Source organism: Synechococcus sp. MU1643 (genome assembly GCF_020514095.1).
GTDB lineage: Bacteria > Cyanobacteriota > Cyanobacteriia > PCC-6307 > Cyanobiaceae > Parasynechococcus.
In genome coordinates, this window is sequence record NZ_VTKY01000003.1 from 53,636 (window position 1) to 107,143 (window position 53,508).

The 53,508-nt window shown below is 61.5% G+C and carries 63 protein-coding genes (2 of these 63 only partly in view); 24 read left to right on the forward strand and 39 right to left on the reverse strand.

Annotated features, from left to right (window positions below; genetic code table 11):
• Positions 1 to 151, forward strand: the final stretch of a protein-coding gene (locus tag FZX09_RS06385) for an aminotransferase class V-fold PLP-dependent enzyme (RefSeq protein WP_226401652.1). The gene continues 1,016 nt to the left of window position 1, outside the view; only the last 151 of its 1,167 coding nucleotides appear in the window; its start codon lies off the left edge, out of view; its stop codon occupies positions 149 to 151.
• 34 nt (positions 152 to 185) lie between these two features.
• Here the strand turns inward: FZX09_RS06385 and FZX09_RS06390 are convergent, their stop codons facing one another.
• Genes FZX09_RS06390 through yidD form a run of 3 tightly spaced genes read right to left on the reverse strand, consistent with a single transcriptional unit; the run spans position 186 to position 2,278 of the window.
• Complete coding sequence (locus FZX09_RS06390) at positions 186 to 1,691, reverse strand: UDP-N-acetylmuramoyl-L-alanyl-D-glutamate--2,6-diaminopimelate ligase (protein ID WP_226401270.1); 1,506 nt, start codon at positions 1,689 to 1,691, stop codon at positions 186 to 188.
• 36 nt (positions 1,692 to 1,727) lie between these two features.
• Positions 1,728 to 2,000: a glutaredoxin family protein gene (locus tag FZX09_RS06395; RefSeq protein WP_226401272.1), complete on the reverse strand. Its 273-nt coding sequence runs from the start codon at positions 1,998 to 2,000 to the stop codon at positions 1,728 to 1,730.
• Positions 2,000 to 2,278: a membrane protein insertion efficiency factor YidD gene (gene yidD, locus FZX09_RS06400; RefSeq protein ID WP_226401653.1), complete on the reverse strand. Its 279-nt coding sequence runs from the start codon at positions 2,276 to 2,278 to the stop codon at positions 2,000 to 2,002. Before yidD ends, FZX09_RS06395 begins: the two co-directional genes overlap by 1 nt.
• Positions 2,279 to 2,354: 76 nt before the next feature.
• Here yidD and rpsD point away from each other — a divergent pair, with 76 nt between their 5' ends.
• Both rpsD and FZX09_RS06410 read left to right on the forward strand, forming a co-directional pair.
• Complete coding sequence (rpsD, locus tag FZX09_RS06405; protein ID WP_226401654.1) at positions 2,355 to 2,963, forward strand: 30S ribosomal protein S4; 609 nt, start codon at positions 2,355 to 2,357, stop codon at positions 2,961 to 2,963.
• A gap of 48 nt (positions 2,964 to 3,011) precedes the next feature.
• The gene (locus FZX09_RS06410; protein WP_226401274.1) at positions 3,012 to 3,644 is read left to right on the forward strand and encodes a DUF4079 domain-containing protein; all 633 of its coding nucleotides are present in this window, start codon (positions 3,012 to 3,014) and stop codon (positions 3,642 to 3,644) included.
• Here FZX09_RS06410 and FZX09_RS06415 read toward each other — a convergent pair.
• Complete coding sequence (locus FZX09_RS06415) at positions 3,641 to 4,207, reverse strand: nucleoside triphosphate pyrophosphatase (protein ID WP_226401276.1); 567 nt, start codon at positions 4,205 to 4,207, stop codon at positions 3,641 to 3,643. The two genes, FZX09_RS06410 and FZX09_RS06415, sit on opposite strands and share 4 nt — an antisense overlap.
• Between FZX09_RS06415 and FZX09_RS06420 the strand changes: the two genes are divergently transcribed.
• Genes FZX09_RS06420 through FZX09_RS06435 form a run of 4 tightly spaced genes read left to right on the forward strand, consistent with a single transcriptional unit; the run spans position 4,206 to position 7,601 of the window.
• Positions 4,206 to 4,649, forward strand: coding sequence for an Npun_F0494 family protein (locus tag FZX09_RS06420; protein WP_226401278.1), 444 nt, complete (start codon positions 4,206 to 4,208; stop codon positions 4,647 to 4,649). The two genes, FZX09_RS06415 and FZX09_RS06420, sit on opposite strands and share 2 nt — an antisense overlap.
• A gap of 23 nt (positions 4,650 to 4,672) precedes the next feature.
• Entirely contained in the window at positions 4,673 to 6,142 is a 1,470-nt protein-coding gene (locus tag FZX09_RS06425) for a cobyric acid synthase (RefSeq protein ID WP_226401655.1), read from the forward strand.
• On the forward strand, positions 6,139 to 6,378 hold the full coding sequence (locus FZX09_RS06430) for a 2Fe-2S iron-sulfur cluster-binding protein (RefSeq protein ID WP_226401280.1): 240 nt from the start codon (positions 6,139 to 6,141) through the stop codon (positions 6,376 to 6,378). The genes FZX09_RS06425 and FZX09_RS06430 overlap by 4 nt, the downstream gene beginning before the upstream one ends.
• On the forward strand, positions 6,375 to 7,601 hold the full coding sequence (locus FZX09_RS06435) for a chloride channel protein (RefSeq protein ID WP_226401282.1): 1,227 nt from the start codon (positions 6,375 to 6,377) through the stop codon (positions 7,599 to 7,601). Before FZX09_RS06430 ends, FZX09_RS06435 begins: the two co-directional genes overlap by 4 nt.
• Here the strand turns inward: FZX09_RS06435 and cbbX are convergent.
• From cbbX to FZX09_RS06505, 13 genes are all read right to left on the reverse strand, one after another.
• A complete protein-coding gene (gene cbbX, locus FZX09_RS06440; RefSeq protein WP_226401284.1) occupies positions 7,555 to 8,460 on the reverse strand; it encodes a CbbX protein in 906 nt (301 codons plus the stop codon). The two genes, FZX09_RS06435 and cbbX, sit on opposite strands and share 47 nt — an antisense overlap.
• Positions 8,444 to 8,695: a 4a-hydroxytetrahydrobiopterin dehydratase gene (locus FZX09_RS06445; RefSeq protein WP_226401286.1), complete on the reverse strand. Its 252-nt coding sequence runs from the start codon at positions 8,693 to 8,695 to the stop codon at positions 8,444 to 8,446. Before FZX09_RS06445 ends, cbbX begins: the two co-directional genes overlap by 17 nt.
• 34 nt (positions 8,696 to 8,729) lie before the next feature.
• Positions 8,730 to 9,866 (reverse strand): CO2 hydration protein, encoded by a 1,137-nt coding sequence (locus tag FZX09_RS06450; RefSeq protein WP_226401288.1) that lies wholly within the window; start codon positions 9,864 to 9,866, stop codon positions 8,730 to 8,732.
• Positions 9,863 to 11,353, reverse strand: a complete 1,491-nt coding sequence (locus FZX09_RS06455; RefSeq protein WP_226401290.1) for an NADH-quinone oxidoreductase subunit M — start codon at positions 11,351 to 11,353, stop codon at positions 9,863 to 9,865. Before FZX09_RS06455 ends, FZX09_RS06450 begins: the two co-directional genes overlap by 4 nt.
• A gap of 10 nt (positions 11,354 to 11,363) precedes the next feature.
• Positions 11,364 to 13,208, reverse strand: a complete 1,845-nt coding sequence (locus FZX09_RS06460; protein ID WP_226401292.1) for an NAD(P)H-quinone oxidoreductase subunit F — start codon at positions 13,206 to 13,208, stop codon at positions 11,364 to 11,366.
• A gap of 110 nt (positions 13,209 to 13,318) precedes the next feature.
• Positions 13,319 to 13,855 carry a BMC domain-containing protein gene (locus tag FZX09_RS11950; protein WP_304623281.1) on the reverse strand — a complete coding sequence of 179 codons (537 nt, stop codon included), beginning with the start codon at positions 13,853 to 13,855 and terminating at the stop codon, positions 13,319 to 13,321.
• A gap of 53 nt (positions 13,856 to 13,908) precedes the next feature.
• Positions 13,909 to 14,160: a carboxysome peptide B gene (locus FZX09_RS06475; RefSeq protein WP_011363752.1), complete on the reverse strand. Its 252-nt coding sequence runs from the start codon at positions 14,158 to 14,160 to the stop codon at positions 13,909 to 13,911.
• Positions 14,160 to 14,471, reverse strand: coding sequence for a carboxysome peptide A (locus FZX09_RS06480; protein ID WP_226401304.1), 312 nt, complete (start codon positions 14,469 to 14,471; stop codon positions 14,160 to 14,162). The genes FZX09_RS06475 and FZX09_RS06480 overlap by 1 nt, the downstream gene beginning before the upstream one ends.
• Before the next feature lie 2 nt (positions 14,472 to 14,473).
• The gene (locus tag FZX09_RS06485; protein WP_226401306.1) at positions 14,474 to 16,219 is read right to left on the reverse strand and encodes a carboxysome shell carbonic anhydrase; all 1,746 of its coding nucleotides are present in this window, start codon (positions 16,217 to 16,219) and stop codon (positions 14,474 to 14,476) included.
• Between the two features lie 7 nt (positions 16,220 to 16,226).
• The gene (locus tag FZX09_RS06490) at positions 16,227 to 18,599 is read right to left on the reverse strand and encodes a CsoS2 family carboxysome shell protein (protein ID WP_226401308.1); all 2,373 of its coding nucleotides are present in this window, start codon (positions 18,597 to 18,599) and stop codon (positions 16,227 to 16,229) included.
• Positions 18,600 to 18,700: 101 nt separating this feature from the next.
• Entirely contained in the window at positions 18,701 to 19,042 is a 342-nt protein-coding gene (locus FZX09_RS06495) for a ribulose bisphosphate carboxylase small subunit (protein ID WP_006043651.1), read from the reverse strand.
• Positions 19,043 to 19,101: 59 nt separating this feature from the next.
• Positions 19,102 to 20,517: a form I ribulose bisphosphate carboxylase large subunit gene (locus FZX09_RS06500; RefSeq protein WP_006851798.1), complete on the reverse strand. Its 1,416-nt coding sequence runs from the start codon at positions 20,515 to 20,517 to the stop codon at positions 19,102 to 19,104.
• 71 nt (positions 20,518 to 20,588) lie between these two features.
• Entirely contained in the window at positions 20,589 to 20,900 is a 312-nt protein-coding gene (locus tag FZX09_RS06505; protein ID WP_006169870.1) for a BMC domain-containing protein, read from the reverse strand.
• A 330-nt stretch (positions 20,901 to 21,230) separates the two neighbouring features.
• On the opposite strand from FZX09_RS06505, the gene FZX09_RS06510 reads away from it, so the two are divergent.
• Entirely contained in the window at positions 21,231 to 21,839 is a 609-nt protein-coding gene (locus FZX09_RS06510) for a non-canonical purine NTP pyrophosphatase (protein ID WP_226401309.1), read from the forward strand.
• Between the two features lie 9 nt (positions 21,840 to 21,848).
• Here FZX09_RS06510 and FZX09_RS06515 read toward each other — a convergent pair whose 3' ends face one another.
• Positions 21,849 to 22,634 carry a BMC domain-containing protein gene (locus FZX09_RS06515; RefSeq protein WP_226401312.1) on the reverse strand — a complete coding sequence of 262 codons (786 nt, stop codon included), beginning with the start codon at positions 22,632 to 22,634 and terminating at the stop codon, positions 21,849 to 21,851.
• 118 nt (positions 22,635 to 22,752) lie between these two features.
• Between FZX09_RS06515 and FZX09_RS06520 the strand changes: the two genes are divergently transcribed.
• The 4 genes from FZX09_RS06520 to bchL all read left to right on the forward strand — a co-directional run bounded on the left by FZX09_RS06520 (position 22,753) and on the right by bchL (position 27,140).
• Entirely contained in the window at positions 22,753 to 23,130 is a 378-nt protein-coding gene (locus tag FZX09_RS06520) for a hypothetical protein (protein ID WP_045172777.1), read from the forward strand.
• 113 nt (positions 23,131 to 23,243) lie between these two features.
• Complete coding sequence (locus FZX09_RS06525) at positions 23,244 to 24,521, forward strand: ferredoxin:protochlorophyllide reductase (ATP-dependent) subunit N (RefSeq protein ID WP_226401314.1); 1,278 nt, start codon at positions 23,244 to 23,246, stop codon at positions 24,519 to 24,521.
• A 3-nt stretch (positions 24,522 to 24,524) separates the two neighbouring features.
• On the forward strand, positions 24,525 to 26,099 hold the full coding sequence (locus FZX09_RS06530) for a ferredoxin:protochlorophyllide reductase (ATP-dependent) subunit B (RefSeq protein WP_226401316.1): 1,575 nt from the start codon (positions 24,525 to 24,527) through the stop codon (positions 26,097 to 26,099).
• Between the two features lie 150 nt (positions 26,100 to 26,249).
• Positions 26,250 to 27,140 carry a ferredoxin:protochlorophyllide reductase (ATP-dependent) iron-sulfur ATP-binding protein gene (gene bchL / locus FZX09_RS06535; RefSeq protein ID WP_226401319.1) on the forward strand — a complete coding sequence of 297 codons (891 nt, stop codon included), beginning with the start codon at positions 26,250 to 26,252 and terminating at the stop codon, positions 27,138 to 27,140.
• A 19-nt stretch (positions 27,141 to 27,159) separates the two neighbouring features.
• Here bchL and FZX09_RS06540 read toward each other — a convergent pair whose 3' ends face one another.
• The 3 genes from FZX09_RS06540 to psaM all read right to left on the reverse strand — a co-directional run bounded on the left by FZX09_RS06540 (position 27,160) and on the right by psaM (position 28,729).
• Complete coding sequence (locus FZX09_RS06540) at positions 27,160 to 28,113, reverse strand: protochlorophyllide reductase (protein WP_226401321.1); 954 nt, start codon at positions 28,111 to 28,113, stop codon at positions 27,160 to 27,162.
• Between the two features lie 69 nt (positions 28,114 to 28,182).
• Positions 28,183 to 28,485 (reverse strand): hypothetical protein, encoded by a 303-nt coding sequence (locus tag FZX09_RS06545; protein ID WP_255599746.1) that lies wholly within the window; start codon positions 28,483 to 28,485, stop codon positions 28,183 to 28,185.
• Between the two features lie 139 nt (positions 28,486 to 28,624).
• On the reverse strand, positions 28,625 to 28,729 hold the full coding sequence (gene psaM, locus FZX09_RS06550; RefSeq protein ID WP_226401656.1) for a photosystem I reaction center subunit XII: 105 nt from the start codon (positions 28,727 to 28,729) through the stop codon (positions 28,625 to 28,627).
• A gap of 83 nt (positions 28,730 to 28,812) precedes the next feature.
• Here psaM and FZX09_RS06555 point away from each other — a divergent pair, with 83 nt between their 5' ends.
• Positions 28,813 to 29,283, forward strand: coding sequence for a CRR6 family NdhI maturation factor (locus FZX09_RS06555; RefSeq protein WP_226401325.1), 471 nt, complete (start codon positions 28,813 to 28,815; stop codon positions 29,281 to 29,283).
• A gap of 4 nt (positions 29,284 to 29,287) precedes the next feature.
• On the opposite strand, the gene FZX09_RS06560 is transcribed toward FZX09_RS06555, so the two are convergent.
• Positions 29,288 to 30,055, reverse strand: a complete 768-nt coding sequence (locus FZX09_RS06560; RefSeq protein WP_226401327.1) for a sulfite exporter TauE/SafE family protein — start codon at positions 30,053 to 30,055, stop codon at positions 29,288 to 29,290.
• Positions 30,056 to 30,082: 27 nt separating this feature from the next.
• On the opposite strand from FZX09_RS06560, the gene FZX09_RS06565 reads away from it, so the two are divergent.
• On the forward strand, positions 30,083 to 30,799 hold the full coding sequence (locus FZX09_RS06565; protein ID WP_226401329.1) for a lipoate--protein ligase family protein: 717 nt from the start codon (positions 30,083 to 30,085) through the stop codon (positions 30,797 to 30,799).
• On the opposite strand, the gene FZX09_RS06570 is transcribed toward FZX09_RS06565, so the two are convergent.
• Positions 30,757 to 32,007, reverse strand: a complete 1,251-nt coding sequence (locus FZX09_RS06570; RefSeq protein WP_226401657.1) for a site-2 protease family protein — start codon at positions 32,005 to 32,007, stop codon at positions 30,757 to 30,759. The genes FZX09_RS06565 and FZX09_RS06570 overlap by 43 nt on opposite strands.
• A 62-nt stretch (positions 32,008 to 32,069) precedes the next feature.
• On the opposite strand from FZX09_RS06570, the gene FZX09_RS06575 reads away from it, so the two are divergent.
• Entirely contained in the window at positions 32,070 to 32,741 is a 672-nt protein-coding gene (locus FZX09_RS06575) for a phosphoribosylanthranilate isomerase (protein WP_226401331.1), read from the forward strand.
• A gap of 11 nt (positions 32,742 to 32,752) precedes the next feature.
• Here FZX09_RS06575 and folE read toward each other — a convergent pair whose 3' ends face one another.
• The 6 genes from folE to FZX09_RS06605 form a co-directional block, all read right to left on the reverse strand.
• Positions 32,753 to 33,508, reverse strand: a complete 756-nt coding sequence (gene folE, locus FZX09_RS06580; RefSeq protein ID WP_226401333.1) for a GTP cyclohydrolase I — start codon at positions 33,506 to 33,508, stop codon at positions 32,753 to 32,755.
• A 9-nt stretch (positions 33,509 to 33,517) separates the two neighbouring features.
• Entirely contained in the window at positions 33,518 to 34,225 is a 708-nt protein-coding gene (locus tag FZX09_RS06585) for an SDR family oxidoreductase (protein WP_226401335.1), read from the reverse strand.
• Positions 34,226 to 34,249: 24 nt separating this feature from the next.
• Positions 34,250 to 35,239: an acetyl-CoA carboxylase carboxyltransferase subunit alpha gene (locus FZX09_RS06590; RefSeq protein WP_226401337.1), complete on the reverse strand. Its 990-nt coding sequence runs from the start codon at positions 35,237 to 35,239 to the stop codon at positions 34,250 to 34,252.
• A 19-nt stretch (positions 35,240 to 35,258) separates the two neighbouring features.
• Entirely contained in the window at positions 35,259 to 36,299 is a 1,041-nt protein-coding gene (locus FZX09_RS06595; RefSeq protein ID WP_226401339.1) for a long-chain acyl-[acyl-carrier-protein] reductase, read from the reverse strand.
• A gap of 113 nt (positions 36,300 to 36,412) precedes the next feature.
• Positions 36,413 to 37,132, reverse strand: a complete 720-nt coding sequence (locus FZX09_RS06600; RefSeq protein ID WP_226401340.1) for an aldehyde oxygenase (deformylating) — start codon at positions 37,130 to 37,132, stop codon at positions 36,413 to 36,415.
• A 76-nt stretch (positions 37,133 to 37,208) separates the two neighbouring features.
• On the reverse strand, positions 37,209 to 38,051 hold the full coding sequence (locus FZX09_RS06605) for a creatininase family protein (protein WP_226401341.1): 843 nt from the start codon (positions 38,049 to 38,051) through the stop codon (positions 37,209 to 37,211).
• A gap of 74 nt (positions 38,052 to 38,125) precedes the next feature.
• On the opposite strand from FZX09_RS06605, the gene FZX09_RS06610 reads away from it, so the two are divergent.
• The 3 genes from FZX09_RS06610 to pgeF are packed head-to-tail and all read left to right on the forward strand — an operon-like array spanning position 38,126 to position 41,059.
• Complete coding sequence (locus tag FZX09_RS06610; protein WP_226401658.1) at positions 38,126 to 39,373, forward strand: S1 RNA-binding domain-containing protein; 1,248 nt, start codon at positions 38,126 to 38,128, stop codon at positions 39,371 to 39,373.
• Entirely contained in the window at positions 39,370 to 40,254 is an 885-nt protein-coding gene (locus tag FZX09_RS06615; RefSeq protein WP_226401342.1) for a Tab2 family RNA-binding protein, read from the forward strand. The genes FZX09_RS06610 and FZX09_RS06615 overlap by 4 nt, the downstream gene beginning before the upstream one ends.
• 10 nt (positions 40,255 to 40,264) lie before the next feature.
• A complete protein-coding gene (gene pgeF / locus FZX09_RS06620; RefSeq protein WP_226401343.1) occupies positions 40,265 to 41,059 on the forward strand; it encodes a peptidoglycan editing factor PgeF in 795 nt (264 codons plus the stop codon).
• A gap of 3 nt (positions 41,060 to 41,062) precedes the next feature.
• Here pgeF and FZX09_RS06625 read toward each other — a convergent pair whose 3' ends face one another.
• Genes FZX09_RS06625 through hemH form a run of 8 tightly spaced genes read right to left on the reverse strand, consistent with a single transcriptional unit; the run spans position 41,063 to position 47,532 of the window.
• Positions 41,063 to 42,724 (reverse strand): NAD(P)/FAD-dependent oxidoreductase, encoded by a 1,662-nt coding sequence (locus FZX09_RS06625; protein ID WP_226401344.1) that lies wholly within the window; start codon positions 42,722 to 42,724, stop codon positions 41,063 to 41,065.
• Positions 42,725 to 42,746: 22 nt separating this feature from the next.
• A complete protein-coding gene (locus FZX09_RS06630; protein WP_226401345.1) occupies positions 42,747 to 42,887 on the reverse strand; it encodes a hypothetical protein in 141 nt (46 codons plus the stop codon).
• Positions 42,841 to 43,539, reverse strand: a complete 699-nt coding sequence (locus tag FZX09_RS06635) for a hypothetical protein (protein ID WP_226401351.1) — start codon at positions 43,537 to 43,539, stop codon at positions 42,841 to 42,843. Before FZX09_RS06635 ends, FZX09_RS06630 begins: the two co-directional genes overlap by 47 nt.
• The gene (locus FZX09_RS06640; protein WP_226401353.1) at positions 43,505 to 43,918 is read right to left on the reverse strand and encodes a hypothetical protein; all 414 of its coding nucleotides are present in this window, start codon (positions 43,916 to 43,918) and stop codon (positions 43,505 to 43,507) included. The genes FZX09_RS06635 and FZX09_RS06640 overlap by 35 nt, the downstream gene beginning before the upstream one ends.
• A gap of 33 nt (positions 43,919 to 43,951) precedes the next feature.
• The gene (locus FZX09_RS06645; RefSeq protein ID WP_226401355.1) at positions 43,952 to 44,176 is read right to left on the reverse strand and encodes a GIVxVP protein; all 225 of its coding nucleotides are present in this window, start codon (positions 44,174 to 44,176) and stop codon (positions 43,952 to 43,954) included.
• Positions 44,169 to 44,516, reverse strand: a complete 348-nt coding sequence (locus FZX09_RS06650) for a nuclease (RefSeq protein WP_226401357.1) — start codon at positions 44,514 to 44,516, stop codon at positions 44,169 to 44,171. Before FZX09_RS06650 ends, FZX09_RS06645 begins: the two co-directional genes overlap by 8 nt.
• Positions 44,513 to 46,300, reverse strand: a complete 1,788-nt coding sequence (gene ilvB, locus FZX09_RS06655) for a biosynthetic-type acetolactate synthase large subunit (RefSeq protein ID WP_226401359.1) — start codon at positions 46,298 to 46,300, stop codon at positions 44,513 to 44,515. The genes FZX09_RS06650 and ilvB overlap by 4 nt, the downstream gene beginning before the upstream one ends.
• A 56-nt stretch (positions 46,301 to 46,356) precedes the next feature.
• Positions 46,357 to 47,532, reverse strand: a complete 1,176-nt coding sequence (gene hemH / locus FZX09_RS06660) for a ferrochelatase (protein WP_226401659.1) — start codon at positions 47,530 to 47,532, stop codon at positions 46,357 to 46,359.
• Positions 47,533 to 47,604: 72 nt separating this feature from the next.
• Here hemH and FZX09_RS06665 point away from each other — a divergent pair, with 72 nt between their 5' ends.
• The 3 genes from FZX09_RS06665 to cobO are packed head-to-tail and all read left to right on the forward strand — an operon-like array spanning position 47,605 to position 50,112.
• Positions 47,605 to 48,759, forward strand: coding sequence for a site-specific integrase (locus FZX09_RS06665; protein WP_226401660.1), 1,155 nt, complete (start codon positions 47,605 to 47,607; stop codon positions 48,757 to 48,759).
• A 32-nt stretch (positions 48,760 to 48,791) separates the two neighbouring features.
• Positions 48,792 to 49,424 (forward strand): class I SAM-dependent methyltransferase, encoded by a 633-nt coding sequence (locus FZX09_RS06670; protein WP_226401361.1) that lies wholly within the window; start codon positions 48,792 to 48,794, stop codon positions 49,422 to 49,424.
• A 22-nt stretch (positions 49,425 to 49,446) separates the two neighbouring features.
• A complete protein-coding gene (cobO, locus tag FZX09_RS06675) occupies positions 49,447 to 50,112 on the forward strand; it encodes a cob(I)yrinic acid a,c-diamide adenosyltransferase (protein WP_226401363.1) in 666 nt (221 codons plus the stop codon).
• Between the two features lie 25 nt (positions 50,113 to 50,137).
• Here cobO and FZX09_RS06680 read toward each other — a convergent pair whose 3' ends face one another.
• Positions 50,138 to 50,332 (reverse strand): hypothetical protein, encoded by a 195-nt coding sequence (locus FZX09_RS06680; RefSeq protein WP_226401365.1) that lies wholly within the window; start codon positions 50,330 to 50,332, stop codon positions 50,138 to 50,140.
• Positions 50,333 to 50,415: 83 nt separating this feature from the next.
• Between FZX09_RS06680 and pyrH the strand changes: the two genes are divergently transcribed.
• From pyrH to FZX09_RS06695, 3 genes are read left to right on the forward strand one after another with little or no spacing between them, the layout of a single operon-like run.
• Entirely contained in the window at positions 50,416 to 51,129 is a 714-nt protein-coding gene (gene pyrH / locus FZX09_RS06685) for a UMP kinase (RefSeq protein WP_226401367.1), read from the forward strand.
• 40 nt (positions 51,130 to 51,169) lie between these two features.
• Complete coding sequence (gene frr, locus FZX09_RS06690) at positions 51,170 to 51,718, forward strand: ribosome recycling factor (RefSeq protein WP_226401369.1); 549 nt, start codon at positions 51,170 to 51,172, stop codon at positions 51,716 to 51,718.
• A complete protein-coding gene (locus FZX09_RS06695; RefSeq protein ID WP_226401371.1) occupies positions 51,715 to 52,860 on the forward strand; it encodes a geranylgeranyl reductase family protein in 1,146 nt (381 codons plus the stop codon). Before frr ends, FZX09_RS06695 begins: the two co-directional genes overlap by 4 nt.
• Here the strand turns inward: FZX09_RS06695 and FZX09_RS06700 are convergent.
• Positions 52,857 to 53,508 carry the final stretch of a deoxyribodipyrimidine photo-lyase gene (locus tag FZX09_RS06700; RefSeq protein ID WP_226401373.1) on the reverse strand. The gene runs 827 nt beyond the window's last position, so 652 of the gene's 1,479 nt are visible here — the last part of the coding sequence; the start codon falls outside the window, past its right edge — the gene reads right to left on this strand; the stop codon is at positions 52,857 to 52,859. The genes FZX09_RS06695 and FZX09_RS06700 overlap by 4 nt on opposite strands.

Sequence of the window (53,508 nt, forward strand, 5' to 3'; positions counted from 1 at the left end):
TGTGCCACCTGCTGAGCATGTGAAGCAGTTGGGCGCTCAAGGCCTGTGGATTCGCGATCTGGCGGACCCCAGTTGCTTGAGGGCCTGCACCCACATCAGCACCACAGACGACGACATCAACGCCCTGGTGGCAGCGATCAGCACCCTTTGATCGGTTCAGATCAACCGCGTCAAAGCAGCTTGCTTCAAAACAACCTCAAACGCAGGACGCGTTCCGCTTCCTCGCGATCGTCGAAGTGCACCTTTTCGGTGCCGAGAATCTGGTAGTCCTCGTGCCCTTTACCGGCCACCAGCACCAGATCATTCGGCTCAGCTTCGGCAATGGCTGAAGCAATCGCCTTGGCTCGGTCACCCTCCACCAGCAGATCGGTACCGGCAGGAATCCCGGCAACCACGTCATCGAGGATCTGCTGAGGGTCCTCGGTGCGAGGGTTGTCGGAGGTGACCACCACACGGTCAGCCAGACGTGCCGCAATCTCCGCCATCTGCGGACGCTTGCCCCGATCCCGATCACCACCACAACCGAACACACAGATCAGCCGCCCTGTGCAGAACGGACGCGCTGCTGAAAGAGCGTTCCTCAAGCCATCAGGCGTGTGGGCGTAATCCACCAGCACCGGAGGCAAATTCGCTGCATCCAAACCGTTCACAATCACCCGCTCCATCCGGCCCGGCACGCCACCGAAACGGCCGATGGCCTCCAGCAGTACTGGCAAGGGCAACTGCTGCTGAAGCAGCACCCCCACTGCCTGCAGCAGGTTCATCAAATTGAAGCGACCCAACAAGGGCGAACGAAAACGGCCCTCACCAACAGGGCTGATCAAGCGACCTTCCACCCCAGCGGCCGTCATCTGCAGGTCGCTCATTTGCAACTCCGCCGATGGATCCTCAAGGGAGCTGCGCCAACAGGCGGCGCCGAGCCGTTCGGCCAACCGCGCCCCCCAGGGGTCATCACTGTTGACCACCGATCGCGCATCACCTTCCAACAAAAGAGGATCCGCAAACAGCGACGCCTTGGCCTCGAAGTAGTCCTCCATTGAGACGTGGTAATCGAGGTGGTCCTGGGTGAGGTTGGTGAACACGGCTCCCGCGAAGCGACAGCCAGCCACGCGCTGCTGCGCCAGGGCGTGGGAACTCACTTCCATCGCGGCCAGGCCGCAGCCGGCGGAGGCCGCCTCGGCAAGTTGCCCCTGCAGGAGATCGGCAAAGGCCGTGGTGTGGGTGGCCGTGATGCTGTGGCCCGGCCAGCGGTTCACCAACGTGCCGAACAAGCCCACCGATTGATCTGCTGAAGCGGCCAGATGCTCGATCAAATGGGTGGTGGTGGTTTTGCCATTGGTGCCGGTCACACCAATCAGGGCCATGCGCCTGCAGGGATGGTCCCAGTACGCCGCTGCAATCTCACCGATCCGGCGCGCCACCGGATCTTGGATCACCACCACAGGGTCATCGGCACCTGGCGGTTGTGCAGCAGCAGCTTCAGCTCCAATTACTGCAGCGGCGGCACCGGCCTCAAGGGCTTGAGCCCAAAACGTGCCTCCATCCACCCGTTCGCCGGGAAGTCCGAGAAACAGGGTTCCAGGGCCGACTCGGCGGGAATCGGTGGTGATCGCCTCCAATCCAGGATTCACCAGCCCCGCCGGCACTGCGATGCCTGCATCACTCAACAGGGCATGCAACGCCTGCGTCATCCCGTCTCCCCTCTGCTTGGGGGAGTTTTACGCCGTTCAGAGCGGCGTGGACAGACAGCGTTGCAACCAATTCAACAGTCCCTCATCCGTCAGACGCGGGGAGACCCGGGGAAGCTCAGATCCATCGAGGGCGAGCACGGGGACCTCGAGGTCGTAGCGCGCCTTCAGCTCCTGGGGGGTGCCGGGCGCATCGACATCAATCACCGTCAGCTCGATAGACAGCCCCAAGAGATCGAGGGCACGAAGGCGGGATTCCAAGCCTTCACACAGGCAGCAACCGGCGCGGCTGTACAGGGTGAGCTGCTTCATCAATCGGGCACCGGGTCACAGCCACAGGGGGTGAAGGGATGGCAGCGAAGCAGCCGTTTCACGGTGAGCCAGCCCCCCTTCCAGGGGCCATGCTTCTGGATGGCCTCCAGGCCATAGGCGCTGCAGGTGGGCGTGAAGCGGCAGCGGGGCCCAATCATCGGGGAGATGAAGCGCCGATAAAAGCCAATGCCGGCCAGGAGAACAGCCGCTAGAGCCTGGTTCGATGCCTGTCGCAGCTGGTTCATCGGGCCGACAGATACAGTGGTCGATTCGTGCATCGCGGCAGATGCCTGGGGCTGTTTCGGTTCCAGCATGGCCAACAACCGCACGATCTCTAAACACACCTTCCCACTTATGTCTCGTTACCGCGGCCCTCGCCTGAGGATCACGCGGCGCTTGGGAGACCTCCCCGGTCTCACCCGGAAGGCCGCCAAACGGTCCTATCCCCCCGGTCAGCACGGCCAAGCCCGTCGCAAGCGCTCTGAATACGCGATCCGTCTCGAAGAGAAGCAGAAGCTTCGCTTCAATTACGGTGTCTCCGAGCGTCAGCTCGTGCGCTACGTGAAGAAAGCGCGCGCCCAGGAAGGTTCCACCGGAACCAACCTGCTCAAGCTGCTCGAGAATCGTCTCGACAATGTTTGTTTCCGCCTCGGCTTCGGTCCAACCGTGCCCGGCGCCCGTCAGCTGGTGAACCACGGTCACGTCACCGTGAACGGTCGTGTGACCGACATCGCCAGCTACCAGTGCAAGCCTGGCGATGTGATCGCCATCCGCGAGCGCAAGTGCAGCAAGAAGCTGGCTGAAGGCAACCTCGAGTTCCCTGGTCTGGCCAACGTGCCGAGCCACCTCGAGCTTGACAAGTCCAAGCTGAGCGCCAAGGTCACTGCCCGCTGCGAACGCGAATGGGTTGCCCTAGAAATCAACGAACTGCTGGTGGTGGAGTATTACTCCAGAAAGGTCTGATCCAGATCCGCAGTTCAAACCCCACGATGCGCAACCCTGGATTCAGGGTTGCGTTTTTTTTTGGTTGATCCCCAGGCACTGCAAGCGCTCACCAGCCACGACTGGCTTGGATTAATCCACCCCGTGCTGATGATCCTGTTCGTCTACCCGGTGGTGGGCGCCACGATCCGTCTTGGAATCCTGGCGCGGGAAAAACGATTGAAGATCAACCCGATCGCCGACACGGTGCCGTTGGAGCACGCGCAGCATGGGGCCTGGGTCACCGGCGGGGTGCTGATGGCGGTGCTGATCGGCCTCGGCCACAGCCTCTGGAGCAGCCATCCCCTGGGTCTGGTCGTCACCGGCAGCGCTGTGATGTTCAGCTTCGGACGCCTGCTGGCGAACCGGATGGCCTGGCAGCGCTATCTATGGGCTATCGCCGCTGCGGTCGGCCTGCTTTTGCTGGGGCTGCAACCCTCCGTAGAGCGGTTCAGCGATGTTCCCTGGAGCCCCCTGTTCTGGCAGTCCCATTTCTGGATGGGGATGTTGCTCACCACCCTGTTGCTGAGCTCAACAGCGCTGCAGCCCTTGATTGGTCATTCCGTGAGGGCCAGGCGCATTCACATCAGCAGCAACCTGCTGGTGGCTTTGCTACTGGCCATGCAAGCGATCTCGGGGACGAGAAATCTGCTGCTGCACTAAGAGAAAGCGGAAAGCTGCTGACGCAACCAGGGAAGGCTGAGGCCGATCACGTTGGAGTAACAGCCATCCAAGCCATCGATGCAGAGGCCGCCGCGGCCCTCCAGTGCAAAACCACCGGCACATTGCAGCGGCTCACCACTGGCCACATAGGCCTCGATCTCAGCCTGGCTGAGCGGTGCAAAGCGCACCACCGTCACCACACTCGCCAACACCTCAGGTTGTCCGTGTCGGATCAGGCAATGGCCCGTCAGCAGTGATCCGCATCCGCCAGCCATGCGCTGCCAGCGCTCCATCGCTTCGGCTGGCCCCGAGGGCTTGCCGAACACCTGCCCTGCAAAACTGAGCACGGAATCACAGCCCAGCACGGCCGTGATCTCAGCATCGCCTACAGGATCAAGCGTCTGGGCAACAGCCGTGGCCTTGGCCTGAGCCAGCAATTTCACCAGCTCTGCTGGATCTGCATGCTGAATCTGGTCCTCATCCACACCGCTGACGCGCACCTGATGCTGAACTCCCGCTTGCTCCAGCAAGCGACGACGCGCCGGCGAGGCGGAAGCAAGCATGAGCACGGGAACACACCGCAGAACAACGCTCCGTAGGCTGCCAGGGACGGGAGGCTTCGCCATCGCTCACCCCACCAACTTGCTGGATCGACGCAGCCGTGACCGGGCTTGCCGGGCCATGGGATGCCTGCCCTTCTCTGAAGCCCTTTACCGGGATCTTCAGCAGCAAGGCCTGGATGCGGGAGACCTCTGGAGCGAACCCGGCCGCTACGGCCGCAAGACACGCTGGTTCCGCAACAGCGAAGCCCTCGAGGACGACCTGCGTTGGCTGATCAGCGTGGGCGTGCTGCGCCGCGAAGTGGATGGTCAGGGGCTGACCAGCCGCTTCAGGCTCACCCCCCTGGGTCGCCAACTCCTCGATGCCGACCCAGCACTCCTGCAGCGTTCGATTCCGGTGCTGGATCGGCTGCGCCACAGCCTGCGTCGGCACTGGCCGCTGTGACCGGCAACACGCCGCGCCCCCTGATGGTGCTGGGCACCTCGAGCGGTGCCGGCAAATCACTAATGACGGCGGCATTGTGCCGGGTGCTCCAACGCCGGGGAGAACAGGCGCTGCCCTTTAAGGGCCAGAACATGAGCAACAACGCCTGGGTTGATGTTGACGGCGGCGAGATGGCCTACTCCCAGGCCATGCAGGCGTGGGCGGCGGGTCTTGAACCCTGCTGCGCCATGAATCCCGTGCTGCTGAAGCCCCGGGGAGACAGCACCAGCGAGGTGATCCATGGGGGCCAAAGCGTGGGAATCGCCCGCGCCGAGCACTACTACCGCGACTGGTTCCGCCCGGGTTGGCAGGCGATCCGCACTGGGCTTATGCAGCTCCAGCAGCAATGGCCCCAAGGCCGGCTCGTGCTGGAGGGGGCGGGAAGCCCTGTGGAAGTGAACCTGCAACGCCGCGACCTCACCAACCTGCGCCTGGCCCAGTACCTGCGGGCCAACTGCCTGTTGGTGGCCGACATTGAGCGCGGCGGCGTCTTTGCCCAGATCGTTGGGACGCTCGCTTTGCTGCGCCCGGTGGAACGCCCGCTGATCAAAGGCATCCTGATCAACCGCTTCCGCGGCCGGCGGGAACTGTTTGACGAGGGTCGCCGCTGGCTGGAAGCCAACACCGGTGTCCCGGTGTTGGGAGTGATGCCCTGGTTGAACGAGCTGTTTCCACCAGAAGATTCCCTCGATCTGCTGGAACGCAAACCCACCCGGGGAGCCACCGATCTGGAGATCGCAGTGCTGCGGTTGCCCTCCTTGAGCAACTTTTCCGATCTCGATCCGCTCGAAGCCGAAGCCAGCCTTAGGCTGCGCTGGATTCAACCCGGAGAACCCCTGGGCGAGCCGGATGCCGTGATTCTTCCGGGAAGCAAACAGACGCTGCGAGATCTGGAGGCATTGAACAGCTGTGGACTGGCCGATCAACTCCGGACCTACGCCCGCGCTGGGGGATCCGTCCTGGGCATCTGCGGCGGAATGCAGATGCTCGGCAGAAGCTTGAGCGATCCGGAGGAACTGGAGGGCACGGATCAGAGGGGGGCCCAGAACGGCTTGGGACTCCTGCCCCTGGAGACCACCTTCAGCGGCACAAAACGGTTGAGCCAGCGCAGCGTCGATGGCCTCTGGCCGATGGAGACGCCGCTGAGCGGATTTGAACTTCACTTCGGAACAACCACCCCGGATCCCGGTCTTCAGCCCCTAAGCAGCGACCCTGGTTTGGGTTGGTGGGCTCCCGGCCCTAAGGGGTCGAGCGTGGTGGGCACTTACCTGCACGGCTTGCTGGACAACGGCCCATGGCGACGGGCCTGGCTCAACAGGCTTCGCGATCAACGGGGGCTGCAACCGTTAGCCAACGATCCCAAGAACCACAGCGCCCACCGTGATCTATTGCTCGATCGCCTGGCAGATGCCTTCGAGCAACATGTGAACCTCGCTCCGTTGCTCCAGCCATGACTTCGATTCCTGTGCGCTGGCCCGATGGGAGCACAACCCACGAAACCATTGGCCAGGACTGGTTGGTGGCCGCCAGTGGAGCGGGCATCAGCATTTCCACCGGTTGCCTTGGGGGCAGCTGCGGGGCCTGCGAGATCGACGTGAACGGCAAAACGGTGCGTGCCTGCATCAGCACCATTCCGGCGTCGAAATCAGCGAAACTCACCGTTGAAATCGCAACCGACCCGCACTGGTGACTCCCCTTCGCCTCAGCCTGATAGCCCTGCTCACCGGCGCCTTGAGCGGCGCCGGCGTGGCTGTTGTGATGGGTTCGATCGGCGGCTTGATCCAGCTGCTCTGGGGAGACCCAGTGCTCGAGGGCTTGGATCGCGGCCTTCCCCTGGGCTGGTCGCTGCTGATCTGCGGCGGCAGCGGTTTGATCCTTTCGCTGCTGCATCGCCCCTGCCCCACCACATTGCTGCCTGAGCTCCGGGAGACCCTGAACGATCTGAATCATCCGGATCAGGCTCCGAAGCGCGATGAAGGCCGTGGTCTTCTTGGAGCGACCTTGGCCCAGATCGGTGGAGGTGCCGTCGGACCGGAAGCCCTAATGAGCCGCATGGCCGCACTGATCAGCCAAAGGATTTGGCGTGGTCGTGACCAAAAGCTTCAGCAGGCAACAGTGGCAGGGAGCCTCGCCTTTTTCGGAGCTCCTTTACTGGGGGGGGCTGTGGTTAGCGGGGGCTCTCACCCAAACAGCGGCAGGCAGACATTCCTCGACCGCTGGTTGCCTGGCAGCCTCGGCGGTGTTGCCGGGTTTGCCGCCTTCAATGGCTTGGGAACCGCCAGCGGTGGATCGCTGCAACGGCTCCAATACACCTGGCCCAACAGCCTGGGGGAAGATCTCGGCACCCTCAGCGCAGGCCTGTTGGGGGGAGTGATTGGTTGCGGCTTGGGCTGGCTGTTGCTGCAGTGGCGAGGCTGGCTAGAGCAGCGCCAACTCCTGGCCCGATGGCCCTGGTGGCCGCTGCTGACCGGTCTGCTGTTGGGCGCCTGTATGCACTGGTTACCGTTGGTTCCCTTTGCAGGGGAAGACCAGCTGCGGCCCCTGCTGGAGGGCCAGAACTCAAGTGAGGCCTGGGTCCTACTCCTCTCCGCGATCGTAAAACTGCTGATGCTGGGCCTTTGCCTGGAAACCGGCTGGCGCGGAGGGGTGTTCTTTCCCTTGTTCCTGGTCGCCTGCGCACTTGGGATGGGACTCCACCTGCTGCTGCCGGAGCTGGGCAGCCTTGGCAGCTGGTGCGGCTCCCTCACAGGTGCGTTGTACCGCTGCGTGCTTCCTGCACCCTTGGCAGTTCTTGTTCTCGGGGTTGCCCTCCTGAAGGGCCACGGCACAGCCGGCCTGCTGATGGGCCTCGGCATGGCGCACCTGATCAGGTGCCGTTCTGAGCTGGATGGTGGCCCTCCACTTCGCCCTTGAACACACGGCTGGCCCGGATATCTCCCTCCTCAAGGGTGGTGAGGTCCTGCTTGGTGAGGGCTTCCCCCATGCGCGAAAACAACCGGTTGGCCTGGCGCAGACGGGCCCGGTCCAAGGCATTGCGAACCGAGCGCGCATTCGCGAAGAAAGGCAGCTGACGCCGGCGCGAGACGTACTCAAAAAAAGCTGTCTCGGCCTTGGCACTGAACTGGTAGTGCTGTGCCTCCAGGAGCAGGCCTGCGATCGCCATCAACTCGTCGTTGCTGTAGTCGGGGAAATCGAGATGGTGAGCCACCCTTGAGGACAGGCCTGGATTGGAGCTGTAGAAGGTCTCCATCCGATCCCTATAGCCCGCGAAGATCACCACCACGTCGCTGCGCCGGCTCTCCATCTCTTGCAGGAGAATCTCAATGGCTTCGGCGCCGTAATCGCGTTCGTTGTCTGGTTTGTAGAGGTAGTAGGCCTCATCGATGAACAGCACACCCCCCTGGGCGCGCTTGAGCATCTCCTTGGTTTTTGGGGCGGTGTGCCCCACGTACTGACCTACGAGATCGTCGCGGGTGGCCGTCACCACATGGCCTTTGCGCAGGTAGCCCAGGCGATGCAGGATTTGCGACATCCGCTGCGCCACGGTGGTCTTACCGGTACCGGGATGGCCGGTGAACGACATATGCAAACTGGGCGCGGTGCTGGGCAACTCCAGCTGCTGCCGTGCCTGATCCACCAGCAGCAGGGCAGCGATCTCACGAATCCGCGTCTTCACCGGCGCCAAGCCGATCAGTTCACGGTCCAGTTGGTCCAACACCTCAGCCAAACCGGAATCGGCGTAGGCAGAAGCCAGATCAACCGAGGAGGGCATCGATCTCTGCTGTGAAGGCGCGATCGGCTTCGCTCAGCTGGGCCTCCGGGCCGTCATCCTCCGGGCGGATCGTGATGTTCACGTAGGTGCGCCCGAAGCTGATGTCAGGAAAGCGCTGGGTCGCCTCGCTGTGCTCGCCAAGCTTGTCGAGAAAATCGCGGGTGGCGTCGTAGCTGTCGAACTCGAAACGACACTCGAGGCATACGGGTCGTTTCCGCTCCTGCCACTGATTCATCAGAGCCCCCGTTCAGCCTGAACCTGCTGAAAACTTAGAGGAGCGCCACCCGCTGACAGCCCATCAGGCGCCCAGACCAAGCCTCAGCGTAGGCCCGATTGGCGGCCTGCTGCTCAGGATCATCGGAATCCAGCGGATGAGGCATCGTGCCGGCGATGGCGGCATTGGTGACGCAGAACATCGACTTCTGGAAGCTGACGCAGATCTGAACGTGCACATCGGTCTGTCCACGGCCATTGTTTTCGTACCAAAGGCTTAGTTCTTCGGGTAGGTGGCGGTACATGTCCTGCATGCAGAGGCTGGGGGGAATCCCCGCACCCATGCTGGGAATCGGATCGGCGTAAAGGGCGCCGTACTTGAAATCACTAATGTCCGGTGAGATCTGCCGGGCTTGGGCGTTGTACGACACCGTTCCCAGGAAAGGCATGCCGCGGAAAAAGACAGCCTCCACGTAGGGCACCGCCACATCCACAAGGAAGGTGAGACCCGCCTCGGGGGGGAGGACCCAGATCTCTTCACCACCGATAGACACCTTGTATTCAATCGGGCTTCCCGCCGCCGCTACCAAGCCATCACGGATGTGATGCACCACATCGTTCACGCAGGTGACTTCTTTGATCGCGTAACGACGGGCTAGGTCGACAAAGATGTCACTCATGACCCGCCAGAACAGACCGAGGCAATAAATGGTGGTGAGTGAACGGATGGCCTCGGGGGCGAAGTCGGGATAGAGGCGGTTGTTCAGGGCCAGCAGAGGGTCGCGCGCCGACTTGCACTTGATGATCCGCTGGCAGGCCTCTGCAAATTCAGGAGTATCGAGATAAGCATCGAGCCCGCCGGTGCCATGCCAGAACATCGCCTTCTGGCAGTACTCGGCGTACTCGAAGTTGATCCGATCCCCCATGAGGTGGGTCCAGAAGCGCTTGAGGCTGAACCCCTCATGGAAAAAGCGGAACACCGGGAAGGGATTGAGCATCTGCTGCTCGCCCTGATCCACAAGGTTCTTGCTGTATGCATCCAGAACCAGGCCATAGCTCTCGAGCACATTCACCACCTGCAACAGATGGTCGGGGGTGTCCTTGAGCAGCGGAGTATCGCTGAGCAGACGACGGATCAGCTCCTCCTGATTCGGCAGAACCGGGGGGTGCACGGGGGTCGCGGTCGGGGTCATGACATATCTCCGGTGATCAGGCTGAGGCCCGTGGTGGCTGCCTCACTGAGGTTCGAGAGCAGCTCCGGAGCGAGGCCAAGCACCAGCACACCGAGGCTGAGGGCGATGGCCGGAGCCTGCTCCCGCAGCTCCACGCGATCGAGGATACGGGGATTCACCACCTCGCCAGGGGCGATCGCCAGGCGACCAAAGAAGGCGCGGTTGACCAACAGCAGGAAATACACCGCCGTCAGGCCCGATCCCACCATCGAAAGCAGCGTGGCCAGGGGAAAGGGCTGGAGGCTGCCGCGGAAAATCAGGAATTCGGAAATGAAGCCGGCCATGCCAGGAATTCCGGCACTGGCCATCACGCCGATGATCATCAAAGATCCAGTCAGCGGCAGGCCGCGCTGGGGATTGAGCAGGCCACGCAACACGTTGAGGTCGCGGGTGCCGGTCTGGGCGTAAACGACACCCACCACCAGGAAGAGCACTCCGGAGATCAGGCCATGGCTAACCATCTGGAAGAGGGCTCCCATCAACCCAAGGGGCGTGGCGGCGGCGGCGGCCAGCAGCACATAGCCCATGTGTCCTACAGAGCTGTAGGCCACCATGCGCTTCATGTCGCTCTGGGCAATCGCCGCCAGGGATCCGTAGAGCACCGAGATCGCTGCCCAGCCGGCCAACCAGGGAGCAGCCACCTGCCAGGCATCGGGAAACAAGCCAAGGCAGAAGCGAAGCAGGCCATAGGTGCCCAGCTTGAGCAACACGCCGGCCAAAAGAACCGACACTGGTGTGGAAGCCTCGGTGTGGGCATCCGGCAGCCAGGTGTGGAAAGGGAAGAGGGGAATCTTGATGCCGAAGCCGATCAGCAGAGCGCCCATAAGCACCAGCTGGGTGGTCATCCCCAATTCACCAGCCAGGATCGGCCGCAGGCTGAAGTCCATGGTTCCAGTGACAAAAGCAATGCCGAGGAACGCGCCGAGAATCAGAACGCCTGAAACGGCCGTCACGATGAGGAACTTGGTGGCGGCGTAAGCACGGTTGGCACCGCCCCAAACGGCGATCAACAACCAGAGGGGGATGAGTTCCAGTTCGTAGAACAAGAAGAAGAGCAGCAGGTTCTGGGCCAGGAAGGCCCCATTCACCGCTCCGGAAATCACAAGCAGCAGGGCGAAGTAAACCCGGGGTCGGTTCTCGATCGTGCGCGACGCAATGGCCGCCACGAGGCAGAGCACTCCGTTCATCAGCACCAGCGGTAGCGACAGACCATCCAGGGCCAATGCGTAATCAAGCCCGATGGCACGCACCCAGCGGGCCTGTTCCACCAACTGCAAACCAGCATCGGCTGCATCGAAGGGCAACAGCAGGGCAAAGCTCGCCAGGCACTGGATCACCAGCAGCACGATGGAGACATCACGCAGGCGTGCACTGGACGGGGATCCCGGCCAGAGGATCAGAGCCAGAGCCCCCAGGAAGGGAATCAGAAGCAGGAGGGAAAGAAGCATCTCGGGGCGATCAGGTGAGGAACCAACTCACCGCGGTGAGGAAGAGAACGATGGCCAGGAGCACCGTCAACACGTAGGACTGGCTCTGGCCGCTGACGCTGAGCTTGAGGCTGTCGGCACTGGCCAGTGAGAAGCGAGCCACCCCATTGAGAAGACCATCCACCACATTTCGGTCGAACCAGGAGGCAAGGCGAGAGAAGCCAGCCACCACGTTGACGATCGTGAGGCGATAAAAGCGCTCGGTGTAGAAGTCGTAGGCCAGCAGGTCCTGCCACCAGCGCAGCACAGGATTCAGCGAGCGGGACCATGCCTTGCTTAAAGGGAGCACGGCGCCGGCCAGAAGGCCCAGCAGTCCGCTTCCCACCACCAGAGCTGCTGCCCAGAGGGGGAAGGCCAACAAACCATCGAGGGATTCAAGCCGCACCAAAAGGAGCGGAGTGATCAGCACTATCACGGTGAGCGCCACCATCGGCAGGGCCATCTGCCAGTTCACCTCCGCAGACCGGCGGGACTTGATCAATGCATTGCCCATGAACACATGGCGGAACACCCGCACCAACCCAACGGCTGTAAGGGCATTGGTGAGCAGGAAAACGGCCATGAAGGGGACCGAGCGCACGCTCAGCAACTCGATCGACTGAGCAAGCGCCAGGAAACCACCCAGAGGAAGGAACCCGACCAGGCCGGCACCCCCCACCAGGAAGGCTGTGGTGGTGGCAGGCATCCGGCTGCCCAGGCCACCCAGCTCGGTGATGTCCTGGCAGTTGGTGGAAGCAATAACCCCACCAATGCTCATCGACAGCAGAGCCTTGGAGACGGCATGGGTGAACAGGAGCAACAGGGCCAGCACTGGGATCTGCAGCGCGATAGCGATGAAGACCAGCCCCATATGAGCCGTCGTGGAGTACGACAGCGTGCGTTTGATGTCGACTTGGGCCAGGGCCACCAGGGAGCCGCCGATCGCACTGATGCTGCCGATCACGAGCATCACGCCGATAGCAATGGGAGAGAGCTGCAGGATCGGCATCACCTTCAACAGCACAATCGCGCCGCAGGTCACCACAACCGAATTGCGGAGAATCGAGGCGGGATTCGGGCCCTCCATCGCTTCGTCCAGCCAGAGGTGCATGGGGAACTGGGCACATTTGCCCGTCGGGCCGGCAACCAGGCCCAAACCCAACAGCGTCGCGGCCAAAGGAGAGAGGGTGTCCTGGGCGGCCCAGGCATAGAGGTCGTTGAACCCCATCACTCCGGAATAGCTGCAGAGCGCCACCACACCCATCAGCAGCAACACATCACCAACGCGCTTGGTGAGGAAGGCATCCCGGGCTGCGGTCACCACCAGGGGTTGGGCATACCAGAAACCCACCAGCAGATAGGTGGAGAGGGTCAGCATTTCCAGCAAGAAATAGCTCTGGAACAGGGAGTCGCTGAGCACAACGCCGCTCATCGCCCCCTCAAAAAATCCGAGCAGTGCAAAGAAGCGGGCCAACGCCCACTCCTTGTCCATGTATCCCAGGGAATAAACCTGGGACAGCAAGCTGAGGCCCGTGATCAGTTCCAGGGCTACCAAATTGGTGAGCGAAAGACTGAAGCTGATATCCAGCTCCAGATCGGCCACAGTGAGCCAAGGGAATGCCAGATCCACTGGCCCTGATTGGTACACCTCCTGCAGGATCAGGCTTCCGTGAACGAAGGCCACCAGGGTCAGAAAAATATTGAGATACGCCGCCGGTCGATGCGCATCACGCCTGAACCAGCCACAGGCCCACGGCAAAGAGACCAACATCCCGATGAACCCGTAAAGCGGGATCAACCAGGCGGTCTGCTGAGGTAGCGAAAGCTCCGGAGTCAAAACAGCGAGCGGAATGATGATCGAGCTTGTCGCTAGATGGCCGGCGAATCTAAGAGCCGGTCATCAGCAAGGTGCTCTTTGTGAACGGCAATGAGGTGGCTTTTTGTCCTTCAGCTACGGCGGGCTGCGCCGCTGCCGGCCAACACTGGTTCCACTTCGTTGTGGGGGCGAGCAATGATGTGAGCGGCAACGAGGCCGTCACCCACACGCTCGCAGGCATCAGCTCCTGCACGAACAGCAGCATTCACGGCACCGGTTTCACCACGCACCATCACGGTGACGTAGCCACCACCAACATATTCACGGCAGATCAGGGTGACTTCCGCAGCCTTGGTCATCGCATCGGCTGCCTCGATGGCGGGAACCATGCCGCGGGTTTCGATCATCCCCAGGGCCACACCGGGAACGATGGGGGAAGGGGTTGCAGAGGGTTTGGCCACAGCTGATCCGCCGCCGGATCCTGTGTTGGAGGCGCTGCTGCGACGCGTTGTTGTGGACGCGCGACGGGTGGTTGAAGCAGGAGCTGCCTTAGCGGGAGTTGACGCGGGAGCAGGGGTGCTGGCCACAGGCTTCACATCCACGGTCTTGTTTGCTGCAGCGGTGCTGCGGGTGGTGCGACGACGGGGAGTGGGGGAAGGAGTGGCCATGGGTTGGAAGGTGTGGAAGCGGAACGGAAACGGCGGAGGGAAGTGAATGATCCCTATCCGTCCGGATTCCAGAAATCGATGATTCCACCGATGGTGAGATCGGTGAGAACGGTGTTGTCAGGGCATGCATGCCGGGCAGCTGAACCGCTGGCGGTGAACACCCAGTTGCCCTCACGGGCACCCACGGGGTCAACGGCAACCAACTTCTTGCCCTTGTTGTTCTTGAGAATGCGCAGGTGCATGTGATCCAAACCGGCAACCCGGTAGGAGCAGACCAGCGTTCCCATCACCTGCATGATTTCCATCAGCTGGCTTTGCCTCCTGCGGGTTTGCTGGGGCTGGGGGATGGAGAGGGAGCGGAGATCTTCGGAGGGTCGGGTTCCCAGTGGTCAATGATCCCCACAATGGTGAGGTCACTGGGATAGGACTTGCTGCCGGCGGCTTCACGAGCGGCCGAGCTGCTGACGCAGATCACCCAGTCACCAGGTTTCGCACCCACCGCATCGACAGCCACCTTCTTGGTGCTGCCATCGAGCACCACCTGTAGGTGCTTGTGCTCGAAATCGGGGATCCGGTTGGTGGAAACGAGCGGCTTGACGACCTTGACGATGAGCATGATCAGTGAGCCTCCGGAAGTTGCGGGTCGAGGGTGGAACCGACGACCTCGGCCGGAGCCGTCTGGTTGCGGTCGCGAATGGTGAGACAAGTGTGGAGCAGACCCTCATGAACGAGGGCTGCATAGCGATCGGCGATGGCCTGGTTGACCCGTTGGCAATCAGCAATGGCCCGTTCCCGAGCACCGGGCACCCGGCCGGAATAGTCGAAACGCACCACAACCGGAATCGGCAGATCCCGGGACACATTCAGACCCTTGAATATTTTCACGCCCACATCGAGATCAGGGGCGCCCTCCTCGACGGTGTCGAGGTGAGCGAAATACGTGAGGTTGCGCAGATGCACCTCTTTGAAGCCGATGCCAACGCCAATGAAACGCTCTGCGTGTCCGGCATCGGGGTAAGTGCCACCGTGCAGATCCTGCACGTAATCGATCTGGGAGAAGTTATTGGCGAGCAACCGGGTCAGGAACGAAACCATGCCGGCATCCATGGGGCCAGGAGCCGCGCTCTCAACAGCTTCAGCAACCTGTGCCATCGCTTGATCGGCACTCATCGATGCTGTTGCGGCATGCAGTTCCCTGGCGCAGAGCCAACGGTCGAGCACCATTTCGCTGTCACGACTTGGGGGGTGCACCCGGATCGCGTCGGTGTCGGTGTCGAGGCCGATCAGCAGAAGATCAACGGAGGCACCGCAGCAGAAGCTGTTTTCCACCGACTCACGAAAATCGAGCAGGCGCTGATGACTTGCCGCTGCCGCCAGTTCGTCATTGCTGCCATGGGCAGCGCAGCCCTGGTGGGAAGGATCGAGGGAACTGAAGTGGTAGGTCACCACCTTCAGGTAACGGGTCGGTTCCGTGGAGGGATTGGGTGAACCTTCGCGGTAGCGACGATGCTCGGTTTTGACCCAGCGGTTCACCGTGTTCTCCACGTCGAACATGGCACCAGCGTGGGAACGGCGACGCACAGCGCTGAAGGGAATACGCAGGCCGTAGGCCACGGTGTGGGCCAAGCGACCATCGGCACAGGGCGTCAGGTCGAGCAGATGGATCCCGCAGTCGAGCAAAAACTGTTCGAACTCTCTGGAGGCAGCACTGCCCGTGCCGGCATCCAGTGGGTCGTCCTGAAAAAAGCGATCACTAAACATCCGGTGGCTTTCAAAGACACACCAGGCGAACAGGGCGCGCATGTCGAGGGGGCGAACCCAGGCCCGCTGCAGGATGTAATCCGGCAAATCAAAGCCCAGTTCGGCCCGGCACAACCGCTGGGCTTGGGGGATGAAATCGGTTTCGTGCTGAAGCGCTGAGACCTGTTGGAGCAGGGGAACGATCCGATCAAAACGTCCCTTGATCTCCAACTCGTAGGCCTGAAGACGAGCGTTCGCCGCTGCATCCGTCAAGGGATGGCGCCGATGGGTGATCGGCAGAGAGCTGCGGCTCAGATTGAAAGGAACCGCCCGGGTGGCTGCCTTCTCACGTCGTACCCAGCCCGGCTGTGAAGGAGCGGGTCGCTTGACGTCGTTGCTGGAGCGAATACGACCACCGCTCACTGAGCCGCCACCCAGTTGAGCGGCCTTACCCGATGTGGTGAGGGCACGGCGCCTTTCCAGAGCGGCTTTGCGGGTGGAAGACTCCACCTCAGATGCGGTCTGAGCGAAATCAGACGTTGTGGCCAGCTGCTGAAGCTGGCGTCGAGTGGGTGCCGAGGGGGCCTGAGGTCGCCCGCCACGGAGAGGCTTGGAGCGAACCATCAGTGAATCAGCCCCGTGCGCCGCCGGAGACGGTGATCAAGGAGCCTTTCTCGGTGTTACCGCTGGAGCCGGTCACGCGGCTCACAGGCCATTCGGTTTCCTCGTTGCGCTTGCGCTCGAAGGAAGACATGGCGCTCATCGGGCCAGGACGGCTGGGGTTACGACGGCGGGCCGAAGCACCCTCAGTGCCGGTGACATGCTCCCCACGATCCCAGTCATCGCCAGTGATCTTGGTGGAGGAACCCTCGCCGGTCACCCGAGATGCTGGCTTTTCAGAGGGCTCGCTGACCACAGCCACAGTGGGCTGAAACTGGCGCTGCTGCTGACGGTTCTGGAACTCGCGGTTATCGAAGCGAAACTGCTCGGTACCGGTCACCTTGCCGCCAGCCATGTCAAAAGGGCCGGTGATGCGATTCCCATCCTCGTAAGACGTACCGGTCACGCCGGAATTGGCCTCACGTTGCTGCTGAGCAGCGCGGGCTGGTGACACCACGCTGAAGCGGGTCCAGGCAGCACCCTCAGGGGATTGACCGTGGGAATCGGTGCCGGCAGGTGCATCAGCACCGCAGGCAGCAGCCAACTGGTCAGCACCCACATAAGGAGTGCCAGTGACTGCTTCACAAGCACCGCGCTTGTCGCCGGTCATCACACCACCCACACCGGGTTGGATGCCCGTCATGGCAGCTGAAGGGGTGCCGACACGAACAGGAGTGCGCTCACGAATGGCTTTGACGGCGGGAGTGCCGCAGTGTTGGCCGGCCTGCTCGAGGCCTGCATAAGGAGTTCCTGTTACGGCCTGGCAGCTGCCGGGCTCGTCACCTGTGACGTGCTCCGAGCGGCCGGTGCGGGTTCCGCTCACCACCTGGTTTCGGTTGGTGACACTGAAACCGACCTTGGCAGCTTCAGGCTCAGGCCTGCCGCCGCAAAAGGAATTGACCTGCTCAGCACTGATGTATTGATCACCGGTAACACGGTGGCAGGAGCCGAATTCATTACCGGTGACCTGGGAGGAGCGACCCACCAAAGTTCCAGTGACGCCCGTACCCGAAAGGGTGCCTGACATACCAACCTTGGCTGCCGGACGGCCTTCGGGAAGGGGGTCAGAACCGAGGTATTGGTCGCCAGTAAGGCTGCGATTAGCGCCGGCCTCATCACCAGTGACGCTGGCGGAGCGGCCAACCATGACACCACTAACGGGACGACCCTGTTCGGTGAGGCTGTGACCCACCTTGCGAGGGGAAGTCGTTCCACCACCGCAGTAGGCAGCAGACTGGTTGGCTGAGATGTATTCGGTGCCGGTCACGCTCTTGCAGGTGCCAGGCTCATCGCCGGTGACCTTTTCGGAACGGCCGACTTCGTTACCTGTAACGCGGTTGCCGTGGCTGGTGGCGGTGACGCGCACCTTGGCAGGAGTGGTGGCAGCTGGAGCCGTCTGACAGAAGGTCTGGAAGACTTCAGCACCCAAGTACTCCGTGCCTGTGATGGAACGGCAGGTGCTGGCTTCATTGCCAGTGGTTTTGACCGAGCGGTTGGCCTGAGTACCAGTCACGGTCTGGCCAGCCGTGGTGGTGCTTTCACCAACTTTCCAATGGGCATCAGCAGCTGCGGCTTGCTTGGCACCGTGGCGGTTGGGACCCGTGGGGCGGGTCACACCAGCGCTTTGCTTGTTGCGGGCGCCGGCCTTGGTGCGCAGCTCGCGCACTTGCTGGGCCAGCTCACGGCTGGTGAGATCGGGATTGGCCTGACGAGCAACTGCAGCGGCACTGGTGGACTGCTTGCCTGCGGTTTTGCCATGCTTGGCCATGGCATCGCGGCGGGCCAAAACCAGGGCGCGACTGGGATTCTCGATAGCGCGACGCTTAGGGGCCGCTGCACGACGTTCCGTGCGAACGGAAAGCTTGGGGGCCGCGGCACTCAATGAGGTCAGTGCGGTCTTCTCGGCAGCACGCTTGCCACCGCAGCCACAACTCTTGGTGGTTTCAGCAGGTGCCGCTGCAGGAGCAGCAGCCTTGGTCTGACGGGCAACATCAGCGCGGTTGCGATCGCGGCTGGTGTCTGCGGTTTTGCCGCGACGGGACAGGGCTTCGCGACGAGCAAGCACCAGATCGCGGCTTGCATCGCGATGCGGCTTGACCTGTGAACTGCGCCTGGAAGGAGCAGCGGTGAATGAAGTCGTTCGCTGCGGAGCTACAGCAGCGGGAACAACAGGTGCGGAAGCAGGTTCTGCAACTGCAGCCGCATTCGTGCGGGTGGGACGGGCGTCATCAACGGTGCGAACACGGTTGGCGCCAGTACCAGCTGCAGCTGAGGACTTCTTACCGGAAGTGGTCAGCGCCTTACGGCGTTCTAGTGCGAGTTCGCGACTGGAGAGTCTTGCCATGTCCGCCCGAGGGAGTCGTCGTGAGGTGGAAGGGCACTTGCCCCTCCGGAAAAAGCTGGAGCCCTGATCAGGTCAGGGCTCAGAACCATGGGTCCGAAGGATCAGCGTCCTTCGAAGACCACGAAGCATGCACCCTGGCTCTGGGTGTAAGCGTCGTAACCGACGATGCGCACGTGGTGGTCGGGGTATGCGCGGTGGCAAGCCTCGAGTTCACTGACGACAACGTTCAGATCCTTCTCACCGAAGAAGGGGAGCTTCCAATAAGACCAATAGGTGGCCATGGAGTTGCTGGGATGGACGTGCTCAACGAGCGGGCTCCAACCCTGGGCAATGATGTACGCGATCTGGTCGTAGATCTCGTCCTGGGTCATCGGCGGGAGGAAGCCGAAGGTCTCCAGGGTGGCGACTGTTTGATAGTCACCCACGGTGCTCTGGAAAGGCATGGGGATCCTGGGTTTAAGAAAAAGGGTTGGCCGGTTACATCAACCGGCCGAAAAAACGATCAGTTCTGAACGTCGAGCTTGTCGACGGTGTCGAACTCGAACTTGATCTCCTTCCAGGTCTCGAGAGCGATGGCCAGCTCAGGGCTGTGCTTACCGGCTTCCATGAGGATGTCCCGGCTTTCTTTCTCGATCTCGCGACCGGCATTGCGTGCCTTGACGCAGGCCTCGAGGGCCACACGGTTGGCAGCAGCACCTGCAGCGGAGCCCCAGGGGTGACCGTGGGTACCACCACCGAACTGCAGCACGGAGTCGTCACCGAAAATGGCGACCAGTGCAGGCATGTGCCACACGTGGATACCGCCGGAAGCAACGGCGAACACGCCAGGCATGGAACCCCAGTCCTGATCGAAGAAGTTGCCGCGGCTGCGGTCTTCGGGCACGAAGGATTCGCGCAGCTGGTCGATGTAGCCGAGGGTGGTCTGACGATCACCTTCCAGCTTGCCGACCACGGTGCCAGTGTGGAGCTGGTCACCACCGGACAGACGCAGACACTTGGCGAGAACGCGGAAGTGGATGCCGTGCTTGGGATGACGGTCAATCACCGCGTGCATGGCGCGGTGAATGTGCAAGAGCATGCCGTTCTTGCGGCACCACTTCGAAAGACCGGTGTTGGCTGTGAAGCCACCGGTGATGAAGTCGTGCATGACGATCGGCATTCCGAGTTCCTTAGCGAACTCAGCGCGCTCATACATCTCTTCGGGAGTGTTGGCAGTCACGTTGAGGTAGTGACCCTTGCGCTCACCGGTCTCCTGCTCGGACAGCTTGATGGCTTCCGCAACGAATTCGAAGCGGTTCTGCCAACGCTGGAAGGGCTGGGAGTTGATGTTTTCGTCGTCCTTGGTGAAGTCCAGACCGCCACGCAGGCACTCATAGACAACACGGCCGTAGTTCTTACCGCTCAGGCCGAGCTTCGGCTTGATGGTGCAACCCAGCAGGGGACGGCCGTACTTGTTCATCCGGTCGCGCTCGACCTGGATGCCGTTCGGCGGGCCGTAGCAGCTCTTGATGAACGCCATCGGGAAGCGGATGTCTTCCAGACGGAGGTGGCGGAGAGCCTTGAAACCGAACACGTTGCCGACCAGTGAGGTCAGAACGTTGGTGATGGAACCCTCTTCGAACAGGTCGAGGGGGTAGGCGATGAAGGCATAGAAAGAATCCTTGTCACCAGGGACGTCTTCGATGCGGTAGCAACGGCCCTTGTAGAAGTCGAGATCGGTGAGGAGCTCAGACCACACAGTGGACCAGGTGCCGGTGGAGGATTCAGCAGCCACAGCAGCGGCAACTTCTTCCTTGGGCACACCTTCTTGGCCGGTGCACTTGAAGCAGGCCAGCAGGTCGGTGTCGAGGGGGACGTAATCAGGAGTCCAGTAGGTATCCCTGTACTCCTTGACCCCAGCGTCGTACTTCTTGCTCATAGGAAATCTCCGTTAGGTCGGTGAAGAGGGTGAGACGTTCGCGTGCCTCGTCAGAAGCTCAGCGGAAGATCTCAGTCCTTCTGACCAAGGAAGTTGCCGTTGCCCAGTGCAGGCTCCACTTCGCGGTGGGGGCGGGCAATGATGTGAGCAGCAACCAGGCCGTCACCGACGCGCTCGCAAGCATCAGCGCCAGCGCGCACAGCAGCGTTCACAGCACCGGTTTCGCCGCGCACCAGAACGGTGACGTAACCGCCACCGACAAACTCGCGACCAATCAGGCGCACTTCGGCAGCCTTGGTCATGGCATCAGCTGCCTCGATGGCGGGGACCAGACCGCGGGTCTCGATCATGCCGAGGGCGATGCCCATGGTTTCGTTAGCCATTGCCTACCGGGAAATGAGGTGGAATGTTCGCTGGGGACATTGCTTTGCCAGAACCCTTCCCGTCAAGCGATTGGGGCCACTTTCTCGATCACTGTCCATAGTGAACCAAATAAGCCAGGCTTATCACCCAGTGCCTCACTGTTCCGGTCTGCTGTGGTGGTTCCTGTGATCACATCCGCACAAGTCGTTGTCGAGTGCGATGAAGCTCCATAGGTTCACAGTGCGTCACGCTTCCCTAAGCATTGCTGAGGGGTGGAATGTTCAACCCAAATGCGTGTCGCAGGGTCGAATTCAGAGATTTTTAAGTCCTACCCCCAATCAGCCCGCACAATGGAGGCCCTCATTTGCCAGCCTTCCTTGGCGTTTCAGCTCACCATTGCCACGGGCAACCCCACAAAGGTTGCTGAAATCGAGGCCATGCTGGGCCCACTCCCAATTAACGTTCGGCGTCAACCCGACGATCTAGACGTCGAGGAAACGGGCAGCACCTACCGTGAAAACGCCGAGCTGAAGGCCTCTGCGGCAGCACTGCGAACCAACGGTTGGGCGTTGGCAGACGATTCAGGACTTGAAGTCGACTCACTTCAATGCGCACCTGGACTGTTCTCCGCCAGGTACGCCGAAGGCAACGACGCAAAAATTCAGAGAATTCTTTCGGAGTTGGGCGCGTCCCTGTACCGCAGCGCCTGCTTCCGCAGCACGATGGTGCTGTGCGACCCCACAGGCACTTGCCGAGCGGCGGCAGAGGGCATTTGCTGGGGTGAGCTCCTCAACGCACCGGCCTACCCAGGTGGCGGCTTTGAATCCTTGCTCTGGGTGCGTGAAGCCCGTTGCACGTACGGCGAACTAAACCCGGCACAACTCAGCCGACTGGGCAGTCGCGGCAAAGCAGCACGGGCTTTGGCACCTCAATTGCGCCAACTTCTTGGCCTGAACTGAGCTCAGCGATCAAAGCGATCGTGCATTTCGATTGACATGGTCGATGGCGCGCATCGCAGCTGCCGCAGCTTCCTCAACATCACCTTCCCGCCCCACCAGAGTGAGGCGTCCAAAAGCACCAACCGCTTTCACGTCCACCAAAGTGATGTTGGAGGCTTTTTCAGCCTCGTTGGCAGCAATCAAGACATATCCAGCCGGCTCAGTCTCCAGGATGAACATGCTCATTCCCGCCTCAATCATGGAACCGCGTCGGTTCTGGCGGTTGATCAACACGGCATGGTCCGGAGTGATCGCTCGAATGACTTCCGTCCAGCTCACGTCCGCTGGAGAACGCTGCGCAATGGTGCTGCCGATCGCTTCCAGCACCACATCCCCGGAATGGAGAACAGTGCTCTGGTCACGGTGATAGAGAGCCATCGAACCAAAAGCCCGCTCCACCACCATCTGGCCGAGGCGAACATTGCTGGCTTTCAGCGCAATGTCGGTAACGCGATGAACCGCCATGCCCGGTGAAACCTCCATCCAGAGGCAGGCGTCTCCAGGAATGGGCAGGAATCCTTGACTCACTGTCCCCATGTAGGCCGCAAGTTGGGGCTGAAGGGAGTCGATGAAGACATGCGTGCGCAGTTCGATCGACTGCACGTGGCTGTTTTGGCGAAGCAGCCTGGGTGACTCAGAATCCGTCGTGACAACACAACTCGCCCCGCCCTGCTGGGAGGTCACCTCAGTCCCGGTGACGAGAGCACTACCGCCGCGTCGCCGCTCCCGAGCATCGAAGCTGGCAAAACGGGTCATGGCGGGGAGTGTACCGGACGAATTCAGCTGAAACGGCCCAATAAAGAGTTGGAGCCTGCGGTCTTGCGCCTTGAAAAACAGCCGATACCGTCCGGAGAACCCCTCTAGAGACCTTGCAATGACTGAGCAATCTTCTTTGAAGCCCGTTGATCTCAACGCTGATCAAGCCCTTGGGATGGTGAGCTTCGGCCTAATGCAGCGCCTTGCGCAGGATGGACAGGTGGATCTGCCCTGGCTGGAGGGATCAGGAAATGCAGACAGTGAGCGTTTGCGTCAGCTGCGTCAACGGCTGGAACTGACGTCTTTGGCCATCGAAACCGGTGCTCCCCTCACCACCGCGGAGGTGAGCATGCTCCTGGGAGCCCGCCCTGGAACGGAACGGGTGGAACGCGGTGGCCTCGTCGCCCGCCGTGTCAGCCGCAACGTCTGGCGGTTGAGCAAAGCAGAGGAGAGCGATCGATCTGAGCGTTACGACGGATTCCGTCGCCGCCTCTGAGCTCTAGCCAAGGTTGACCTGCAATAAGCGATCCCAAAGAGTTTGAGCGACCTTTCCACTCCCCAGCGAATTTATTTGCAGCCTGGAGAGGTTGATCATCAAGGGAGCGGCCGATGGCCGGGCCAACGCTGCTGAAAGAATCGGGGCCGCGCGAGGTGTTCTGCGGCCTCACATCGATTGTGTGGCTGCATCGGCGCATGCCCGATGCCTTTTTTCTTGTAGTGGGATCACGCACCTGCGCCCATCTGATTCAAAGCGCTGCAGGGGTGATGATTTTCGCCGAACCTCGTTTCGGCACAGCCATTCTCAGCGAGCGAGATCTGGCTGGCCTCGCGGATGCCCACGACGAACTCGACCGGGTCTGCAAGGAGCTGCTGCAACGTCGCCCCGAAATCCGCACGCTGTTTCTGGTGGGGTCCTGCCCCAGCGAAGTTATCAAACTGGATTTGGCCCGGGCCGCCGAACGGCTCAACGAAGAGCTGTCCGGCCGGGTGCGGGTGGTGAACTACTCCGGCAGCGGCATTGAAACCACGTTCACCCAGGGAGAAGACGGGGCGCTCGCGGCGCTCGTGCCTCTGCTCCCCGCCAGCGATGAGCGGCAGTTGCTGCTGGTGGGGACCCTCGCCGATGCCGTGGAAGACAGGCAGATGCACCTGTTCAAGCGGATGGGCATCGAGACGATTCACAGCCTGCCGCCCCGGCAATCGACCGACCTGCCAGGGGTGGGAGCGGGAACCACGGTGCTGCTCACCCAACCCTTTCTCACTGAAACCGCTCGCCTGCTGAGCGACCGCGGCGCCACGGTGCTCACGGCCCCCTTCCCTCTAGGGGCAGAGGGAAGTCGCCGCTGGATGGAGGCTGCTGCTGATGACTTCCATCTCCCCAATGAGAGGGTCGCTGCCGTGCTCGATCCGTTGATGAAGCGGGCCGAGAGCGCCCTGGCCCGCCATCGCGCCGTGCTGGAAGGCAAGCGGATCTTTCTGCTTCCCGAATCCCAGCTGGAACTGCCCCTGGCCCGGTTTCTGCAACGGGAATGCGGCATGGAGCTGGTGGAGGTGGGCACGCCTTATCTGAACCGTGAACAGATGGCTGCCGAGCTGGCCTTGCTCCCCGATGACGTCCCGGTGATGGAGGGGCAGCACGTGGAACAACAGCTCGACCGGGTTCGCGCCAGCCAGCCCGACCTGGTGGTGTGCGGGATGGGCCTGGCCAATCCCTTGGAAGCCGAAGGCATCGCCACCAAATGGTCGATCGAATTGGTGTTCAGCCCGATTCACGGCATCGACCAAGCCGGTGACCTGGCGGAACTGTTTTCCCGGCCGTTGCATCGCCGGCAATTGATTCGCCCCGGTCTGCATCCGAGTAACCCCGACACCCCCGTGCACGCCTGACCCATGCAACTGACGCTCTGGACTTACGAAGGGCCACCCCATGTGGGGGCCATGCGCATCGCCGCCTCGATGCACGGCGTGCACTACGTGCTCCATGCCCCCCAAGGGGACACCTACGCCGACCTGCTGTTCACGATGATTGAGCGGCGCGGGCAACGACCGCCGGTCACTTACACCACCTTCCAGGCCAGGGATCTGGGGGGTGACACCGCAGAACTGGTGAAACGGCATGTACGCGAAGCCGTGGACCGCTTCCAACCTGATGCCCTTCTGGTGGGTGAAAGCTGCACCGCAGAGTTGATTCAGGATCAACCGGGCGCCCTGGCCCAGGGCATGGAGCTGACCATGCCGGTCGTGAATCTTGAGCTGCCGGCCTACAGCAAAAAGGAGAACTGGGGAGCTGCGGAGACCTTCTATCAATTAATCCGCAACCTGCTCAAGGCGCAGGTCCCCACAGACATCAACCATGACCCCAAGGCGTGGCAAAAGGAGGGGCGCCGACCCCGGGTGAATCTGTTGGGTCCATCACTGCTCGGTTTCCGCTGCCGCGACGACGTACTGGAAGTGCAGAAGCTGCTTACCTTGCACGGCATCGATGTGGGCGTGGTGGCGCCCCTGGGTGCAGGAGTGGAGGATCTGAAGCGGATCCCTGATGCCGATCTGAACGTTTGCCTCTATCCGGAGGTGGCCGAATCCACCTGCAGCTGGCTGGAGCGCAACTTCGGGATTCCCTTCAGCCGAACGGTGCCGATCGGTGTCGGCGCGACCCACGATTTCCTTGTGGAGGTGCACAGTCTGCTGGGGATGGAGGCACCCGCTCCAGATGAGGGATATGAGCGCTCACGCCTTCCCTGGTATTCGGAATCCGTGGACTCCACTTATCTCACCGGCAAGCGGGTGTTCATCTTTGGCGACGGCAGCCATGCCCTGGCCGCAGCAAGAATCTGCAGTGAAGAACTGGGCTTCACTGTGGTGGGGCTGGGCACCTACAGCCGGGAGATGGCCAGGCCCGTACGGGCGGCCGCCAAGGCCCTGGGCCTGGAGGCCTTGATCTGTGACGACTACCTAGAAGTGGAAGCCGCCATGGCCGAAGCGGCACCGGAACTAGTGCTGGGAACCCAAATGGAGCGCCACAGCGCCAAGCGTCTGGGGATTCCCTGCTCCGTGATCAGCACACCGATGCACGTGCAGGACGTGCCCGCCCGGATGAGCCCCCAGATGGGCTGGGAAGGGGCAAACGTGATCTTCGACGACTGGGTGCACCCACTGATGATGGGGTTGGAGGAACACCTGATCGGCATGTTCCGCCACGACTTCGAATTCGTGGATGGCCACCAGAGCCACCTCGGCCATGCCGGTGGTGCCGGCGCCGCCGACAGTTCCGCCTTGAGTGATATACCCGTGGAGGCCGACGGTGCCCTGCATTGGTCAGCCGATGGGGAAGCCGAACTGAAGAAGATTCCCTTTTTCGTGCGGGGCAAAGTGCGACGCAACACCGAGGCGTATGCCCGCGATACCGGCTGCCGGGAGATCAGCAGCGAAACGCTGTATGACGCCAAAGCCCACTTCAAGGCATGAGCATTTGCACTCATTTCTTTTTATTTAACTGAAAGAAATTCTGCTTTTACAACTCAGCTCAGACGCAGATCTTTCATTTCTTGGTGAAAACCAACCACTGCACATCTCCTGCTGTTGAATGAAACTAACTTCTCTTGCACAGGTCGCCGAATGACCACGACTCTGACGCGACCGGCGGACGGCGAAGGCAGCGTGCAGGTCCACCAGGACCCGGAAATGAACATCCAGGAGGAGACCCTGGTGATCGCGGTTTATGGCAAAGGCGGGATCGGCAAATCGACCACCTCCTCGAACTTGTCAGCCGCCTTTTCCAAACTGGGCAAACGGGTGCTTCAGATCGGCTGCGACCCCAAGCACGACAGCACCTTCACCCTCACCCACAAGATGGTGCCGACGGTCATCGACATTCTCGAGGAGGTGGACTTTCACAGCGAAGAGCTGCGGCCTGAGGATTTCGTCTTCACCGGCTTCAACGGGGTGCAGTGCGTCGAAAGCGGCGGCCCACCGGCGGGCACGGGCTGCGGTGGCTATGTGACTGGGCAGACCGTGAAGCTGCTGAAGGAACACCATCTATTGGAAGACACCGATGTGGTGATCTTCGATGTGCTCGGCGATGTGGTGTGTGGTGGTTTCGCCGCCCCGCTGCAACACGCCAACTATTGCCTAATTGTGACCGCGAACGATTTCGATTCGATCTTCGCGATGAATCGCATCGTTCAGGCAATTCAAGCCAAAGCCAAGAACTACAAGGTGCGGCTTGGCGGCGTTGTTGCGAACCGATCGGCGGACACCGATCAGATCGACAAGTTCAACGAACGCACCGGCCTGCGCACCATGGCCCACTTCAGGGATGTGGATGCGATCCGGCGTTCCCGGCTGAAGAAATGCACCATCTTTGAAATGGACGATGACGACGAAGCCGTACAAGCCGTGCGCAACGAGTACCTGCGGCTGGCCCAAAACATGATCGACAAGGTGGAGCCCCTCGAGGCCATATCCCTCAAGGACCGCGAAATCTTCGACCTGCTGGGATTCGACTGACCGCAGCCCTTAAAAAGCCTTAGCCCAAGCCCACTAGGTCCATGGACAGCTCCCACACCCGATGGGCTGTTTCTGGATCAGTGGCCTTGTCGGACAGTTCCTGGCTGAACTGCTCACCGTCCTTCTTCTGGCGGTTGCCCCAACTCCAGTGCACCCCGGATTCGGCAAAGTCGGGATTGGCCACCACATCAGCCACCCGTTCTCCGGCCAAGGCCTGGGAGACATAGCCACCTGTGATGTTCTTCTGAAACCAGGGGAAGATTGTCTGGAACGCCTTGGGGGTGTTGCGGAACAACGGGGTATCCGCCACACAGCCGGGGTAGAGCGAGGTGAAGGTGATCCCCGTATCCCGGTGCAAGCGGCGATGCAGCTCCTGGGTGGTGATCATGTTGCAGAGCTTGCTGTCTTTGTAAGCCTTGCCGGGCTTGAACGGCTTGCCACTGGCCATGGCGATGGGGTCTTTGAACCCGGCCTCCAAACCGGAGAGGTCCCCCAGATCTGCTGGTGCAGGGATGGGAATCTTTCCCCCCAGTTCCTTGGAGTTCGCCGTCACGGTGCCCAGGATCACCACACGCCTGGAGGGATGGCTGGAGCTCTGGAGCCGACCCAAAAGCAGCTGCACCAGCAGGAAATGGCCGAAGTGGTTGGTGGCCATCGAGATCTCGTAGCCCTGGGGCGAACGCTCCGGCTGCTTGAGCTTCGGCTTGTACACGGCTGCATTGCAGACCACGGCATCCAATCGCTCGGGCAAGGCATCCACTGCCCGGCGCACACTGTCGAGATCACCCAGATCCATCAACACGTGCTTGAGCCGGTCTTTGGGTAGATCGAGCTCATCCACGGCCGCCGCGGCACGCTGCGGGCTGCGGTTCGCCGTGATCACCGTCCAGCCCCGCTTGACCAAAGCACAGGTGGCATTCAGGCCCACACCGGAGGTGGTGCCGGTGATCAGAACGGTGCCGGGCGTGGACATCAAGAGAGGGCCAGGAAGGCTGCCAGTCTGCCGCTCAGCGCTGAATCCCAACGCCGCTGGTCACGAATCTCAGCGCCAGACCACCCGCAAGCGATTGGGAGCGATCCACTGATCCTGCTCGCTGATCAGGCGCTTTTCTCCACCGATGCTGAACAGACGATCGAACCGCTGCTGCAGCGTTTCCAATTTGGCTGACTCAATCGACACGACCGCCGCAATTTCACTGTGGCGATCCATGCGTTCCTGATAAGCAACCGAAAGGCGGATCAAGCTGACGCAACCCAACAAGACAAGACCTGCCTTTGCTGCCAAGGCAAGAAGGCTGCACTGCAATTCCTGTTGGTCGGTCTGCCGCTGAATCGCTGCGGCCATGCTGGCCGCATCCGTGCGGGGAGCTGATCTTTGAACCTGACTGGCGGTCACCGCATCAGCACGAACATCCGCTTGTAACGCAATCCGTTCGCAGTGCCAAGACCAGCCCTAAGCCCGTTGATCTGGGCGCCCGTTGAAATCAGGCTTCATAGAGGCTGATCGAGAGACGCAGGGCCAGAACAGCAGCATGGGCAGCAACCACGAGCGCAATGAAGACCTCAGGTGCAGACATAACGGTTTCCATGGGAGCCATGCATCAAACGTTCCCATTCTTCTCCGAGAGAGGGGCTGCAGGCCATCATTCGCAAAGGCCTGTCACACCAGCCCATGGATCCGGTTCTGATTGATGCCCCTGCCATCCGCGCCTTGGATCTGCAGCCACTGGAAATCTGGAGCGATCAGCCACTGGATGCACTGCTCAGCCAGGGACAGATGCTCGAGCTTCGTTTCGACTGGCCCCGGGCGCAGGATGACCCGCGGGAACTGCCTGAATGCCCCGAGCCCCGCCTCTGGGCCCTGCGGGCCGATGCACGCTTCCCTTGGCTGCCGCTGTTGCTTGAACGCGACAACGGCAGCCTGATTCGCCATGTGGCCCTGGTGGTGCCCCACAGTTTCAGCCGCAGCGAAGGCCTGCGTTTTGACCCGGAAGCCTTAGAGCTCTGGGTGACGCATCGGCTGATGCTGCTCGACGATCTCTGCCAGCGGGAGGTCGGACGCCCGATGCGGGGCAACCTCTCCCAGATGGCTGCGGCGCTGGGTTATGAGCTTGATGCGGGGTTTTGGGGCCTGCTGAACTGACCCTCTAGCTCAGCCAGAGCTGCAGGGCCCGCCTGGAGCTGTCGATCGCCAGGATGATCGCGAGCCCCCGCAGACAACGCACCAGCAGAGCGGCATCAAACTGATCAAGACGACTGGCGGTCCACTGAGCAGCGATCGCTGCCACCGCCCCCAGCAGCAAGCCCATCAGAGGAACCCCGCGTCCTTCATGCAAGAACTGCATGGAAGCTGCGCTGGCTGAGCAGAGCACCGCCACCGTGCTGAGCCGCACGGCCTGATGAATGGGTACAGACATCGGACCGCTCATCAGGGGCACCATCACCAGCCCCCCACCCAGGCCCAACATTCCAGCAGTCCAGCCGGCGATGCAGCCCACACCAGCCAACTGCGGTGCGCTGCTGTCATCGACATCCTCACTGGCATCGGCCTCGGGCAGTTCACGAACGCAGAACGCCAGCACGATGTACATCAGCGTCTGCATCGCCAACAGAATCCAGCCCGCCGCCAAACCGGCCAAGCCACCGAACAGCAGTGCCGAGCCAAAGGCAGCCAAACCAATGGCGAGTCCTGGCCGGCTCGGCACCCGCCCCTGGCGCAGGTGCGTGATGGTGCCTGCCAAAGCTGTCGGCACAATGGCGAAGCTGCTGGTGGCTAAGGCCTGATGGGGCGGAAGATCAAGCCAAAGCAGGAGCGGGGCAAAGATCAAGCCACCGCCAATACCCAACAGCCCGGCCAAGCCCCCCGCCAGCAGGCCCAGGGCGATCAAGATCGGCACATCCCACCAGGGCACCATGGCGTGCGATCGATGCTCCCATCCAGCATGCCTGCAACCGGGCGACTGCTTCCCACCCAGCAAGCAGATGGACACACCCAGATGGCGTTGGATGCCTGGCTTCTGAGACGAAGCAACGGTCCGGCGCTGCGTTTTTACCGCTGGGATGGGCCTTGGCTCTCGCTTGGACGCCATCAACGCCACTGGCCTGAGCACTGGAATGATCTGGCCCGCCGCGGCCGCATCAGCCTGGTGCGACGCCCCAGCGGAGGCCGGGCAGTGCTCCATGCCGGCGGGCTCACCTACGCCTTGATTTGGCCGGATGCACCACGGCAACGCCAGGAGGCCTACCGGCAGGCCTGTCAGTGGTTGATCGATGGCTTCAAGGATCTCGGGCTACCGCTGCACTTCGGTTCCGACCCCGCTGGTGCCGAGGCCAACAACTGTTTCGCCACGGCAACGGTGGCCGACCTAGTGGATCCGAGCGGCATCAAGCGGGTCGGCAGCGCCCAGCGCTGGCAGAGCGGTCGCCTGCTTCAGCACGGCGAAATCCTGCTGGACCCCCCTGCCGAGCTCTGGGAAGAGGTGTTTGAGGAAGCGGCACCGGCGGGAGCACCGGCCCAAATCAGCCGACTGAAGCTGGATCAGCAGCTGCGCCAGAGCCTGGTTCAGGCCTGGAGCCATTGCCAGTGGCAGATGCGCCCCCTGAAGGCCAACGAAGTTCAGGACTTGGAGGGCGAACTGGCGTCCTGGTCGGAGCTTTGATCCCTCATCGTCTGCACCATCTGAGGAAGCATCGCCAAACCCAGGGGATATCCATTGCGCTTGCGCGCCTCGTCGAGGATCGCGGGGGGCAGTGTCACTCCGAGACGCTTCAGCACCGCATCTCCCACATCCATGCGATCAAGGGTGCCGGAGGGAAGCCCCGCAGCACTCTTCACCAACAGGCGTCCCTGGGAGGCCGCCTCTAGGGCAGGCACCGCGTCGACCAGTGAGGCCGAACTGTTGATGGAGGGCAGTTCAGTTAGGGGCCGCAAATGATCCTCGAGGCGCTGTTGATCCCATTGCTGCACCGGCAGCAGTTTCAGCGGCTGATCGTCAATCCAACCCACCCAACGGCCGCTCTTGCAGACGAGCACCCAATCGGCAGGCCCCTCCCCCTCGCTGGCCGTCAGCCGCAGCTGGCTGAGGCGCCGCAAAGTCTGATCAGCTTCCAGCACACGGAAGCGTTTGCCTGCTGCAGCCTCCGCCTTCAACTCGCGAAGCACGGTCTGCAACTGCAGCATCTGGGTCTGACTGCGGTTGGCACTCAGGCCGAACCAGCCGATCAACATCAACAGGAGGCCGTTAAGCCCCCAGCCCTGCCAGAGCAGGACACCCCCCAACACGATCATCAGCGTCGACAAAGCCCGTCCGGACGCCGACGCCACCTGAACGCCCTTCTTCTGACTGCCGCTCACCTGCCAGACCAAGGCCTTAAGAATCAGCCCGCCATCGAGGGGCAGACCAGGCAACAGATTGAACAGACCCAGCATCAAGTTGAGCAAACCCACCTGGCTCAACAACTGCGTGGCCAAGGGCTGGGTGTTGGAAAGCACAGCAGCTCCCGCCAGCATGCCAAAGGCCAGCACCAAACTGACGATCGGGCCAGCAGCTGCAATGCGCAGATTGCCCATGGCGGTGGGGCATTCCTTCTCCACCCGAGCGATACCGCCCAGATGAAACAGGGTGATGCTCAACACCTTCACCCCTTCACGCAGGGCCATCAGGGCATGGCCCAACTCATGCAGCAGCACGGAGCTGAACAACAGCAAGGTGGTCAGCAATCCCAGCCCCCAACTCACCGTGACCGAGGCCGTGGTCGCATAGCGGGATTGGAACAATGTGGTGAAGATCGCCACAGCAAACAACCAGCTGGGCTGGAGCCGCAGGGGGATTCCGCCAATCTTGAGCACCTGCCAGCCCTCTCCCACCGCCAATCCCGTCGTGTGCCGCTGCTGCGGGCTGTCATCCACGATCCTAGGGAGAGCAATCGATGCAGCCCTTGCGTGATCCCCGCCCCACTCCAGACCTCAAAATCTGTGGGATCACCGACCCCGAGCAGGCCCATGCCATTGCAGAAATGGGCGTGCAGGCGATTGGCGTGATCGGCGTTCCTGCCACCCCACGCTTTGTTGAACCAGCGCAGCGCAGGGCCTTGTTCCAGCTGCTGGAACAACAGCACCCCAAGCTGCATCGCGTTTGGGTGGTGGCCGATCCCGACGACGCTGCCCTCGAAGAAGCGCTCAACGGTGCCGGGCAGCCCTCCGTGGTGCAGCTACACGGCAGCGAGTCAGACGAACGCTGCCAACGCTTAAAACAGCGTTATCCCCGGCAGCAGTGGTGGAAAGCTTTACGGGTGCGCGAACCCGAAGATCTCGAGCAGCTTGAGCAGTACGCGCCCCACGTGGATGCCCTGCTCCTTGATGCCTGGAGCGCCGATCAACTGGGCGGCACCGGGCACCGTATCCCACTGGATTGGCTCGCTGAAACAGAACTATCCGTGCCGTGGTGGCTGGCGGGGGGAGTGAGTGCGGAATGGGTTCCGGAACTGCTCAGCCGCGTTATGCCGCAAGGGCTAGATGCCTCGAGTCGACTGGAGGAACGGCCGGGATGGAAAAAACTCGACAAGGTTCAAGCCCTTGTCGAGGCTGTGAGACAAGGTTGAGTCGAGGCTGATCAGGTGCTGAGCAGCGCTTCTTGCTGACGCACCAGCTCAAAGAACTCTTGCTTGAGGCTGGGGTCATGGCGGAAATCCCCGCGCACCACGGAGTTCACCATGCTGGTTTGGGGCTCCTTCACGCCACGCCACTTCATGCAGTAGTGCTGCGCCTTAATGATTATGCCGAGACCCTGAGGCTCACAGAGCTTTTCGATTTCGTCGGCAAGGATCATCACAGCCTCTTCTTGGATGTGTGGGCGGGAAAAGACCCAGTCAGCCACACGGGTGAATTTGGAGAGGCCAATTACCCTGGCACCAGGCTTGATCCCGATCCAGCAGTTGCCCATGATCGGCACCAAGTGGTGTGAACAGGCGGAACGCACCGTGATCGGTCCAACGGTGTAGATCTCATCCAGCTGCTTAACATTGGGGAAGCTGGCCACCTTGGGCTGCGGGTGGTAACGCCCCTTGAACACCTCCTGTAGGTACATCTTGGCGACCCGCTCCGCCGTCTCATGGGTGTTGTGATCGTTGTCGATATCGATCACCAGGCTGCGCAGCAGATCACGGACCTTGTCAGCGACTTCGACCTGAAGCTGATCCAGTTCACCGGGCTTGAGGTGATCAGCAATGTTGTCGTTGGCCAGGAAGGAAACGCCAGATTCGATCAAACGTTCACGAATTCGGGCTGAAACCTGAGGATTCAAGAGCTTGTTGACATTGCCGTTGCCGTTGGCGACGCCGTTGGAAACGAAAGGGACTGTGGAGGTCATGGTGTTCGTTCAGAAGGCGCCGGCGGCCGGCATAAGGGTGAGGTCTTCGATCAACTGGTTGCTGGGTTGCATCGCCAGGTTCGCCAGTGTCTCTGCAGCCTGATCGACAGAGAGCATGGCACGACGATCGAAATCGCTTTGTACGGTTTCCGCGTCCCAGAGTGGTGTGTTCACGGCTCCAAGAGTGAGGGTGCAGGCACGAATGCCATGGCCACGCTCTTCTTCAGCTAGACAGCGGGTGAAGCTGGCCAAGGCAGCTTTGCTAACGCAATACGCACCCCACTTAGGGAAGGCATTACGAGCGGCGTGGCTGCTGATGTTGATCACAAGTCCGCCGTTCTCGCGCATGGCAGGAACAACGGCAGCACAAACCTGCATCACGCTGGTGACATTCAGCTGTAGCAGCCATTGCCAACGCTCAAGAGGCATAGCCAAAAGATCGCCGGTGTAAGCAGCGCCAGCGTTGTTGATCAAAACAGAAGGGGTTTCACCCTGCTGCAATAAGCCAGCCATCTCAGCAGCGATGCCATCAGGTTGGGTCAGGTCGATGGCGGCAGACGCCACAGAAACACCTTGGGAGCTGAGCTGAACACTCAGCTGCTCCAATTGATCGGCGCTACGGGCGGTGAGCAACAGGTCCCAGCCCTGGTGAGCCAGAAGCTCAGCAGTCCTGCGACCTATCCCTCGACTCGCACCCGTGATAAGAGCCGTTGGCAAAAACCGTTAGCAAACCACGACACTTTAAGCCGCTTTCTCGACATCCTGTGACGTTTTTTCGAGGAATCGCCCCATCGCCCTGAATTTGGAGTAGCGGGCCTCCCGCAATTGCTGTTCCGAAAGGCTCAGCAGTTCATCGAGATGACGCTCGATCGCGGCCCGCAGAATTTTTCCGGCCTCCAGCGGTGCCCAGTTGTTGCCGCCGGAGGGCTCTTCAAGCACCTCATCCACCACCTGCAGCTCCAACAGATCGCGACCGGTGATCCGCAAGGCTGCCGCTGCATCTGGCGCCTTGGCCGCATCACGCCAGAGGATGGAGGCACAGGCCTCAGGACTGGCAACGGTGTAAACGCTGTGCTCAAACATCAGCAAGCGATCAGCCACGCCAATCCCGAGCGCACCACCTGAACCACCTTCGCCAATCACTGTCGCGATCACCGGAACGCGCAAGCGGAACATCTCCCGCAGGTTGACGGCGATCGCTTCGCCTTGACCCTGCTCCTCAGCTTCGAGTCCGGCATAAGCGCCCGGCGTGTCGATGAAGGTGAGGATTGGTAGGCGGAAGCGATCGGCATGGTCCATTAACCGCATTGCTTTGCGGTATCCACCCGGGGCAGCCATTCCGAAATTGCGGGCGACGTTTTCCTTGGTGTCGCGACCTTTCTGATGGCCGATCAACATCACCGGGCGATTGCCCACCCGTCCAACGCCTCCGATCAACGCCTGATCGTCGTTGCCGCGACGATCGCCATGCAATTCGACCCAGTCGTCGCAGAACATCTGGATGAAATCCAGCGTGCTCGGACGCTGCGGGTGACGGGCGACCTGAATTTTCTGAGCGGGAGTCAGCCCCTGAAAGATCTCCTGACGCCGACGGGCTGCGAGGCTTTCCAACTGCTGCAGCTGCTGCGAAACATCGACTTCCGAATCTCTGGCCAGCTGGCGGATCTGCTCAATCTGCTGCTCGAGCTCTACCAGCGGTTTTTCGAACTCAAGCAAGGGGCGACGGGGCATGGCTCTGGCTCTCCGAGGGTCAGGCGGCAGTGGCCTGCAGGTTGGGATGGAGGTTCAAGGTGCTGAACCCATGGCGGACTGACGCCGCGCCGATGAAATCCATCTTCTCGAGGGTGATGTTGTTGCGTCCCCAGCTGAAGTTGGTGTGGCAGCGCTCAAACTCGAGCAGCATGGCTTCGGCAAAGCAGGCAAACATCTGGCGCTGCGGCCGCTCCATCTCTGCGATGGCCATCATCGACCAGCCGATGTCGCGGCAGAACTCGACGATTCCGCCCTTGAGAACGTGGATACCACCACCGGCGACCTTGGAATCGAGATTCTTGGGATAGCCCCCATCAATCATCAGGCAGGGCTTCTTAAGGCTGTTGTGGTCGATCTCAAGGGTGCGGGGCATGCTCGCTACCCAGACGACCACATCGGCTTCAGGCAAGGCCTGATCGAGCGGCAGAATTCGGCCACTTCCCAGTTCCTGCTGGAGATCGTGGAGTGGTTGCTGCTGACGCGCCACTAATAAAAGCTCACCGACTCCGGTGCGCGCCTTCAACCAACGACAGACAGCTGAGCCGATATCACCAGTCGCTCCAACGACGGCCACCTTGGCTTTGCTGAGATCAATTCCAAGGGTTGGAGCATTGTTCTCCACCTGACGGCAGATCACCCAGGCCGTGTGAGTGTTTCCAGTGGTGAACCGCTGCCAATCCAGGGTGGTGCTCCGCACCGTCTGGTGCTGGAGCAGGTTGAAATTCTCAAAAATGATCGAGGTGAAGCCGCCTAGGGCAGTGATGTTGATGCCCTTCTTCTGGGCGAGTTCCATCGCGTTGAGGACCTTGCGCCGGGCCGTTTTGAAGCGGCTCAGCATCTCGGGCACAAAGCAGGAGTCGATGTAGGCACCCTCGATGGTGGTACCCACCGGACTGGTGACTTTCACGTGCTCCACAAGCTGTGGAGGTGCGCTGCACCACACATCCAAATCACCATCAGCGATGTGATCGAACCCGAGTTCCATCGCCTTGCGGCGAGCAGCCTCAAAACTCGTTGAATGTCCGATCAGACCAAACATGCCTTAACGGTTACGTCTCAAAGAACAGCTCAAGCGACCATGCTCCCATGGCAGCCGGTATCGACGGCAACGTGCCTGTCGACAAACCGGCGTTAAATCAAGCCCTGAACCGCTCAGAGGGCAAGAGCTGCTGCTGCCATGCGGGCAATATCGCGGGAGGTGAAACCGATCTCGCCCAAAGCTTCTTGATAAGCGATCAGGAAATCTTCGATCAGGTCTTCCTTTTCCATATGCAGGACGGCGGCATCAGAAGCCACGTCTTCCAGCATCGAGCGGATCAGAGGAAGGTTGGCTTTGTTGGCCTCAAACAACTCATCCTTACTGGCCTCGAAGTTGGCCTTCAACCATTCCTGGCCGTAGTTGAGATGGGTGTACTCATCCTTCACCACACCCTCAGTGATTTTGCGGGCGAAGGGATCAGCGACAGGGATATAGATGTGATAGGCCGAAATGGCGAATGCTTCGATTAACAGGGCCTGAATCAGCAGGCAGGTGACCACCTTGCCCTCCTTGAGAGCGGCCTGGAAATTGCCGTGAAGTGGTTCGAAAAACTTCTTGGCGAAGGGCAGATCGGCTTCAACCCCGAGATTGCGGCCACAGGAGGTGAAGCCCTTCATGTGCTTCATTTCCATCCGCGCCAGACGCTTAAGCTCCTCGGCCTGGTCAGGGATCAGCGTGCCCAGAGAGATGTAATTGTCGTGAGCTTCCTGTTCGCCCTCGATCACGATGGCGTTGATCCGGCTGTAGGCGTCTTTGTAAGCCTCGGTTGTGAAATCGGGCAGTACGTCCTGGCCCTCCAGCACGGGTGCTTCAGGTGCATTGAGGGTCGTCATAGGACGCTGTCCACCACGTTTAGTGGGACTGACAATAACCAGTGCCCTTCGAGTTGGTGACACATGCGTCCAAGGTTCAGGACCTGGGGGGGCTTTGAGAGGGTTGGGGGAAAAGACTTTGCGTGGGTGGCCAATCGCTGGCCAAAAGGGCCAGAAAACGCTCCTGCCAGTGGTTAATCAAGCGATCTTGCAAGCAACGCCCCAGATCAGCTGAGGCCTGGCGGGCATCCCCGATCACTCCCGTCGCACTGAGATCGTCGGTGAGCCAAGCGCAGGGCGCCGCCCCTTCAAGGCTCCATCCCTCCGGTGGTTCCTGGGCGGAACCCTTTGCTGGACGTCCATCCACCGGGCGGGCAGATCCAACCAGATCTGGGGCCATATGAAGCATCAAGCTGGTTTCGGCTTGGCCGGCATGAAGACCATGGGCCAACTCCTGCTCGGGCAACAGTTCAGCCAACCCCTCCACGCCACTCCAGAGGAAGCAGGGCAGAACGGCCAGCGAAGGGCAGCAAGCGCGCAGCTGACGGGCTGCCACCTGCAGCAAACCGATCTGGCCGCCATGGGCGTTGAACAGAACAAGGCGCTGCACCCCCAACGCCGCCAGCTGCGTGCCCACTTGGTCGACCAAATCGAGAAGCAGAGGAACCGAAAGGCTGAGGGTTCCGGGGAAGTTCTGGTGCTCAGGCGAAAAGCCGATGGCCTGACAAGGCAGTCGCCAAATCGGCAGAGCTGGATCAAGCTCAGACAGGACCAAATCAAGGATGCCGTCAGCAAAAACAGCGTCCGTCGACAGGGGCAGATGTGGGCCGTGTTGCTCACAGGCTCCAAACGGCCAAATCACCGTTGCACCAGGCCGAGAGGCGGCTTTGCTGGCCTCGGGCCAGGTCAATCGATCAAATCGCTTGCGAAACTGATCCATCGAGTTGAACAGGCAAGGAGCTGCTAATCACAGCCCAGCCTGTCAAAATGGGCGATCGACAAGCCCAATGGTCCATGCCCGCAGCCGGCAGTCCGCAGCCCAACCGCCCCAAGGCACCCAAGCCGGCAGCGACGAAACCGCTGCAGGTGATGCAGATCAACCGCCGCGAGGAGCAGGAAAAGCTGGCTCGGGAAGCGGCTGAAGCACGGGCAGCAGCAGAGGCTGCAGCAGAAAAGGCACGCATCCTTGAGGAACGGGCGGGTATCGCCACCCCTCCGCGACCGGTCCAGCAGGCACCAACCTCGTCTCCAGGAATGGATGACGACGCGCTGTTCGATATGGGCGGCATGGAAGGCATGACCATGGCCGACCTGATGGGTGCGCCGGATCAGAAACCCACGAAGGAGCAGCGCAACCAACCGCGCAGCGTGGATGACTTCGATTTCGATGAAGAAGCCTTCCTCGCAGCCCTGGACCAGAACGCTCCTGTTGGCACCACAGGTGAAGTTGTAAAGGGCACTGTAATAGGCATCGAAAACGATGGGGTGTATGTGGATATCGGCGGCAAAGCCCCCGGTTACATGCCCAAGAGCGAATCAGGCCTTGGTGTTGTCACCAATTTCCGAGAACGCTTCCCCAAGGGCCTGGAGGTTGAAGTTCTCGTAACCCGTGAGCAGAACGCCGATGGGATGGTCACGATCAGCTGTCGCGCCCTGGAGCTGCGCAAAAGCTGGGACCGAGTCAAAGAGATGGAGAAACAGGGAAAAGTGGTTCAAGTCATCGTCAATGGCTTCAACCGCGGCGGTGTCACCTGCGATCTCGAAGGGCTGCGGGGCTTCATTCCCCGCTCTCAACTCCAAAACGGTGAAAATCACCAGGAGTTGGTGGGCAAGACCCTGGGCGTGGCCTTCATCGAGGTCAATTCAGAGACGCGCAAGCTGGTGCTGTCAGAGAAACGAGCCGCTGTCGCCGAACGCTTCCAGGATCTGGAAGTGGGCCAATTGGTGGAAGGCCAAGTTGCTGCTGTGAAGCCCTACGGCCTGTTCATCGACCTCGGTGGCATCAGCGGACTGCTGCACCAATCAGCCATCACCAATGGCAGCCTGCGCTCGATCCGTGAGGTTTTCGATCAGGGCGACCGCGTCTCCGCCCTGATCACGGAACTGGACCCGGGACGCGGACGCATTGGCCTCAACACAGCCCTGCTCGAAGGGCCCCCCGGAGAGCTGCTGATTGAAAAAGACAAAGTGATGGCTGAAGCCGCCGATCGCGCCAGCCGGGCCCAGAACATGCTGAAGCAGCAGGAGCAATCCGCCGGATGAGAACTGCTGCCCTGACAGCCGCTGAAGACTGGGAACTCGACTTCTACTCCCGACCCATCCTTGAGGCAGATGGCCGCAAGCGTTGGGAACTGCTGATCACCTCCACCCCCGCCGCAAGCGGCGATGCAGAGCCATTTCGCTTCGCCAAGGTATGTCCCTCTGGTGAAGTGAATTCGCTTTGGTTGAGCCAAGCCCTGGCAGAAGCCAAGGAGGCATCCGCGAGCGGAGGCTGGGGTTCTCCCGTTCGTTTGCGCTGCTGGCGCAGTTCGATGCGCACCATGGTGCAGCGCGCCGCAGCCGAACAAGACCTCGAGGTGATTCCCAGTCGCCGCACTTTCGCCCTGCTCGATTGGCTCCAGCAGCGCGAGAGGGAGGTCTACCCCGAGGAAGAGGGATTCATGGCGGGGCCATTGGCACCGCCGCCGGCGCCCGTTCCAACCCCTCCGGTGCCCTTGCCGGAAGAAGTTCAAGGAGACGCCTGGAGCTGGGCCGCCCTGCCGGCAAGCCTGCTGCTGGAGGCATCGGAATGGCCGATGAGTTTCAGCGGGCTACTGCCGGTGCCCGATGGCATCGACCCAGAGGCCTCTGTGCCTGGTCTGCGCCTGTTCAGCCAGAGCAGATCCCTCGCCATGGCTGGCTGGTTAGGGGGTCTAGAGCCCGTCCGGATGGTCGTTGAAGACCGCCAGCTGGTGCTGGAGGCTGGCCAGGACGACCGCTGGCTGGTGAGCGACCTAGAACCGGGCATAGCCGCCGAGATCGGCGAAGCCCTCGCAACCTCGCAACAGCAGGTGCGCGGCCTCCAATTCATCGCGATCCAAGCCAGCCCCGAAGAACAGACCTTCGGCGGCTTCTGGATGCTGCGGGACATCCCGATGGCCTGATTGAGGGCTGATGAAAGACGGGCCTTTTGATCGACCAGACAGCCGCTTCAACACGTTGAAGGGCTGGACCTGGATCGGTTGTTACGGGGGCTATTACCTCCAGAGCGATCTTCTCCATGAACAGGGTTTCGAGCACGGATTCTTCACCCGTCTCTGGCAGGGCCGCGGGCCCGACCAACTGGCGGGATACATCAGCGCTGGCATCAGCGTTCACCGGCCCCAGCAGATCCACAGTGGAATCGTTCTGAAGGCCAGCGACGCCCGTCAGGATCCCTGGCCTGAGGCTGATGGCCTGGTGAGTGATCGCGGAGGCCAGAGCCTCTGGGTATGCGGAGCCGACTGCACGCCCGTTCTGATCGCCGATCCAGGGACAGGGCATGCCGCGGCCTGTCATGCCGGATGGCGTGGGGTGGCAGCTGGAATCCTGATCACAGCACTGGATCGGCTGGTGGAGCGGGGTGCCCGTCGAGAGGATCTGGTCATTGCACTAGGCCCTGCCGTCAGCGGCCCCTGCTATCAGGTGGGCCAGGAGGTGATGCAGGCCGTCAGCGCCGCGTTGCCCGGCGGGACTTCCTTAAGCAAGACCGGGGCTGTTATCGCCGATGAGCAACCGGGGCGACATCGCTTGGACATCCGAACCGCCGCAAAATTGCAACTCATGGGTGCAGGAATAGCTGGCGAACGAATCGCCCACTGCCCGCTCTGCACCATCTGTGAACCCGAGCTGTTCCACTCCTGGCGACGGGATCAGGTGAAAGCAGTGCAGTGGAGTGGGATCGTGGCGCAAGCCCCCTGCAGCAGCTGAAGGTTAATGAGGGTTGCTACCCAGGATCTGGATAGCCAAGGCTTCACCAGCCCGAATGCCATCGATTCCAGCCGACAGGATGCCTCCGGCATAGCCCGCCCCTTCACCCGCCGGCACCAGCCCTTTCACATTGATCGATTCCAGTGCGTCATCCCTCGGGATGCGAACGGGCGATGAAGTGCGGGTTTCCACGCCGGTGAGCACTGCATCGGGGTGGTCATACCCCTTCAGTTTGCGGGCAAAGGCCGGCAACGCCTCCCGCAAGGCCTCAATGATGGAGGCTGGAAGCAGCTCAGCCAGATCGGCGGGATGCACACCCGGTTGATAGGACGCTGCAATGGCGCCGAGCCGGGTTGACGGCCGAGAGGCCAGGAAATCCTCCAGCCGCTGCGCCGGTGCGGCATAGCTGCTGCCCCCCAAGCGAAAGGCGCGCTCCTCCAGATGCCGTTGCAGGCCGATGCCCGCCAACGGATCCCCGGGAAAGCGTTCAAACGGAGCCAGGTCATCGGCGTCCAGGGCCACGACCAACCCGCTGTTGGCGTTGCGCTCGTTGCGGGAGTGCTGGCTCATGCCATTGGTCACCACCCGGCCTTCTTCCGACGTTGCCCCCACCACAAATCCACCAGGACACATACAGAAGCTGTATACGCAGCGGCCGTTGTCGGCGTGGTGCACCAACTTGTACTCGGCTGCCCCGAGACGCGGATGGCCCGCCGCCTCCCCCCAGCGGGCTGCATCAATCAGATGCTGCGGGTGCTCAATCCGCACGCCCACGGAAAACGGTTTGCGCTGCAGCTGCACACCGATCTCCTGCAGCATTTCAAAGCAGTCGCGCGCGGAATGGCCGGGAGCCATCACCAGATGGTGGCAGGGAATCTCCGTTCCATCGGCCAGCACCACGCCACATAGTTGATGCGGCTTCTCAGAGCTGCTGTGGCTGAGAAGAAGGCGTGTCACGCGACTGTTAAAACGCACCTCACCTCCCAGGGCTTCAATCCGAGCCCGCAGGCCGCGAACAACTGTGGCGAGCTTGAACGTGCCGATGTGGGGGCGATGCAGCGTGAGGATCTCCTCGCTGGCGCCACAGGCCACCAGCTCCTCCAGCACCTTGCGGCCGTAGTGCTCGGGATCGCTGACCTGGCTATAGAGCTTGCCGTCAGAAAACGTTCCCGCTCCACCCTCACCGAATTGGGCATTCGATTCCGGGTTAAAAGGGCTATTACCCCGCCAGAAGCCGAAGGTGTCAGCTGTGCGTTGCTTGACGGCCTGACCCCGTTCCAGCAACAGCGGGCGAAAGCCCATCTGCGCCAACAGCAGAGCAGCGAAGTAGCCGCAGGGGCCCGCCCCCACCACCACAGGCCGATCGCCCGCGTCTAGAGGAAAGCCATCCGGCGCCTGGCCCACGGGCCGGTAGCGAGTGTCTGGCGCCGGACGCACACGAGCTTTGTTGCCGATGCGCCGCAACAGGGCGGCTTCACCCTTCACCTGCACATCCACGCTGTAGATCAGCTGGATCCGGTCACGGCGCCGCGCATCAACACTGCGCTTCACCAGGGTCTGACCCAAAAGACGATCGACGGGGATCCGCAAACGCTTGAGCACCGCTTCCTGCAGCGCTTCCTCCCCATGGTCGAGGGGCAGCTTTAGTTCACTCAGTCGCAGCATCTCGAGGTCTTGTCCCCAGACCTCATTGGATCAGACCGGCCAGGGCCTGGCCAGCACGAAAGCGGGAATCACTGGCCACGGCCTGGAGGCGCAGGCGCTCCGCGCGTCGACGCTGATCAAAGGCCTGGCAAATCGGGACGGCTTCCTTCTGATCGGGGTCCAACCAACCAACCCATCGCATCAATGCCCCCGTCAGCAGTCAGCGGCAAGGGGGCTGCATCGGCAAGGGTCAACAGCCGCGCCGTATCAAAATCCGCACCCGCGAGCAAGGTTGGAGCCTTGCCGGTGTAATGCTTGAAACCCTGTTGAAATTCAGCCCAAGCCACACCACGGGCTGGGTGCTGCAGCCCAAGCTGTTGCCAGGGCACCGCGGGCGCATCCTGCAGATCTTCCGCCTCGGTGAGCCAAATCCAGTTCGGCGTCAGCGGCGCACCACCGCCGAAGCGCCCCTGCTGCTGCTCAGCCCGCAGCTCTTGGGAGAAAAGGCCGTCTGTGGCATCGGCGACCACGACAGTGGGCACCCACGACCAGGCCATATCGTCCTTGAACCGTTGCAGACGCCCGTTGTTGCTGGGATCCACCCGCTGGACAGGCTGCGCTTCGTAGCTTTCAACAATGCCGCCAGCGGCCTGGAACAGCTCCACAAAGGCACTGGAGTTAGTGGACTCGAGGGCAGAAGGGTCCTCCACCACCATTTCCCGTCCCCAGCCGGCCTCCATCTCCGCCGCCACCATCGCCTTCAGATCCTCCTGACGGGAGGGAACAAGCGGCCAGATCCGTTCACGGCCTTTTAAGGGTGTCCAGCGACTGGCCACGCTGATAGGGGAGCAGCACGGTGAGGCCCCGCTCGTGAGCCAAGGCGGCAAAGGCCCTCAGATCCGCAGACGGGGGAGCCACCAGAAGCTTGAGATCAATGGATGGCATCAACTGCGGATCGGGCGCCTCGCTGGAGTTGGTCCAATGCCAAGCAACCTTCGGGAAGGGCTCACCACAGGCCTCCACCGAAGCCTGGCCCAGACGAAAGCCCTGGAGGAAGTTATGCCGCAATTCGGCATCACGCTGCCCCATCGGTAGCAGCACCGCCAACCTTGGGCAGCTGACGCCACTGGCAACGATCGACTGGCAGCCGATCAGCGTGGCTGCCACAACACACCACGACAGCCAAGGCCAACGTCGCCACTCAGGCTTCGACATGGGATCGGAGGGAAGCAACCCGATCCCCGCCAATTAGCGAGAGGGGTCGGACTCGTCTGGTTTTGTCATAGAGGTCTCAGAGCCGCCGCCCAACTGGGACAACCAACCCGCCAAAAGCAAGCCAGCACCGATGCCAATGGCAAGGGTGCGATTTTCAGCTGCGGCGCCCTGCCCCCATGCGGCTGTGGCCAGAAAGGCAGCCCCAAGAAGGAGGCAGGGCACCAACACAATGCCCCTGGCAATGCGGTTATCAGCCATCGACCCCACAGCTGTTGCTGGCCAAACCAGCGGCAATCAAGCCAGTGCTGAGGTCGCGCGTAGCACCGATCGGGGTCACCCGAGCCATGAGCTGACCCTCACTGGAGCCGACCGGCCGCAAATTGACCTTGCGGCGGCGCGGCAGCTCCTGGCGGAGCCATGCGGTGGCCTCGGCTTCCTGGCTCGCATCAACGACAGCACAGGGCAGGGCAACGGTGTAAGTGCGGTTGTGATCGCCAACCTGGAGCAGTGAACTGCTGCGCACCTGAAGCACCTCAGCAGCCTGTACGGGCACGGCCCAAAGCAGCACGGAAAAGCCGATTAAGACAAGACGAATCAAGAGGTCGGGGCGTTGAGAACCGGCATGGGAGCCGGCAGGCCAACCATTTCAGCATTGCTTTTGCCCGGGGGAACCATCGGATAGCAGTTCTCACCACGACGAACGTGGATGTCGATCAACATCGGGCCGGGGGCCTTGAGCGCCGCCTGGAGATCACTGTGCAACGACTCCCGCTCGCGGATGTGCACGCCGTCGACACCGAAGGAGCGGGCAAGGGCCACAAAGTCCGGCATGCCATTAAGCATGTCGGAGGCGGAATAGCGCTCCTCGTAGAAACTCTCCTGCCACTGGCGCACCATGCCCTGCCAGTGGTTGTTGACGATCACCACCTTCACCGGGAGGCCATAGGCCGCCAGGGTTCCCAGCTCTTGAATGTTCATCAGGATGCTGGCGTCACCCGCGATGCACACCACCTGACGATCGGGGCAAGCCACTTGGGCGCCCATCGCGGCCGGCATGCCAAAGCCCATGGTGCCGAGACCGGAACTGCTGATCCAGCCCCGGGGCCCATTGCGCAGGTACTGGGCAGCCCACATCTGATGCTGGCCCACATCTGTGGTGACGATGGCATTCGGTGCCAACTCGCGAACGGCCAGCAGAACTTCTTGGGGGAATAAGGGGCCGTCGGCGGGAGGAACAGTGAGGGGATAGGTCTTTTTCCACTCAGCGATGCGCGCCAACCAAGGGGCCGTGCGGGGCTGCACCTGCTGTTGCAAGCTCAGCTCCACCAACCGCGCCACACTTAGGCTCAGATCACCCAGTACCGCCACATCGGGACGGCGGGTCTTGCCGATTTCGGCCGGGTCAATTTCGAAGTGGATCACCCGGGCCCGGGGGGCAAAGGTATCGAGCTTTCCGGTCACCCGATCGTCAAAACGGGCTCCAACAGCAATCAGCAAATCGCATTCGGTGACGGCGAAGTTGGCGTAGGCCGTGCCGTGCATGCCGAGCATGCCCACCGAGAGGGGGTCATTTTCATCAAAGGCGCCCTTCCCCATCAAGGTGGTGGTGACGGGGATCTGGTAGCGCTCGGCAATCACCCGCAGGCTGTCGTGGGCACCGGCTGAGATCGCACCACCGCCCACATAGAGCAGAGGATGCTCTGACTCGGCGATCAGCTCAAGCGCCGACAGGATCGGTTCATCCCGGGGGGGCTGAGGCTTACGGAAGCCTTGGGGAACAATTGATCCGGGCTCAACAGGCACGTAGTCGAACATCTCCTGGCCGACATCCTTCGGGATGTCAATCAGCACGGGGCCTGGACGACCGCTGGCTGCAATCAAAAAAGCCTGGGCAACGATGGAGGCGAGATCCGCCGGATCGCGCACCACCCAGGAATGTTTCACGATCGGCAGGGTGATGCCGAAGATGTCGGTCTCCTGGAAGGCATCGGTGCCAATCGCCGGACGCGGCACTTGGCCGGTGATCACCACCATGGGCACCGAGTCCATCTGGGCGGTGGCGATACCAGTCACCAAGTTGGTGGCACCGGGCCCCGATGTGCCGAAGCAAACGCCCACCTTGCCGGTGGCGCGAGCGTAGGCATCGGCCGCGTGGGTGCCGGCCTGCTCATGTCGCACAAGGATGTGTTTGACCCAACCCTCACTTTCGGCGATGTGAAGTGCGTCGTAGATCGGGAGAATCGCGCCGCCGGGATAGCCGAAAATCGTGTCGACGCTATGGCGCCGCAAGGCATCCATCAGGGCTGTCGCCCCAGACATTCTCTGCACACCGTGACCGGCCTGCTGCCCAGTGACGGCCGAAGACGCTGAGGTGAGAGTCACAGAGGCGACAGGTCAATGACCCTCAAGGTTAAGGGCCCGAAGCGCCCCTGGCTTGATCAGAGCAGACCGAGCGCATGCAGCGGCCCTTGACCACTGATCAGCTCCAGCAAAAATGCCGAAAAACCGACCATGGCCAGACGGCCGTTCCAGACCTCAGAGCTGTTGTTCCAACCCCATTCCCACTTTTCCTGGGGATAGAGTTTCACCTTATTGGGAAGCTCCGCCGCCGCGTCGAGACTCACTTCAGGGCCCTGAAGGCTGGTGGCCACGAGATCCGCCAAGCCTTCTATGAAGGGGGAGTAGGTATCGAGAGCGCGCACCCGGCGGAAATTCACCACGCCAGCCTCGGTGGCCAACTCCCGGTATTCGATGTCGATTTCCTCAAGCGTCTCGATGTGTTCGCTGACGAAGCTGATCGGCACCACCACCAGATCGTTGGTCTTCGCTTGGCCCAATTCCTCAAGGGCCTCCTCGGTGTATGGCTTGAGCCACTCCACCGGGCCCACACGGCTTTGGTACGCCAGGGTGAAGGGGTTGTCGTGGCCCATCTGACCGGCCAACTCCTTCATAATCAAACCGGTGCAGGATTCGATCTCTTTTTGATAGGGGTCGCCGGCCTCTTCGACGTAGCTCTTTGGCACACCATGGGCGCTGAAGAAGACATGGGCCTTCGTGGGATCGTCGCTATTACGGACCTCTGTAGCTATCAGCTCGGCCATGGCCTTCACATAGCCCGGGTGGTCAAACCAGCTGCGGATGCAGCGAATCGGCAACTTCTCAAACGCGGGATCCGCCTGCCGCAAGCGCTGAAGCTCGCGGAAACTGGACCCACTCGTGCTGATTGAGAAATGGGGGTAGAGGGGAAGCACCACGACCTCATCCATGCCGTCGGCCTTGATATCCGCCACTGCGGATTCGGTAAATGGATGCCAGTAGCGCATGGCCACATAGCTGGTGGCATTGATGCCGCGCTGACGCAGCAAACTCTGAAGTTCCCGGGCTTGCTGCTCCGTGATTCGCCGCAGCGGTGATCCGCCACCGATGGAGCGATAGGCCTCCTGCGACTTGCCACTGCGCAAGGTGCTGATCAACCAAGCCAGCGGTTTCTGCAGCGCCGGGCTGGGTAGCCGAATGATTTCCGGATCGGCGAACAAGTTGTACAGAAACGGTCCAACGTCTTGGATACGCTCCGGGCCACCCAGATTCAGCAGGACGACACCGACGCGGGACATATCCATCAGAACGCTTTTCGGGGGTTGAGCGTAGCCGCCACAGACGCGATCCTTGGTTCCAACGACACATTTATGGAGTTCAAAAGTGCGCTGGAGACCGCCAATGCGCAGCTGGCGGCACGAGGGTCACGCCTGCGCATCGAACAGCGCGGACGACGCCTGAACCTGCGCGGGTCTCTGCCATTGCGCGGGGATCCGAGCCAGAACGGCTTGCAACGCATCAGCCTGGGGCTGATGGCCGATCCAGCCGGACTGAATCAAGCACTCAGCACTGCTGCCCTGGTGCAGCTGCAATTTGAGCAGCGCAGTTTTGATTGGACGCTCTGGTCGGCCCCCACCTCGCCAACCAAAGCCAAGGGGCGCTCGATCAGCATCCAAACCGCCATCGAAAGCTTCGAAGCAGCCTTTTTTGCCGACCCGCGTCGACGCCGTTCAGCAGCGAGCAGTCGCACCACCTGGACCAGTGCCTACTTGCCCTACCTCAGGCGACTGGCGCGTCAGTGCAGTGATCAGCCGCTGGAGCCAGCGCTGCTGATGCAAACGCTGACTAGTTACGACGACGGCAGCCGCAGCCGGCAGCAGTGCGCCACGGCCCTGGGCGCGCTGGCCCGGCATCTGGAGCTGCCCTTACCGGAGGACTGGCGCCAAGAGGCCGGCGGCTATGGCCTACATCGGGCCCGCTTCCGCCAGCTGCCCACCGATCCACAGATCCTCGAGGCCGCAGGCTGCATTCCCAATCCGCAGTGGCGCCTGGCCTTTGCCCTGATGGCCACCTACGGCCTGCGCAACCACGAGGTGTTCTTCTGTGATTGCTCCTCACTGGCCCCAGGCGGGGATCAGGTGTTGCGGGTGCTGCCGACCACCAAAACCGGTGAGCACCAGAGCTGGCCGTTCCACCCCGACTGGGTCGAGTGCTTTGGATTGCAGGAGCTGGCGGAGAACCCAGCCGCCCTGCCGGCGATCCAAACCGATCTGCGGCGCACCACTTTGCAACAGGTGGGACGGCGGGTGAGTGAGCAGTTCCGCCGCTACAACCTGCCGATCACCCCCTACGACCTGCGCCACGCCTGGGCGGTGCGCACCATCCACGTCGGCCTGCCTGACACCGTTGCCGCCAGGATGATGGGCCACTCGGTAACGATCCACACCCGCACCTATCACCACTGGATCACCCGGCGTGACCAGCAGCAGGCGGTGGATGCAGCCCTGGCCCGGCAACCGGCCTGACATCAACCTGACTGCCCTTCTGCACATCAACGATGACGTCGTTTCTGAGGCCGCTGGCCTACCGCTACCGCTGGATTTACGACACAGTGACTGCGGTGTCGTCGCTGAGTGTGGGTGGGGTGGAGCGCCTGCGCGGCCTAGGGCTCGAGGCATTGCAGCCCCATCTCAAACCTGGAGCGGCAGTGCTGGATTTCTGCTGCGGCAGTGGGGAAGCAGCGGCCCCATGGCTAGCGGCGGGCTATGCCGTGACCGGGCTCGATGTTTCCCCCCGCGCCCTGGATCTCGCCGCCCAACGCCACCCCGCCCTGGAGCGGGTGGAGGGGCTCGCCGAAGATCCGCCGCTGGCCGATGCCAGCTTCAGTGCCATCCAGCTGAGCGTGGCCCTGCACGAATTCCCCCGCAGCGATCGGGAGAGGGTGCTGCGCAGTGCCCTGCGGCTGCTGGAACCGGGCGGCTGGTTGGTGCTTGTGGATCTGCATCCGGCCGGGCCTTGGCTGAAGCTTCCCCAACAAGTGTTTTGCGCCCTGTTTGAAACCGATACCGCCACCGCCATGCTGGAGGACGACCTCCCCACCGAGCTGGAGCAACTCGGGTTCAGCAGCGTGAGCCAAGAGCTGCTGGCGGGACGGGCTATACAACGCATCACCGCAATTCGGCCTCGATAGAACCAACAACGCCCCTCCTTCCATGAGCACAAACGACCTCGATCAATCCGCCGCAGAGCTGGGCATGGGGGGCAAGCTCGCCCCCGAAACAGACAACGCCGGTTACCGCAAACGGATGGAGCGGCGCCAGCAGGTGCAAAAGCAACGGGTGGAGGAACGCGATAAGGAGAAGGGGCTTGTGCTGGTGTTCACCGGCCAGGGCAAGGGCAAAACAACCGCCGGGCTTGGGCTAGTGCTTCGCACCCTTGGCCATGACGAGCGGGTGGCGATTGTTCAATTCATCAAGGGGGGCTGGGAGCCCGGTGAAGCACGAGCACTGCAGGCCTTCGGCGAGCAGGTCAACTGGCATGCCCTGGGGGAAGGCTTCACCTGGGAAACCCAGAACCGAGAGCGGGATCAACAACTGGTAGAAGCGGCCTGGCAGACGGCCCTGGGCTACCTGCGCGATGACAGCGTGAAATTGGTGCTGCTCGACGAGCTGAATGTGGCCTTGAAACTGGGCTACATCGAGGCCGGTACGGTGATTGCCGGATTGAACGAGCGACCAGAGCTCACCCACGTTGCGGTGACCGGCCGTGGCGCACCAGCCGAGCTGGTGGAGCGGGCCGATCTGGTGACAGAGATGACCCTGGTGCACCACCCGTTCCGCGAACAGGGGGTGAAGGCCCAGGCGGGCATCGAGTTTTGAGGGTTGAACAACCAACAACCCAGCCTTAGGCCGCTTCAGCCGCCTCCAGATCGCCCTGAAGATGACGGGTGGCCGCGGTGAGCACCGACAGCCCACTCACCAACAGAGCGCGGTGCACCACAGGCTCACGCCAACAGTCTGGATCCTGGCTGGCCCGTTCCAGGGCGGAAAGCGTGAGACGGGCCATCACACCGCTTTGGGTGGCATCGCTCTCTGGCATCAAACAGCCGCGGTTTCCCCATCCAAGCGGCGATCAAAGGCTTCTGCCAGTGCTTGCTACTGTCGAAAGGATCTGGACCGTAGATGACCTACACACGCGTCCTGCTGAAACTCAGCGGCGAAGCTCTGATGGGATCTCAGGGCTATGGCATCGATCCCGCGATTGTTCAGTCAATTGCCTCCGATGTGGCCAAGGTGGTGGCCAGTGGCACCCAACTGGCGATCGTCGTAGGCGGCGGCAACATCTTCCGCGGCCTTAAGGGTTCTGCAGCGGGAATGGAAAGGGCCACAGCTGACTACGTCGGCATGTTGGCCACGGTGATGAATGCCATCACCCTCCAAGACGGGCTCGAGAGGGCCGGCGTTCCCACCCGGGTGCAGACCGCCATCGCCATGCAGGAAGTAGCGGAGCCCTACATCCGCCGTAAAGCCATTCGACACCTGGAAAAAAACCGGGTGGTGGTGTTCGGAGCCGGTTGCGGAAACCCTTTCTTCACCACCGACACCACCGCTGCCCTCCGGGCCGCCGAAATCAATGCCGATGTGGTGTTCAAAGCCACCAAGGTGGATGGGGTCTATGACAAGGACCCGGCCAAGCACGCCGATGCGGTGAAGCATGAGCAGCTCAGTTACCAGGATGTGCTCAGCGGCGAATTGGGAGTGATGGACAGCACCGCCATCGCCCTCTGCAAAGACAACAACATCCCGATTGTTGTTTTCAACCTGTTTGAACCTGGCAACATCGGCAGAGCCGTGGCCGGGGAACCGATCGGGTCCCGCATCGGCGACCCCGCCTAAACAACGCCTCCCAGTACGCACGCCTCCTCCCTCAGCAACCATGTCGACCCAGGACCTCGAAGCCAGCATGCGCAAGTCGGTGGAGGCCACCCAGCGCAACTTCAACACCATCCGCACCGGCCGTGCCAATTCCTCACTGCTGGACCGGATCAGCGTGGAGTACTACGGCGCTGACACGCCGCTGAAGTCTCTAGCCACCCTGTCGACCCCTGATTCCCAGACGATCCAGATCCAACCGTTCGACATCAGCGCCCTGGCCTCGATCGAAAAAGCAATTGCCATGAGTGAGCTGGGCTTCACCCCCAACAACGACGGCAAGATCATTCGCATCAACGTTCCGCCCCTTACCGAGGAACGCCGCAAGGAGTTCTGCAAGCTGGCCTCCAAGTACGCAGAGGAAGGCAAGGTGGCGCTGCGAAACCTGCGCCGCGACGCGATCGACAAGATCAAAAAGCAGGAGAAGGAGGGTGAGTTCTCCGAAGACCAGAGCCGCGATGAGCAAGACAGCGTTCAGAAAACACTCGACAAATTCATTTCTGAACTCGAGAAGCACCTGGCCAACAAGGAAGCCGACATCCTCAAGGTGTGAGCAACGGAGTTGAACGTACCCGCGATGTTCTGATCGTCGGGTCCGGGGCCGCTGGTGGTGCGGCAGCAGTGCATCTCGCGGCGGCGGGCCATGACGTTCTGACGCTTGAGCGCGACGACGGGCCGCGGGTCAAACCCTGCGGTGGTGGCATGGCAGCCTCTGTACAGCAGTGGTTCCCGTTTTCCCTGGAGCCAGCGGTGGAACAGGTAATCCGTCAGGTGGATTTCAGTTGGTGCCTGGAGGATCCGGTGGTCGCCGAGCTACCCGGGGATGCACCGTTCTGGATCGTGCGCCGCGAAACGCTGGATCAACTGCTCTCAGACCAGTCCATTCAAGTTGGGGCTGAACGCCTTACGGGCGTTGAGGTCAATGACATCCGTCGTCATGGAGATATCTGGCAAGTGACGGCAACCGATGGTCGCCATTGGCAGGGGCGGGCCGTGGTGATCGCCGATGGTTCGGGGTCCCCTTGGCCCCGACGGCTCGGCTTGGGGGCAAAACAACCACAGATGGCTACCACCATGTCGGTGAGGCTCGAGGGTCAAGGCAGGCTCAACGATGGCATGACCCGCTTTGAATTCGGCCTGGTGAAACAGGGCTTCGCCTGGGCCTTCCCCCTCGCTGGCGGGGTAAACATCGGTGTAGGCAGCTTCATCGGCAAGCAGGACGCCGACCCGGAGCAGGTGCTGGCCCAGCTGCTGCCCGATCTGGGTTTCGCCGCCGATGCTGGGATCCGCAAACGGGGGCAACTGCGGGTGTGGAACGGCCATCACCGTCTGGATGGCAACGGCATTGTGGTGGTCGGCGATGCAGCATCACTGTGCGATCCATTTCTGGCGGAAGGGCTACGCCCTGCCCTGATGAGTGGCTGCGAGGCGGCTCGACATCTGAGCCAATGGCTCAAAGGCGACAGTCGAGATCTGCGGGGCTACAGCCGCAGCATGCGGGAGCGCTGGGGTGAGTCGATGGCCTGGGGTCGGCGCATTGCCCAGGTGTTCTATCGCTTCCCCGGTGTGGGGTATCAGCTGGGGATCAAGCGGCCCACAGCACCACGCCGGATTGCTCAGATTCTCTCCGGGGAGATGGGCTACGGCGACATCGCCCAACGGGTGATCAAACGGCTGTTGCTACAGCGCAACTAAAGGCCAAGGCTGAGCTGATGGCAGCCGTTGTCGGGTTGCTGAGGTTTGCGCCGGCGGCGGGAGGTTGTTGGCTTTAACCCCGCCTTACGGGAGCCATGCTTGCGCTGAATCGCATCGGCATGGCGGTCAAACCCGGCCGATCGACGGATCTCCCAGATCCGATCCTTAGCGTCCTGCATTGATGCGGTGACATCAACGATCGGTTCCGGCATACCACCGCCGAGCATCCAAGGCTCATGGATGTGAATCGTAGGCACATCCTTGAGTTCAGGGCACCACTGACGGATGAACAACCCATGGGGGTCGTGGTCCATCCCCTGCTTGATCGGGTTGTAAATCCGAATCGTGTTGATCGACGTGCTGCCCGACTGCATTTGGCACTGGCTCCAGTGAATCCCCGGTTCGTAATCAACAAACTGACGGGCCAGATGCAGACCACTGTCCCTCCAGGGAAGCCAGAGGTTGTAGCTGGCGAAGGACATCAACATCGCCCGCATGCGGAAGTTGATCCAGCCATGGGCCTGCAAGGCGCGCATGCAGGCATCCACAAAGGGGACGCCAGTACACCCTTCGCTCCAGGCCGTCAAACGCTCAGCATCCACTGCTCGAATGCCCCGCATGAACGGATGGAAATCGGTGAATTCAATC

What these genes read in the sequence shown, in the direction of transcription:
- FZX09_RS06545 (WP_255599746.1), bottom strand. Translation starts at nt 28,485, where the DNA reads ATGGCCGCAGCGATTCAGCGGCAGACCGACCAACAGGAATTGCAGTGC.
- FZX09_RS06520 (WP_045172777.1), top strand. Translation starts at nt 22,753, where the DNA reads ATGACTGAGCAATCTTCTTTGAAGCCCGTTGATCTCAACGCTGATCAA.
- FZX09_RS06495 (WP_006043651.1), bottom strand. Translation starts at nt 19,042, where the DNA reads ATGCCTTTCCAGAGCACCGTGGGTGACTATCAAACAGTCGCCACCCTG.
- rpsD (WP_226401654.1), top strand. Translation starts at nt 2,355, where the DNA reads ATGTCTCGTTACCGCGGCCCTCGCCTGAGGATCACGCGGCGCTTGGGA.
- FZX09_RS06560 (WP_226401327.1), bottom strand. Translation starts at nt 30,055, where the DNA reads ATGGTGCCCTGGTGGGATGTGCCGATCTTGATCGCCCTGGGCCTGCTG.
- yidD (WP_226401653.1), bottom strand. Translation starts at nt 2,278, where the DNA reads ATGCACGAATCGACCACTGTATCTGTCGGCCCGATGAACCAGCTGCGA.
- cobO (WP_226401363.1), top strand. Translation starts at nt 49,447, where the DNA reads ATGAGCACAAACGACCTCGATCAATCCGCCGCAGAGCTGGGCATGGGG.
- FZX09_RS06395 (WP_226401272.1), bottom strand. Translation starts at nt 2,000, where the DNA reads ATGAAGCAGCTCACCCTGTACAGCCGCGCCGGTTGCTGCCTGTGTGAA.
- folE (WP_226401333.1), bottom strand. Translation starts at nt 33,508, where the DNA reads ATGACCTCCACAGTCCCTTTCGTTTCCAACGGCGTCGCCAACGGCAAC.
- FZX09_RS06595 (WP_226401339.1), bottom strand. Translation starts at nt 36,299, where the DNA reads ATGTTTGGTCTGATCGGACATTCAACGAGTTTTGAGGCTGCTCGCCGC.
- FZX09_RS06415 (WP_226401276.1), bottom strand. Translation starts at nt 4,207, where the DNA reads ATGCTTGCTTCCGCCTCGCCGGCGCGTCGTCGCTTGCTGGAGCAAGCG.
- hemH (WP_226401659.1), bottom strand. Translation starts at nt 47,532, where the DNA reads ATGTCCCGCGTCGGTGTCGTCCTGCTGAATCTGGGTGGCCCGGAGCGT.
- FZX09_RS06515 (WP_226401312.1), bottom strand. Translation starts at nt 22,634, where the DNA reads ATGACCCGTTTTGCCAGCTTCGATGCTCGGGAGCGGCGACGCGGCGGT.
- FZX09_RS06425 (WP_226401655.1), top strand. Translation starts at nt 4,673, where the DNA reads ATGGTGCTGGGCACCTCGAGCGGTGCCGGCAAATCACTAATGACGGCG.
- FZX09_RS06600 (WP_226401340.1), bottom strand. Translation starts at nt 37,132, where the DNA reads ATGACGACCCTCAATGCACCTGAAGCACCCGTGCTGGAGGGCCAGGAC.
- FZX09_RS06640 (WP_226401353.1), bottom strand. Translation starts at nt 43,918, where the DNA reads ATGTCGAAGCCTGAGTGGCGACGTTGGCCTTGGCTGTCGTGGTGTGTT.
- FZX09_RS06475 (WP_011363752.1), bottom strand. Translation starts at nt 14,160, where the DNA reads ATGGAAATCATGCAGGTGATGGGAACGCTGGTCTGCTCCTACCGGGTT.
- FZX09_RS06455 (WP_226401290.1), bottom strand. Translation starts at nt 11,353, where the DNA reads ATGCTTCTTTCCCTCCTGCTTCTGATTCCCTTCCTGGGGGCTCTGGCT.
- FZX09_RS06670 (WP_226401361.1), top strand. Translation starts at nt 48,792, where the DNA reads ATGACGTCGTTTCTGAGGCCGCTGGCCTACCGCTACCGCTGGATTTAC.
- FZX09_RS06490 (WP_226401308.1), bottom strand. Translation starts at nt 18,599, where the DNA reads ATGGCAAGACTCTCCAGTCGCGAACTCGCACTAGAACGCCGTAAGGCG.
- FZX09_RS06645 (WP_226401355.1), bottom strand. Translation starts at nt 44,176, where the DNA reads ATGGCTGATAACCGCATTGCCAGGGGCATTGTGTTGGTGCCCTGCCTC.
- FZX09_RS06480 (WP_226401304.1), bottom strand. Translation starts at nt 14,471, where the DNA reads ATGCTCATCGTCAAGGTCGTCAAGCCGCTCGTTTCCACCAACCGGATC.
- FZX09_RS06420 (WP_226401278.1), top strand. Translation starts at nt 4,206, where the DNA reads ATGAGCACGGGAACACACCGCAGAACAACGCTCCGTAGGCTGCCAGGG.
- FZX09_RS06500 (WP_006851798.1), bottom strand. Translation starts at nt 20,517, where the DNA reads ATGAGCAAGAAGTACGACGCTGGGGTCAAGGAGTACAGGGATACCTAC.
- FZX09_RS06430 (WP_226401280.1), top strand. Translation starts at nt 6,139, where the DNA reads ATGACTTCGATTCCTGTGCGCTGGCCCGATGGGAGCACAACCCACGAA.
- psaM (WP_226401656.1), bottom strand. Translation starts at nt 28,729, where the DNA reads ATGGAAACCGTTATGTCTGCACCTGAGGTCTTCATTGCGCTCGTGGTT.
- FZX09_RS06605 (WP_226401341.1), bottom strand. Translation starts at nt 38,051, where the DNA reads ATGGATCAGTTTCGCAAGCGATTTGATCGATTGACCTGGCCCGAGGCC.
- pyrH (WP_226401367.1), top strand. Translation starts at nt 50,416, where the DNA reads ATGACCTACACACGCGTCCTGCTGAAACTCAGCGGCGAAGCTCTGATG.
- FZX09_RS06555 (WP_226401325.1), top strand. Translation starts at nt 28,813, where the DNA reads ATGGATCCGGTTCTGATTGATGCCCCTGCCATCCGCGCCTTGGATCTG.
- pgeF (WP_226401343.1), top strand. Translation starts at nt 40,265, where the DNA reads ATGAAAGACGGGCCTTTTGATCGACCAGACAGCCGCTTCAACACGTTG.
- FZX09_RS11950 (WP_304623281.1), bottom strand. Translation starts at nt 13,855, where the DNA reads ATGGCCACTCCTTCCCCCACTCCCCGTCGTCGCACCACCCGCAGCACC.
- cbbX (WP_226401284.1), bottom strand. Translation starts at nt 8,460, where the DNA reads ATGCCCTCCTCGGTTGATCTGGCTTCTGCCTACGCCGATTCCGGTTTG.
- FZX09_RS06625 (WP_226401344.1), bottom strand. Translation starts at nt 42,724, where the DNA reads ATGCTGCGACTGAGTGAACTAAAGCTGCCCCTCGACCATGGGGAGGAA.
- FZX09_RS06540 (WP_226401321.1), bottom strand. Translation starts at nt 28,113, where the DNA reads ATGTCCACGCCCGGCACCGTTCTGATCACCGGCACCACCTCCGGTGTG.
- FZX09_RS06565 (WP_226401329.1), top strand. Translation starts at nt 30,083, where the DNA reads ATGCCTGCAACCGGGCGACTGCTTCCCACCCAGCAAGCAGATGGACAC.
- FZX09_RS06450 (WP_226401288.1), bottom strand. Translation starts at nt 9,866, where the DNA reads ATGACCCCGACCGCGACCCCCGTGCACCCCCCGGTTCTGCCGAATCAG.
- FZX09_RS06680 (WP_226401365.1), bottom strand. Translation starts at nt 50,332, where the DNA reads ATGCCAGAGAGCGATGCCACCCAAAGCGGTGTGATGGCCCGTCTCACG.
- FZX09_RS06390 (WP_226401270.1), bottom strand. Translation starts at nt 1,691, where the DNA reads ATGACGCAGGCGTTGCATGCCCTGTTGAGTGATGCAGGCATCGCAGTG.
- FZX09_RS06530 (WP_226401316.1), top strand. Translation starts at nt 24,525, where the DNA reads ATGCAACTGACGCTCTGGACTTACGAAGGGCCACCCCATGTGGGGGCC.
- FZX09_RS06615 (WP_226401342.1), top strand. Translation starts at nt 39,370, where the DNA reads ATGAGAACTGCTGCCCTGACAGCCGCTGAAGACTGGGAACTCGACTTC.
- FZX09_RS06665 (WP_226401660.1), top strand. Translation starts at nt 47,605, where the DNA reads ATGGAGTTCAAAAGTGCGCTGGAGACCGCCAATGCGCAGCTGGCGGCA.
- FZX09_RS06485 (WP_226401306.1), bottom strand. Translation starts at nt 16,219, where the DNA reads ATGGTTCGCTCCAAGCCTCTCCGTGGCGGGCGACCTCAGGCCCCCTCG.
- FZX09_RS06445 (WP_226401286.1), bottom strand. Translation starts at nt 8,695, where the DNA reads ATGAATCAGTGGCAGGAGCGGAAACGACCCGTATGCCTCGAGTGTCGT.
- FZX09_RS06610 (WP_226401658.1), top strand. Translation starts at nt 38,126, where the DNA reads ATGCCCGCAGCCGGCAGTCCGCAGCCCAACCGCCCCAAGGCACCCAAG.
- FZX09_RS06510 (WP_226401309.1), top strand. Translation starts at nt 21,231, where the DNA reads ATGGAGGCCCTCATTTGCCAGCCTTCCTTGGCGTTTCAGCTCACCATT.
- bchL (WP_226401319.1), top strand. Translation starts at nt 26,250, where the DNA reads ATGACCACGACTCTGACGCGACCGGCGGACGGCGAAGGCAGCGTGCAG.
- FZX09_RS06525 (WP_226401314.1), top strand. Translation starts at nt 23,244, where the DNA reads ATGGCCGGGCCAACGCTGCTGAAAGAATCGGGGCCGCGCGAGGTGTTC.
- FZX09_RS06575 (WP_226401331.1), top strand. Translation starts at nt 32,070, where the DNA reads ATGCAGCCCTTGCGTGATCCCCGCCCCACTCCAGACCTCAAAATCTGT.
- FZX09_RS06505 (WP_006169870.1), bottom strand. Translation starts at nt 20,900, where the DNA reads ATGGCTAACGAAACCATGGGCATCGCCCTCGGCATGATCGAGACCCGC.
- FZX09_RS06590 (WP_226401337.1), bottom strand. Translation starts at nt 35,239, where the DNA reads ATGCCCCGTCGCCCCTTGCTTGAGTTCGAAAAACCGCTGGTAGAGCTC.
- frr (WP_226401369.1), top strand. Translation starts at nt 51,170, where the DNA reads ATGTCGACCCAGGACCTCGAAGCCAGCATGCGCAAGTCGGTGGAGGCC.